At 40.4% G+C, this 57,671-nt stretch carries 52 protein-coding genes (1 of these 52 cut by a window edge); 7 read left to right on the top strand and 45 right to left on the bottom strand.

The window, feature by feature from the left end; all coding sequences use genetic code 11:
- Together tuf and K4Z77_RS06910 are read right to left on the bottom strand one after the other, a co-directional pair.
- Nucleotides 1-715, bottom strand: the 5' portion of a protein-coding gene (gene tuf / locus K4Z77_RS06915) for an elongation factor Tu (protein WP_001040724.1). 482 nt of this gene lie to the left of the window's left edge; 715 of the gene's 1,197 nt are visible here — the first part of the coding sequence; the start codon lies at nucleotides 713-715; its stop codon lies off the left edge, out of view.
- A 199-nt stretch (nucleotides 716-914) separates the two neighbouring features.
- Nucleotides 915-2,024: an AI-2E family transporter gene (locus K4Z77_RS06910; protein ID WP_224218873.1), complete on the bottom strand. Its 1,110-nt coding sequence runs from the start codon at nucleotides 2,022-2,024 to the stop codon at nucleotides 915-917.
- A 102-nt stretch (nucleotides 2,025-2,126) separates the two neighbouring features.
- On the opposite strand from K4Z77_RS06910, the gene pbp3 reads away from it, so the two are divergent.
- Nucleotides 2,127-3,368, top strand: a complete 1,242-nt coding sequence (gene pbp3 / locus K4Z77_RS06905) for a D-alanyl-D-alanine carboxypeptidase PBP3 (RefSeq protein WP_224218872.1) — start codon at nucleotides 2,127-2,129, stop codon at nucleotides 3,366-3,368.
- A 143-nt stretch (nucleotides 3,369-3,511) separates the two neighbouring features.
- Here pbp3 and K4Z77_RS06900 read toward each other — a convergent pair whose 3' ends face one another.
- From K4Z77_RS06900 to K4Z77_RS06880, 5 genes are all read right to left on the bottom strand, one after another.
- A complete protein-coding gene (locus K4Z77_RS06900; protein WP_224218871.1) occupies nucleotides 3,512-4,366 on the bottom strand; it encodes an NAD(P)H-hydrate dehydratase in 855 nt (284 codons plus the stop codon).
- 13 nt (nucleotides 4,367-4,379) lie between these two features.
- Nucleotides 4,380-5,201: a phosphate ABC transporter ATPase gene (locus tag K4Z77_RS06895; protein ID WP_224218870.1), complete on the bottom strand. Its 822-nt coding sequence runs from the start codon at nucleotides 5,199-5,201 to the stop codon at nucleotides 4,380-4,382.
- A gap of 136 nt (nucleotides 5,202-5,337) precedes the next feature.
- A complete protein-coding gene (locus K4Z77_RS06890; protein ID WP_224218869.1) occupies nucleotides 5,338-6,195 on the bottom strand; it encodes a bifunctional methylenetetrahydrofolate dehydrogenase/methenyltetrahydrofolate cyclohydrolase in 858 nt (285 codons plus the stop codon).
- Between the two features lie 177 nt (nucleotides 6,196-6,372).
- Nucleotides 6,373-7,107, bottom strand: coding sequence for an amino acid ABC transporter ATP-binding protein (locus K4Z77_RS06885; RefSeq protein WP_224218868.1), 735 nt, complete (start codon nucleotides 7,105-7,107; stop codon nucleotides 6,373-6,375).
- Nucleotides 7,107-7,790: an amino acid ABC transporter permease gene (locus tag K4Z77_RS06880; RefSeq protein WP_001011642.1), complete on the bottom strand. Its 684-nt coding sequence runs from the start codon at nucleotides 7,788-7,790 to the stop codon at nucleotides 7,107-7,109. Before K4Z77_RS06880 ends, K4Z77_RS06885 begins: the two co-directional genes overlap by 1 nt.
- 190 nt (nucleotides 7,791-7,980) lie before the next feature.
- On the opposite strand from K4Z77_RS06880, the gene K4Z77_RS06875 reads away from it, so the two are divergent.
- From K4Z77_RS06875 to K4Z77_RS06860, 4 genes are all read left to right on the top strand, one after another.
- Nucleotides 7,981-8,211, top strand: coding sequence for a YkuJ family protein (locus K4Z77_RS06875; RefSeq protein ID WP_224218867.1), 231 nt, complete (start codon nucleotides 7,981-7,983; stop codon nucleotides 8,209-8,211).
- A 229-nt stretch (nucleotides 8,212-8,440) separates the two neighbouring features.
- Nucleotides 8,441-10,699 carry an ATP-dependent Clp protease ATP-binding subunit gene (locus K4Z77_RS06870; RefSeq protein WP_224218866.1) on the top strand — a complete coding sequence of 753 codons (2,259 nt, stop codon included), beginning with the start codon at nucleotides 8,441-8,443 and terminating at the stop codon, nucleotides 10,697-10,699.
- A 130-nt stretch (nucleotides 10,700-10,829) separates the two neighbouring features.
- Nucleotides 10,830-11,282: an NUDIX hydrolase gene (locus K4Z77_RS06865; RefSeq protein WP_224218865.1), complete on the top strand. Its 453-nt coding sequence runs from the start codon at nucleotides 10,830-10,832 to the stop codon at nucleotides 11,280-11,282.
- Nucleotides 11,283-11,340: 58 nt separating this feature from the next.
- Complete coding sequence (locus K4Z77_RS06860; protein WP_224218864.1) at nucleotides 11,341-11,640, top strand: DUF1827 family protein; 300 nt, start codon at nucleotides 11,341-11,343, stop codon at nucleotides 11,638-11,640.
- Between the two features lie 173 nt (nucleotides 11,641-11,813).
- Here K4Z77_RS06860 and ezrA read toward each other — a convergent pair whose 3' ends face one another.
- The 9 genes from ezrA to K4Z77_RS06815 all read right to left on the bottom strand — a co-directional run bounded on the left by ezrA (nucleotide 11,814) and on the right by K4Z77_RS06815 (nucleotide 24,562).
- Nucleotides 11,814-13,541 (bottom strand): septation ring formation regulator EzrA, encoded by a 1,728-nt coding sequence (ezrA, locus tag K4Z77_RS06855; protein ID WP_224218863.1) that lies wholly within the window; start codon nucleotides 13,539-13,541, stop codon nucleotides 11,814-11,816.
- Between the two features lie 82 nt (nucleotides 13,542-13,623).
- Complete coding sequence (gene gyrB / locus K4Z77_RS06850) at nucleotides 13,624-15,570, bottom strand: DNA topoisomerase (ATP-hydrolyzing) subunit B (protein ID WP_224218862.1); 1,947 nt, start codon at nucleotides 15,568-15,570, stop codon at nucleotides 13,624-13,626.
- A gap of 14 nt (nucleotides 15,571-15,584) precedes the next feature.
- Nucleotides 15,585-16,148, bottom strand: coding sequence for an HAD family hydrolase (locus K4Z77_RS06845; RefSeq protein ID WP_192852006.1), 564 nt, complete (start codon nucleotides 16,146-16,148; stop codon nucleotides 15,585-15,587).
- Between the two features lie 84 nt (nucleotides 16,149-16,232).
- Nucleotides 16,233-16,787 carry a DJ-1 family glyoxalase III gene (locus K4Z77_RS06840; protein WP_224218861.1) on the bottom strand — a complete coding sequence of 185 codons (555 nt, stop codon included), beginning with the start codon at nucleotides 16,785-16,787 and terminating at the stop codon, nucleotides 16,233-16,235.
- Between the two features lie 10 nt (nucleotides 16,788-16,797).
- Nucleotides 16,798-18,021: an FtsW/RodA/SpoVE family cell cycle protein gene (locus tag K4Z77_RS06835; RefSeq protein WP_049499608.1), complete on the bottom strand. Its 1,224-nt coding sequence runs from the start codon at nucleotides 18,019-18,021 to the stop codon at nucleotides 16,798-16,800.
- Between the two features lie 36 nt (nucleotides 18,022-18,057).
- Nucleotides 18,058-20,508, bottom strand: coding sequence for a bifunctional DnaQ family exonuclease/ATP-dependent helicase (locus K4Z77_RS06830; RefSeq protein WP_224218860.1), 2,451 nt, complete (start codon nucleotides 20,506-20,508; stop codon nucleotides 18,058-18,060).
- 198 nt (nucleotides 20,509-20,706) lie between these two features.
- Nucleotides 20,707-21,636: a peptidase U32 family protein gene (locus K4Z77_RS06825; protein WP_064275869.1), complete on the bottom strand. Its 930-nt coding sequence runs from the start codon at nucleotides 21,634-21,636 to the stop codon at nucleotides 20,707-20,709.
- A gap of 561 nt (nucleotides 21,637-22,197) precedes the next feature.
- The gene (locus tag K4Z77_RS06820; protein WP_224218859.1) at nucleotides 22,198-23,832 is read right to left on the bottom strand and encodes a hypothetical protein; all 1,635 of its coding nucleotides are present in this window, start codon (nucleotides 23,830-23,832) and stop codon (nucleotides 22,198-22,200) included.
- Complete coding sequence (locus K4Z77_RS06815) at nucleotides 23,813-24,562, bottom strand: ABC transporter ATP-binding protein (RefSeq protein ID WP_049539254.1); 750 nt, start codon at nucleotides 24,560-24,562, stop codon at nucleotides 23,813-23,815. The genes K4Z77_RS06820 and K4Z77_RS06815 overlap by 20 nt, the downstream gene beginning before the upstream one ends.
- A 177-nt stretch (nucleotides 24,563-24,739) precedes the next feature.
- Here K4Z77_RS06815 and K4Z77_RS06810 point away from each other — a divergent pair, with 177 nt between their 5' ends.
- Complete coding sequence (locus K4Z77_RS06810) at nucleotides 24,740-26,194, top strand: alpha-amylase (RefSeq protein ID WP_224218858.1); 1,455 nt, start codon at nucleotides 24,740-24,742, stop codon at nucleotides 26,192-26,194.
- 241 nt (nucleotides 26,195-26,435) lie between these two features.
- Here K4Z77_RS06810 and alaS read toward each other — a convergent pair whose 3' ends face one another.
- The 13 genes from alaS to budA all read right to left on the bottom strand — a co-directional run bounded on the left by alaS (nucleotide 26,436) and on the right by budA (nucleotide 42,843).
- Entirely contained in the window at nucleotides 26,436-29,054 is a 2,619-nt protein-coding gene (alaS, locus tag K4Z77_RS06805) for an alanine--tRNA ligase (protein ID WP_224218857.1), read from the bottom strand.
- 21 nt (nucleotides 29,055-29,075) lie between these two features.
- Entirely contained in the window at nucleotides 29,076-29,561 is a 486-nt protein-coding gene (locus K4Z77_RS06800; RefSeq protein ID WP_049522288.1) for an LURP-one-related/scramblase family protein, read from the bottom strand.
- A gap of 259 nt (nucleotides 29,562-29,820) precedes the next feature.
- A complete protein-coding gene (locus K4Z77_RS06795; RefSeq protein WP_000661257.1) occupies nucleotides 29,821-30,201 on the bottom strand; it encodes a hypothetical protein in 381 nt (126 codons plus the stop codon).
- An 85-nt stretch (nucleotides 30,202-30,286) separates the two neighbouring features.
- On the bottom strand, nucleotides 30,287-31,441 hold the full coding sequence (locus K4Z77_RS06790) for a GIY-YIG nuclease family protein (RefSeq protein WP_224218856.1): 1,155 nt from the start codon (nucleotides 31,439-31,441) through the stop codon (nucleotides 30,287-30,289).
- Nucleotides 31,434-33,365: a DEAD/DEAH box helicase gene (locus tag K4Z77_RS06785; protein WP_224218855.1), complete on the bottom strand. Its 1,932-nt coding sequence runs from the start codon at nucleotides 33,363-33,365 to the stop codon at nucleotides 31,434-31,436. Before K4Z77_RS06785 ends, K4Z77_RS06790 begins: the two co-directional genes overlap by 8 nt.
- Nucleotides 33,362-36,136, bottom strand: a complete 2,775-nt coding sequence (locus K4Z77_RS06780) for a class I SAM-dependent DNA methyltransferase (RefSeq protein ID WP_224218854.1) — start codon at nucleotides 36,134-36,136, stop codon at nucleotides 33,362-33,364. The genes K4Z77_RS06785 and K4Z77_RS06780 overlap by 4 nt, the downstream gene beginning before the upstream one ends.
- A 256-nt stretch (nucleotides 36,137-36,392) precedes the next feature.
- The gene (locus tag K4Z77_RS06775) at nucleotides 36,393-37,463 is read right to left on the bottom strand and encodes an extracellular solute-binding protein (protein WP_173306723.1); all 1,071 of its coding nucleotides are present in this window, start codon (nucleotides 37,461-37,463) and stop codon (nucleotides 36,393-36,395) included.
- Nucleotides 37,460-38,233 (bottom strand): ABC transporter permease, encoded by a 774-nt coding sequence (locus K4Z77_RS06770; RefSeq protein ID WP_000712740.1) that lies wholly within the window; start codon nucleotides 38,231-38,233, stop codon nucleotides 37,460-37,462. The genes K4Z77_RS06775 and K4Z77_RS06770 overlap by 4 nt, the downstream gene beginning before the upstream one ends.
- Nucleotides 38,230-39,036 carry an ABC transporter permease gene (locus K4Z77_RS06765; RefSeq protein WP_224218853.1) on the bottom strand — a complete coding sequence of 269 codons (807 nt, stop codon included), beginning with the start codon at nucleotides 39,034-39,036 and terminating at the stop codon, nucleotides 38,230-38,232. The genes K4Z77_RS06770 and K4Z77_RS06765 overlap by 4 nt, the downstream gene beginning before the upstream one ends.
- The gene (locus tag K4Z77_RS06760; RefSeq protein WP_000742900.1) at nucleotides 39,017-40,174 is read right to left on the bottom strand and encodes an ABC transporter ATP-binding protein; all 1,158 of its coding nucleotides are present in this window, start codon (nucleotides 40,172-40,174) and stop codon (nucleotides 39,017-39,019) included. The genes K4Z77_RS06765 and K4Z77_RS06760 overlap by 20 nt, the downstream gene beginning before the upstream one ends.
- Nucleotides 40,175-40,333: 159 nt before the next feature.
- Nucleotides 40,334-41,239 carry a UDP-N-acetylmuramate dehydrogenase gene (gene murB, locus K4Z77_RS06755; protein WP_224218852.1) on the bottom strand — a complete coding sequence of 302 codons (906 nt, stop codon included), beginning with the start codon at nucleotides 41,237-41,239 and terminating at the stop codon, nucleotides 40,334-40,336.
- Nucleotides 41,240-41,349: 110 nt separating this feature from the next.
- Entirely contained in the window at nucleotides 41,350-42,102 is a 753-nt protein-coding gene (locus K4Z77_RS06750; protein WP_224218851.1) for a YhfC family intramembrane metalloprotease, read from the bottom strand.
- Between the two features lie 9 nt (nucleotides 42,103-42,111).
- Nucleotides 42,112-42,843: an acetolactate decarboxylase gene (gene budA, locus K4Z77_RS06745; protein WP_224218850.1), complete on the bottom strand. Its 732-nt coding sequence runs from the start codon at nucleotides 42,841-42,843 to the stop codon at nucleotides 42,112-42,114.
- A 141-nt stretch (nucleotides 42,844-42,984) separates the two neighbouring features.
- Between budA and K4Z77_RS06740 the strand changes: the two genes are divergently transcribed.
- Entirely contained in the window at nucleotides 42,985-44,256 is a 1,272-nt protein-coding gene (locus tag K4Z77_RS06740) for an aminotransferase-like domain-containing protein (RefSeq protein ID WP_224218849.1), read from the top strand.
- Between the two features lie 173 nt (nucleotides 44,257-44,429).
- Here the strand turns inward: K4Z77_RS06740 and K4Z77_RS06735 are convergent, their stop codons facing one another.
- The 16 genes from K4Z77_RS06735 to K4Z77_RS06660 all read right to left on the bottom strand — a co-directional run.
- Complete coding sequence (locus tag K4Z77_RS06735; protein WP_224218848.1) at nucleotides 44,430-45,245, bottom strand: ABC transporter substrate-binding protein; 816 nt, start codon at nucleotides 45,243-45,245, stop codon at nucleotides 44,430-44,432.
- Nucleotides 45,246-45,402: 157 nt separating this feature from the next.
- Entirely contained in the window at nucleotides 45,403-46,056 is a 654-nt protein-coding gene (gene phoU, locus K4Z77_RS06730; RefSeq protein ID WP_000946460.1) for a phosphate signaling complex protein PhoU, read from the bottom strand.
- 11 nt (nucleotides 46,057-46,067) lie between these two features.
- Nucleotides 46,068-46,826, bottom strand: coding sequence for a phosphate ABC transporter ATP-binding protein PstB (gene pstB, locus K4Z77_RS06725; protein ID WP_224218847.1), 759 nt, complete (start codon nucleotides 46,824-46,826; stop codon nucleotides 46,068-46,070).
- 12 nt (nucleotides 46,827-46,838) lie between these two features.
- Nucleotides 46,839-47,642, bottom strand: coding sequence for a phosphate ABC transporter ATP-binding protein PstB (pstB, locus tag K4Z77_RS06720; protein WP_020900241.1), 804 nt, complete (start codon nucleotides 47,640-47,642; stop codon nucleotides 46,839-46,841).
- A 10-nt stretch (nucleotides 47,643-47,652) separates the two neighbouring features.
- Complete coding sequence (pstA, locus tag K4Z77_RS06715; RefSeq protein ID WP_224218846.1) at nucleotides 47,653-48,537, bottom strand: phosphate ABC transporter permease PstA; 885 nt, start codon at nucleotides 48,535-48,537, stop codon at nucleotides 47,653-47,655.
- A complete protein-coding gene (pstC, locus tag K4Z77_RS06710; protein ID WP_001070903.1) occupies nucleotides 48,527-49,444 on the bottom strand; it encodes a phosphate ABC transporter permease subunit PstC in 918 nt (305 codons plus the stop codon). The genes pstA and pstC overlap by 11 nt, the downstream gene beginning before the upstream one ends.
- Nucleotides 49,444-50,322 (bottom strand): phosphate ABC transporter substrate-binding protein PstS family protein, encoded by an 879-nt coding sequence (locus tag K4Z77_RS06705; protein WP_224218845.1) that lies wholly within the window; start codon nucleotides 50,320-50,322, stop codon nucleotides 49,444-49,446. Before K4Z77_RS06705 ends, pstC begins: the two co-directional genes overlap by 1 nt.
- Nucleotides 50,323-50,649: 327 nt before the next feature.
- A complete protein-coding gene (locus tag K4Z77_RS06700; RefSeq protein WP_224218844.1) occupies nucleotides 50,650-51,954 on the bottom strand; it encodes an RsmF rRNA methyltransferase first C-terminal domain-containing protein in 1,305 nt (434 codons plus the stop codon).
- Nucleotides 51,955-52,728: an inositol monophosphatase family protein gene (locus K4Z77_RS06695; protein WP_224218843.1), complete on the bottom strand. Its 774-nt coding sequence runs from the start codon at nucleotides 52,726-52,728 to the stop codon at nucleotides 51,955-51,957.
- Nucleotides 52,718-52,996: a UPF0223 family protein gene (locus K4Z77_RS06690; RefSeq protein WP_224218842.1), complete on the bottom strand. Its 279-nt coding sequence runs from the start codon at nucleotides 52,994-52,996 to the stop codon at nucleotides 52,718-52,720. Before K4Z77_RS06690 ends, K4Z77_RS06695 begins: the two co-directional genes overlap by 11 nt.
- Nucleotides 52,996-53,397, bottom strand: a complete 402-nt coding sequence (locus K4Z77_RS06685; protein WP_000631259.1) for a Spx/MgsR family RNA polymerase-binding regulatory protein — start codon at nucleotides 53,395-53,397, stop codon at nucleotides 52,996-52,998. The genes K4Z77_RS06690 and K4Z77_RS06685 overlap by 1 nt, the downstream gene beginning before the upstream one ends.
- Before the next feature lie 316 nt (nucleotides 53,398-53,713).
- Nucleotides 53,714-54,331: a TIGR01906 family membrane protein gene (locus K4Z77_RS06680; protein WP_224218841.1), complete on the bottom strand. Its 618-nt coding sequence runs from the start codon at nucleotides 54,329-54,331 to the stop codon at nucleotides 53,714-53,716.
- Entirely contained in the window at nucleotides 54,321-55,094 is a 774-nt protein-coding gene (locus K4Z77_RS06675; protein WP_049502186.1) for a TIGR01457 family HAD-type hydrolase, read from the bottom strand. The genes K4Z77_RS06680 and K4Z77_RS06675 overlap by 11 nt, the downstream gene beginning before the upstream one ends.
- Before the next feature lie 9 nt (nucleotides 55,095-55,103).
- Complete coding sequence (locus tag K4Z77_RS06670; protein WP_224218840.1) at nucleotides 55,104-55,841, bottom strand: acyl-ACP thioesterase domain-containing protein; 738 nt, start codon at nucleotides 55,839-55,841, stop codon at nucleotides 55,104-55,106.
- A 4-nt stretch (nucleotides 55,842-55,845) separates the two neighbouring features.
- Nucleotides 55,846-56,976 (bottom strand): radical SAM family heme chaperone HemW, encoded by a 1,131-nt coding sequence (hemW, locus tag K4Z77_RS06665; RefSeq protein ID WP_224218839.1) that lies wholly within the window; start codon nucleotides 56,974-56,976, stop codon nucleotides 55,846-55,848.
- A gap of 175 nt (nucleotides 56,977-57,151) precedes the next feature.
- Nucleotides 57,152-57,671 (bottom strand): LPXTG cell wall anchor domain-containing protein (locus tag K4Z77_RS06660; protein ID WP_224218838.1); only part of this gene is annotated, 520 nt, incomplete at its 5' end.

The following is a 57,671-nucleotide window of genomic DNA, read 5'->3' as shown; positions in this document are numbered from 1 at the left end:
TACCACGGTCAATACGTCCTGAAGCAACTGTACCACGTCCAGTGATTGAGAATACGTCCTCGACTGGAAGAAGCAATGGTTTGTCAGTGTCACGTTCTGGTTCTGGGATGTACTCATCAACTGTGTTCATCAATTCCATAACGATGTCTTCGTATTTAGAGTCACCTTCAAGGGCTTTAAGAGCTGAACCTTGGATAACTGGAAGATCGTCACCTGGGAAGTCGTATTCTGACAATAGGTCACGGATTTCCATTTCAACCAATTCAAGCAATTCTTCGTCGTCAACCAAGTCAACTTTGTTCATGAAGACGATAAGGTGTTTAACACCAACCTGACGTGAAAGAAGGATGTGCTCACGAGTTTGTGGCATTGGTCCGTCAGTTGAAGCTACTACAAGGATAGCTCCGTCCATTTGAGCGGCACCAGTGATCATGTTTTTAACGTAGTCCGCGTGTCCTGGAGCGTCGATGTGAGCGTAGTGACGTTTTTCAGTTTCGTACTCAACGTGCGCAGTGTTGATTGTGATACCGCGTTCGCGTTCTTCTGGAGCAGCATCGATAGACGCATAGTCTTTCGGTTGGTTAACTGATGAAGGCAAGCGACGTGCCAAAACAGTTGTGATAGCTGCAGTTAGGGTAGTTTTACCGTGGTCAACGTGTCCGATAGTACCAATGTTAACGTGTGGTTTACTACGATCGTATTTTTCTTTTGCCATTTGAGTAAAAGCCTCCAATAAAATATATTTTATAGATAGACAGTAGGCAATACAGTCTAACTTTCCTTACTATTTTATCAAATTTCAGCTAAATTGCAAGTGTTTTACAAAGTTTTTGTGAATTATTCTTAATCAGCTAATCTAATCGGCACTTCTAACCCTATCACTATAAAAAGAAAAATCAGGGGTCTCCTGACTTTTACTTGGTTAATTCTATTTCTCGTTCTTTCATTATTTTATGATTTTCATACAAACGTGATAAGAACTTAGAAATTTCTTTTAAGATAGAATAAGTTGGTACTGCGACAATCATACCAATGACACCATAGATATTACTTGATAACAAAAGTAATACCAAAATTGTAATTGGATGAACCTTCATCACTCCACCAACGATTCGAGGGTAAAGGATGTTCCCATCCACTTGCTGAATGATCAGCATGTAAACAACTGCAATCAGCATTCTATGAGGATCAGTAAAGACATTTGCGACAATCATTGGAATCAAACCAATACTTGGTCCTACATAAGGAATGAGATTAGCCAATCCTGAAAAGATGGCAAAAACCAAAGCGTATTTCAAACCGATTACGCTATATCCGATAAAGGCCAAACAACCAATAATAATCGCATCAATTGCGACTCCACTAATATAGCGAGCAATGGTTGCATTCAAATTTTTTAAAAGGCCTGCAATATGTAGCTTATCTCTCTTTAAAACAGTGCGTTCCAGCATCGGTAAAAATTTGTGACCATCTAACAAAAAATAAACCAAAAACACAGGGGTCATAATAATAATCAAAACGGTACTAAAGAGAGCTGATAGGACACTTCCGACACTATTGGTAACGCTATTTAGGATATTTTGTAAAATATCTACATAGGATAAATTTAACTGTTGAATAGTCGCTTGAATATCTAAATTTTGAAAGGCTGGATAAGTAGATAAATCCACAATCAAATCTTGTAAACGACTATAGATAGTCTGGCTAGTCGTAATCAAGCTGGTCAACTGATTGACCAAAATCGGTAACAGATACACTACCCCAATGACAAGTCCCCAAACCAAGGCACACAAAGTTAGTAGAATACCAATGATACGATTAATTTTGAAATACTTTTGTAAAAAATTTACAATAGGATTGGTCAAATAATATAAAAAACCACCTAGAAGAAAAGGAATCATGATGGTGTTTGCGACGCTTACAAAAGGTGTAATAATCGTTCCCATCTCTCTCCATAAATAGAAGATGATTGTTAATAGTAAAATCTCACTGGTCCAAAAAAATAATTTATTCTTACGAAACATGAGGTACCTCCATTCATCTATTTTACCATACTTTCAAAAAAGCTTCTTTCTTATATCATGAAACTGGGAATATTTTTTTCTTTATGTTAGAATAAACTTACTATGAAAAAAATCATTTTAACTCTACTAAGCTTATCCGTTATTGGCTCAGCATCTACTGTTGCTGCTCAAGATTTTAATGTTGCTGCAAAACATGCCATTGCTGTTGAGGCAAATACTGGAAAAATACTTTATGAAAAAGATGCAACTCAGCCAGTGGAAATCGCTTCAATCACAAAATTGATTACTGTTTACCTGGTCTATGAAGCCTTGGAAAACGGAAGTATTACACTATCCACTCCTGTAGATATTTCTGACTATCCTTACAAATTAACAACTAATTCTGAAGCCAGTAATGTTCCTATGGAGGCCCGTAATTATACTGTGGAAGAGTTGCTTGAAGCAACCCTGGTATCTAGTGCCAACAGCGCCGCTATTGCTCTAGCTGAGAAAATTGCTGGCTCAGAAAAAGATTTCGTCGATATGATGCGAGCAAAACTCTTGGAATGGGGAATCAAAGATGCCACCGTTGTCAATACAACTGGTCTTAACAACGAGACTCTAGGAGATAACATTTACCCAGGGTCTAATAAAGATGATGAAAATAAGCTCAGCGCTTATGATGTTGCTATCGTTGCTCGTAACCTCATCAAAAAATACCCACAAGTCTTAGAAATCACAAAAAAACCTTCTTCTACTTTTGCTGGGATGACAATCACTTCAACCAACTACATGTTAGAAGGCATGCCTGCTTATCGAGGTGGTTTTGATGGCCTTAAAACAGGAACGACAGACAAAGCTGGAGAATCTTTTGTTGGTACTACTGTCGAAAAAGGAATGAGGGTTATCACAGTTGTTTTGAATGCAGATCATCAAGATAATAATCCTTATGCTCGTTTTACAGCTACATCTTCCCTAATGGATTATATTTCTTCTACATTCACACTTCGCAAAATCGTTCAACAAGGCGATGCCTATCAAGATAGTAAAGTCCCTGTACAAGACGGAAAAGAAGATACGGTCACTGCAGTGGCCCCAGAGGATATCTATCTAATTGAACGTGGTGGGAATCAATCTTCCCAATCTATTCAATTCACACCTGATTCTAAAGCAATCCTCGCACCACTTGAAGCTGGAACAGTAGTTGGCCATTTGACTTACGAAGACAAGGATTTGATTGGTCAAGGTTACATTACCACAGAACGTCCTAGTTTCGAAATGGTAGCAGAAAAGAAAGTTGAAAAAGCCTTCTTCTTAAAAGTTTGGTGGAATCAGTTTATCCGATTTATCAACGAGAAATTATAAAACATACTGAGCAAAAGATTGCTCCAAAATAGAAACAGCCCAAAAAGGCTTTAAAGTCAAAAACGCATAGTATCAGGTATTAAACTTGATATTATGCGTTTTATTGTGGTAATATTTACTTCGTTTTCTCCTAAAATTGAATTTTATCCCAGTCTTTTTTGAGATATTTTATTCATTAGTTTAGGAAGACAATTACTAATTTCCGTTGGCAAGACCACATAATGTTCTTGAGCTAATTCTTGAGCTATCGCTGAATGAAGATGAGTCGCTACGGTTACACGCTCATAGAGACTGGCCTGTCGGAATTGACCTGCAAATCCTGCAATCATTCCAGCCAGTGTATCTCCCATTCCCCCAGTCGCCTGATAGGGACCGCCAACCTGTAACTGGTAATAATCAGATTGGCCAGCTTGCCAAATACGAGTAGCTGGACCTTTCTCTACCAAAATTGTTCCTTGAGGGAAAGAAGTCAGGGCACTAGCTGTTGTAGCTTCGTTTTGCTTTTCAATCGTAATTCCAGACAGTTTTTCCCACTCCTTTTGGTGGGGAGTTAGGATAAGCTGGTTAGATGGAAATGACAAACTTGTTCTGGCAAGAATGGTTAAGGCCCCTCCGTCTATAATCAAAATCTGATTTTGGCTTAAATTAACAAAGACTTGTTTTACTAGATTTTCTCCAAAAGCATCGTCTCGTAAACCAGGCCCCAGCAAGACAACTTCTGCCTTCTCCAATTGCTCTTTTAACAATTGCTGGTCTTGAAGAGCAAAGGCCATAGCCTCAGGTAAATGACTGTGCAAAACTGGGATATTTTCTCTATCTGTTCCAATAGTTACCAATCCTGCACCGCTTTTTACAGCTGCTAAAGCAGCCATGATGATGGCACCACCATAAGGATAAGTCCCACCCAGCAACAGCAGACGACCGTAGTCTCCTTTATGACTGGTACGAGAACGTTCAATAATGACTTTTTCTAGTAAGGTTTGATCAATCACCTTCATCTTTTTTCCTCAACTATCCTTTATCTGATTGTTTTAAAACAACTTGATAGACTTTCTTAGTCCACTCTTCTAAGTCTTCTCCAGCATAGTCAAGATAATGCACCCTATCTTGTATTTTAGTTGGAATAATATTTTCAAATTGGCTCTTATTATGAGTTGGAATAATACAAATATACAACTCACTAAATAAATTCAACATGTCCTTAATTTTTGCAACATGGTAGCCATCAAAAATATAACCAGTAACTTTAATCAAATCTGTATAGATAAAATGAAAACTCACTCCAGGAATAAACTTATCTTGTAATTCTTTCTCTGAAGGAGCTCGACCTAATAAACGCTCCATCGCTAATCGATAACCAGAACTTGTATTTGACCACCCTAACATGACATAGTCAAAATAATCTATCGGATCCCATGCAGCATTTCTACTATCCAAAACCAACTCCTCAGCATCTCGCCCAAAGGCTTTCACAGCAGATAAGAGCTGACCTGTTTTAAAGATAGAAATCGCTGCATCTATAGTCGTAGTATGACTACAGTAGTCTGAAGTCACTAACCTCTTATGTAGATCATAAGTCGAGGCTACTCTTTTATCTGTAGGGGTAAATGGTGGCAGAAAGGGATGCTGACAGATGTAATCTAAAATTTCTTTTTTTAAACAAGAATCAGCACACTCAATACTTGTTTGACGTTTATGAAGTTTTTCGTAAGCTATAAATTTAGCAATTTTTTCTAATTCCCACTCTTGAATATTTGGATAATCAATTAGTGCTAAGTAGTATATTCCATCCCATTGTAAACTATATTCCCCATTATAAATTTTTAAAATCATCTAATCACCTCACTCCATTATACAACAAAAAGGAGGCGCATACCTCCTTTTATAAACTTATTTCTAAAATTTAATACTCATTTCTGCCATTTCAGATATAGCTATAAAAAATACACTCTCCTCAGCGAATTTTCTCTTATTTTCTATCCAATGTCCGAAGTGCTGCTTGATAAGTTTGCTCCATCAGCATGGTAATGGTCATAGGGCCGACACCTCCAGGGACTGGCGTGATATGACTAGCAAGTGGGGTAATTGCCTCATAATCAACATCCCCACAGAGCTTACCATTTTCATCACGATTCATCCCAACGTCAATGACTACCGCACCTGGTTTGACAAAGTCAGCAGTCACAAACTTAGCACGACCGATTGCGACCACAAGAATATCTGCTTTCGCAGCCACCTTGGCGAGATTATGGGTGCGTGAGTGAGTCAAGGTCACTGTTGCATTCTTGGCCAAAAGAAGCTGAGCCATGGGTTTTCCAACGATATTGGAACGACCGATGACGACCGCATTTTTACCTTCCAAGTCAATCCCATATTCATGGAACATTTCCATAATTCCTGCAGGTGTCGAAGGAATCATGACTGGATGTCCAGACCAAAGACGCCCCATGTTTAGCGGATGGAAACCATCCACATCCTTTTCTGGATCAATGGCTAATAAAACCGCCTCTTCATCGATATGTTTTGGTAATGGTAACTGAACCAAAATCCCATGCCAAGCTGGATCCTGATTGTATTTGGCAATCAAGTCTAACAATTCCTCTTGAGTAATGGTATCTGGAACTCGCACTACTTCGCTACGGAAACCAGCCGCAAGGGCAGAACGTTCCTTGTTGCGAACGTAGACTTGGCTGGCTGGATTGTCCCCAACCAAAATCACTACCAAACCAGGCACTAGACCTGTTTCGTCCTTTAATTTTGCAGTTTTTTCAGCCAACTGCCCCTGCAATTTGGCCGCTAAAGCTTTCCCATCAATAATCTGTGTCATATCACTTCTCTTTTCTTTCAAATATCTTCCATTATACCAAAAACTGCTAGTACCCTCTAACACTTCTTTCCTAGGCAATCCTATAGTTTCAAACTATAAGAAAAAGCTCTGGTTGAGCTTTCACTAATCTTCTCTTGAACATTTAAAGTTGACTACAAACAACTCCACAAGGATAACTTACAAAACCTTACTCAAGAAGTCTTTAGTCCGTTGTTCTTGGGTTTGTTCAAAAATCTGTTCTGGTGTTCCGTCTTCAACAACCACACCGTCTGCCATAAAGATGACACGGTCTGCCACCTCACGGGCAAATCCCATTTCATGAGTTACGATAACCATGGTCATTCCTGACTTGGCTAGGTCTTGCATAACAGCCAGTACCTCACCTACCATTTCAGGGTCCAGGGCTGAAGTCGGCTCGTCAAAGAGTAAAACATCTGGTTCCATTGCCAAACCACGCGCAATGGCAATCCGCTGTTGCTGGCCACCTGACAAACTCTGTGGATAAGCAGTTGCCTTATCTGGTAAACCAACTTTTTCCAAAAGTTCCTGAGCTCTCTTCTCAGCAACTTCCTTACTTTCACCTTTGGTCTTGATAGGAGACAAGGTGATATTTTCCATAACAGTCATATTAGGAAAGAGATTAAATTGTTGAAAAACCATGCCCATCTTCTCACGCATGGCAAACAGGTCATTCTTCTTGTCCGTAATATCGACTCCCTCAAAGATAACCTTCCCTTTAGTTGCTTCTTCCAACAAATTCATAGAGCGAAGCAAGGTAGATTTCCCGCTCCCCGAAGGACCGATGATCACGACAACTTCTCCTCTTTTAATCTCGAGGTTGATGCCCTTCAATACTTCATTCTTTTCAAAGGATTTATGTAAATTTTCAATTTTTATCAAGGTTTCTGTCATTATTTCTTATCTCCTTGTCCCATACGTTTTTCAAATGCTTTCAAGGCTACTGTCAAAATAGAGGTCATAATCAAATAATAAAAGGCTGCAAATAAAAGTGGAGTTAGAGGTAGATAGGTTGTTGTAGAAACCGTAGTAGCCCCATTCCACAACTCCATAACACCGATAGCTGATAAGAGGGAGCTGTCCTTAATAATGGTGATAAATTCGTTCCCCAATGCTGGCAAAATATTTTTAATTGCTTGTGGCAAAATCACATAGCGCATGGCATTTTTAGGACGAATCCCTAAAGAATAGGCCGCCTCTAATTGCCCCTTAGGAACCGCATTAATTCCGGCACGAACAGTCTCAGAAACATAAGCACCACTGTTCATAGAAATAATCAAAATCCCTGGAATCAGACGAGAAAGATCAACACCCAAAATCCCAACCTGAATAGTCGGAGCATTGATGTGCATAAGGGCAAAGGCAATCATAATCTGAACCATCATCGGTGTCCCACGGAAAATCCAAACGTACAAGTTGGCGAGCCAGACAAGCGGTTTAAACTTTGAACGTTGCCCAAAAGCCAAGACAACACCCAAAATAGTTCCCAAAAAGACAACACATATAGAAATAAGAACCGTCACAACAGCCCCATAGTTAAAATAAGGTAAATACTTAGGTAAAAAAGAGAAATTCATAGTCACACTGCTTTCTAAAATAGAATACTGTATGATTATAACATGAATTGAATTAAAATTCAAACTTTTTATCCAATTTATTCAAAAAAACTTTAAACTAGTAGAATTAGCGAGAAATCTTAGTTTTTTCTAGTCAAGTTGGCCCCCTTTATGGTAAAATAGTAACGATAAGAAATGAAGGAGAATCAAAATGGAATCACATTTGGTTAGAATCATCAACCGCCTTGAAGCAATGGCAAAAGACGGCGGAAATTTAAAACGTAATTTTGAACGCGAAGGAGTTGTTGTTGCAGAAGTTGCATACAGCCACGACGAAGAAAACGGTTCAATCTTTACCCTTCGTGATGTCGAAGCTCACGAAACTTATACGTTTGACAGCATTGACTTGATTGCAATGGAGATTTACGAACTCCTTTACTAATATAAAACAAGCTGGGATTGCCCCTGCATGTCTAACCAAAATCCTTTTTGTCTCACAAATAGGATTTTTTTATAGTCCAAATCCACTAAGATTTTCATTGTAACAACTTCTCAAAGCTACAATCTTTTTACTTGCTTTACACCCCAATCCTGTTATAATGAGAGTATAGAAATTTGACTATTTTTGACCTTTAAACAGGTCAGGCTAAAGAAAGAAATGAGGTAGATGTATGCTTTGTCAAAACTGTAAAATCAACGACTCAACAATTCATCTTTATACCAATCTCAATGGAAAACAAAAGCAAATTGACCTCTGTCAAAACTGCTATAAGATTATCAAAACAGATCCTAACAATAGCCTCTTTAAAGGTATGACAGATTTGAATAATCGTGACTTTGATCCTTTTGGTGATTTCTTCAATGACTTAAACAATTTTAGACCTTCTAACAACACTCCTCCTACTCCCCCAACCCAATCAGGTGGAGGTTACGGTGGTAACGGCGGTTATGGTTCCCAAAATCGTGGACCTGCTCAAACTCCACCACCAAGCCAAGAAAAAGGCCTGCTGGAAGAATTTGGTATTAATGTAACTGAGATTGCTCGTCGTGGCGATATCGACCCCGTTATTGGACGAGATGATGAGATTATCCGTGTCATCGAAATTCTCAATCGTAGAACTAAGAATAATCCTGTTCTTATCGGTGAACCAGGTGTCGGAAAAACGGCCGTTGTCGAAGGTCTAGCTCAGAAAATCGTTGATGGAGATGTTCCGCATAAACTCCAAGGTAAACAAGTTATCCGCTTAGATGTAGTTAGCTTGGTCCAAGGAACAGGTATCCGAGGACAATTTGAAGAACGCATGCAAAAACTCATGGAAGAAATTCGCAAACGTGAAGACATCATCCTCTTTATCGATGAAATCCATGAAATTGTTGGTGCGGGTTCTGCGGGCGATGGCAATATGGATGCAGGAAATATCCTCAAGCCAGCCCTTGCTCGTGGCGAACTGCAACTGGTCGGCGCAACTACCCTAAATGAATACCGTATCATTGAAAAGGATGCGGCCCTAGAACGTCGTATGCAGCCTGTTAAAGTCGATGAACCAACGGTGGAGGAAACAATCACTATCCTCAAAGGGATTCAAAAAAAATACGAAGACTACCACCACGTTCAATATACCGATGCTGCGATTGAAGCAGCTGCAACTCTTTCCAATCGTTACATCCAAGATCGCTTCTTACCTGACAAGGCCATTGACCTCCTAGATGAAGCTGGTTCTAAGATGAACTTGACCTTGAATTTTGTCGATCCTAAAGTGATTGATCAACGCTTGATTGAGGCTGAAAATCTCAAATCTCAAGCTACACGGGAGGAAGATTTTGAGAAGGCCGCCTATTTCCGCGACCAGATTGCCAAGTATAAGGAAATGCAAAAGAAAAAGGTCACAGACCAGGATACTCCTATCATCAGCGAGAAAACCATTGAGCACATTATCGAGCAGAAAACCAATATCCCTGTTGGTGATTTGAAAGAGAAAGAACAATCTCAACTCATCCATTTAGCCGAAGATCTTAAGTCTCATGTTATTGGTCAAGATGATGCAGTCGATAAGATTGCCAAGGCTATTCGCCGTAATCGTGTTGGACTTGGTACGCCTAACCGTCCAATTGGAAGCTTCCTCTTTGTCGGGCCAACGGGTGTCGGTAAGACAGAACTTTCCAAACAACTAGCTATCGAACTCTTTGGTTCTGCTGACAGTATGATTCGCTTTGATATGAGTGAATATATGGAAAAACACAGTGTAGCTAAGTTGGTCGGCGCCCCTCCAGGTTATGTTGGCTACGATGAGGCTGGGCAATTAACTGAAAAAATCCGTCGCAATCCATATTCTCTTATCCTCTTGGATGAAGTGGAAAAAGCTCATCCAGATGTCATGCATATGTTCCTTCAAGTCTTAGATGATGGACGTTTAACAGATGGTCAAGGACGTACCGTCAGCTTCAAGGATGCCATTATTATCATGACTTCAAATGCAGGTACAGGTAAGGCTGAAGCCAGCGTTGGATTTGGGGCTGCTAGAGAAGGACGTACCAACTCTGTTCTTGGTGAACTCGGTAACTTCTTTAGCCCAGAGTTTATGAACCGTTTTGATGGTATTATCGAATTTAAGGCTCTCAGCAAAGATAACCTCCTTCAGATTGTCGAGCTCATGCTTGCAGATGTTAACAAACGTCTTTCTAGCAACAATATTCATTTAGATGTAACTGAAAAGGTCAAAGAAAAATTAGTTGACCTCGGTTATGATCCAAAAATGGGAGCACGCCCACTTCGTCGTACTATTCAAGACTATATTGAGGACGCAATCACTGACTACTACCTTGAAAATCCAAGTGAAAAAGACCTAAAGGCAGTTATGACCAGCAAGGGCAAGATTCAAATCAAATCTGCCAAAAAAGCAGAAGTTAAAACTTCTGAGACAGAAAAATAAATACTATAGAAAAGGAGTAGAAAATGAAATTTTTCTGCTTCTTTTTGACTAAAATAACTGTAATTTCTTGACAGCTTGCCCTTTGTCCATTATGATAATAATAACGATACTAGATAATGAGGAAAATTCAATGGCAAACCCAACTTTTGGAGAAAAAAAAGCGAATACAGACTATGTTGCACGCTATGGAGTGTATGCAGTTATCCCTGACGCTGAACAAAAACAAATTGTTCTTGTTCAAGCACCTAATGGTGCTTGGTTCTTACCAGGTGGCGAAATTGAATCAGGTGAAAATCATCAGGAAGCCCTAAAGCGTGAATTGATTGAAGAGCTTGGTTTCACAGCTGAAATTGGTACCTATTACGGACAAGCTGACGAATATTTCTACTCTCGTCACCGTGATACCTACTACTACAATCCTGCCTACCTCTATGAAGCGACATCTTTCAAGGAAGTTCAAAAACCACTAGAAGACTTTAATCATATTGCCTGGTTCCCTATTGACGAGGCTATTAAAAATCTCAAACGTGGTAGTCATAAATGGGCCATTCAATCTTGGAAAAAACAGCATAAGATTGACTAAATCAAGCTACTTTATTCAAAAAGTGCTATAATAGTATTAGAAAATCGGAGGAAATATTATGAAGCTTATCAATACGACAAACTCACACTCGCAACTTGTAAAAGGCCAGCTAGAGAGTACAGATGCAACTCTTGTTGAGGTCTATTCTGCTGGAAATACAGATGTTATTTTTACCCAAGCTCCGCTTCACTATGAAATCCTCATCTCAAATAAACACCGTGCTATTCGAGAAACTGAAATCGAAGCCATCCAAGAATTTTTCTTGCAACGTAAAATTGATAAGGACTCTATTGATGAGGCCAATATCAAAACCCTCTACTCAGAAAAATTAATTGGGATTTCGATTCCAATCAAATAAAATTTTGGAGAGATTAGAAAGCTATTGAACCTTATAGACCAAACATAGGTTCTGACTTGCTTTTTAAATTGTCTCCAATTTTTTATCTTGAGATCTTATCATACAAGATTTTATAGACAAATAATAAAAAAGATTTGATTCTGCTTCTCACACAATCAAATCTTTTTCTTTTATTAAAAACGAATCGTTTCACGTGTTTTCTCATACGAGGTAACAAAGCGGTTGGTTACACCAGGCTCTGCCACTTCCAATGCTTGAGAAATCTTGTCAAATGAAGCGTGGTAATCAAATTCTTTCTCAAAAATGTCCAAAGCTTCATTAAAGGCTTCTTGAATGCGCTCATCAAATGAGCGGTAACGGTTAGAATATTGTAAGAGTTGTTCTGTCAAGGTTGCATACTGAACAATATTATAAGTTTCCGTTTCTAAAGCTTCCATATCATTCGTTGCAATTTCAAGAATACGGTTAACTGATTCTATATTGACTAAGTTTTGATCTAATTCAGCCATTAGATCTTCCGTATTATTACTTGCTGTAAAGAATAACTTCAAGAAAGTTTGTGGAATACCAGGTAGGTTCCGTTTTTCCATATATCTCTTGATTGTATGGAGACGATTAACATATACATTTGCCTTTTGACGTGCATTGATATCATCTTTCTCAATTCGTGCAAGACGCTCACTAACTGAAATCTGTTCATCTTCAATCTCTTTAAGATTTTCCTGTAAAGATTCAAGATTTTCTTCAAGAATTGAATATGCTTGAGTTGGTTCATCTTGATTTGAAGTTGCCTCAATAATAGCAGTCTCAAAGTTTTCTAATTCACCCTGTAAACGACGAACATGACTTGCATCCGATTCAGAAAGTAAATAACTTTTACTCAAACGCTCAATATCTTCTATCAATAAAGCATTATTTTCCTTCATGTGTTGAAGATAAGTAGGAAGTGTTGCTACTAAACCTTCTACCACTTTCTGTGCAGCAATTTCTCGTGTAAAAATATCATAAAGTGCATTAATCTCTTCTTGGATTTGAGTATTTTCATACTCAGCATTATCCAACTCTAATTGCGCAATATTCTCATGATTTTTCTTGAGAGCTTCATAAAGCAGTTGGAAACGCGCTTCAATATCCGTTTCAGCAAAATGATAATTAGCATCTAAAAGTTTACGATAGCCATCCTCTAAATCTTCTAGCTGATCAGGTAGCTCTTTAGATAATGTTGTTACGACTGCTGGTATACGATCAACAATATGGGTCAAAGCCAAAATATGATTTTCAGCATTATCCAAAATCACAGCAGCTTCTACTGGGTCACCAGACGAATTTAAAGTTACAAACTGAGAAAACTCTGATTGGATATTTTCCAATTGTTTTTCAATTTCAGATAAGCCTTGTCCATATTCTTCAGAATGATCAGCAACTCTGTGTTGTAACTCTTCAAACAAGTCCAAGGTATGAAGAACACGTCCACTATTTTTAGACTCTTGTTTCTCCAAATCTGCCAAGGCATTGCGAATTGCCGCAATATCTTCTTCAATCAAGGTAATTTGACTCTCGATTTGATCAATTTGATGACTAGCCTTGAAAAAACGGAATGAGTTATTGTAGCCTTCTGCCTCGAAAAGATTATTTTCAATATCGGCAAAAGAATTAAGAGATAAATCAACCCATTTTTGATTCCATTCACGGAAAGTCACCTGACTTTGTCCAATCAAGTGCATATTTTTTACTGCTTCAACTTCATCGTTTACTGGAAGATTGTACAGCTCTTCTTTTTTCTCTTCTAAAATTGCTAGTTTACTTTCATTGCGTTTCCTTACATAGATTGCGATAGCATAAGCAATGACCAATAAAACTGCAACTGCAATTATCAAATAAATTACTAGGCTAGCAGACATATTAAACTCCTTTTTTTACTTGAAACAATCGTAATGATTATATCATATTTTTTAGACCAAGGGAACTACTTCTCCCGATTTTTTAGACATCAAGTGTACTATAGACAGCATTTTCTTCGATAAACTCACGACGAGGCTCTACTCGATCCCCCATCAACATATCAAAGATTTTATCTGCTTCTGCAGCATCATCCACAGAAACTCTGGCCATCAAACGATGTTCAGGATCCATGGTTGTTTCCCATAACTGATGGTCGTCCATTTCACCTAGACCCTTATAACGCTGAATAGTCGGTTTGGTACGACCTTCACTATAACGGGCCAAGGCTTCTTGGAGTTTGATTTCTTGATCTGCACCTGGCTGGATGTATTCTTTAATCTCACTTCCAACCTTGACACCATAGATTGGTGGTTGGGCGATATAAACATAACCAGCTTCTAGGATTGGTTTCATATAACGATAAATCAAGGTCAAAAGAAGGGTACGAATGTGGGCTCCATCGACATCGGCATCGGTCATCAAAACGAGTTTTTGGTAACGGGCTTTCGAAACATCAAATTCTGCTCCAAATCCTGTTCCCATCGCTGTGAAAAGACTACGAATTTCTTCATTAGCAAGAATCTTATCCATACTAGCTTTTTCAACGTTCAAAATCTTACCGCGAATTGGAAGGATAGCCTGAAATTCACGGTTACGACCAGATTTGGCTGATCCACCAGCTGAGTCTCCTTCGACGATGAAGAGTTCTGTTTCCGCAGGATTGTTAGAAGAACAGTCTGCTAGTTTCCCTGGAAGGTTGGAAATTTCCAAACCAGATTTTTTACGAGTAACTTCACGCGCACGCTTGGCAGCCACACGAGCCTTAGCAGCTAAAATCCCTTTTTCCACGATACGCTTGGCGATCTGTGGATTTTCCATAAGGAAATCAGAGAAGGCATCGCTGAAGAGGCGATTGGTAATCTTGACCACTTCGCTGTTTCCCAGTTTGGTCTTGGTTTGTCCTTCAAACTGTGGATTCGGGTGTTTAACTGAGATAACTGCAGTTAATCCTTCGCGTACATCTTCCCCTGTTAAGTTGTCTTCATTATCTTTAAGCAACTTATTTTTACGAGCATAATCGTTGATAACACGAGTCAAGGCTGTACGGAAACCTTGTTCATGCGTTCCACCTTCATGGGTATGAATATTATTGGCGAAACTCATGACGTTTTCATGGTAACCCGTTGTGTACTGCATGGCTACTTCAACTGTGATATCATCCATCTCACCGTCAGTATAGATCGGTGTATCAAAGATAACATCCTTGTTCTCGTTGATATATTCAACGTAACTAGCAATCCCACCTACATAATGATAATGCTTGGTTTGTTCTAAACCTTCACGCTTATCTGTGATGGAAATTCGTAAACCACGATTTAGAAAGGCCAACTCTTGAATACGTTTATTTAATTTATCGAAATCAAATGTTGTTGTTTCAGTAAAAATTTCTGGGTCTGGTGTGAAGTGAACCGTTGTTCCCGTTTTATCTGTATCTCCGACTACCTCAAGGTCTGCGACAACATGACCACGACGGTATTCTTGGTAATAAATCTTACCATTTTTATGGACATGAACGTCTAATTGAGTTGAAAGGGCGTTAACAACTGAGGACCCCACTCCGTGAAGACCACCTGAGACCTTATATCCGCCACCGCCAAACTTTCCTCCAGCGTGAAGAACAGTAAAGACAGTCTCAACGGCAGGTCGACCTGTTTTTTCCTGAATATCGACTGGGATACCACGCCCATCATCGACAACAGTAATCGAATCATCTGGCTCAATAAAGACTTGGATATGGCTAGCAAATCCTGCCAAGGCCTCGTCAATTGAGTTATCAACAATTTCCCAGACTAGATGGTGAAGACCTTCTTTTGAGGTTGACCCGATATACATTCCTGGACGCATACGAACAGCCTCTAAGCCTTCTAAAACTTGAATTTGACTGGCATCATAATCTTGTGCCTGCAGATTTTTGATTTCTTCTGTCATCTTTTCCCTTTTTCTTACATGTCTAATACTTGTCTTAAATTCACGATACTAGTAAACAAGTGGGTAGCTAGTCCTGCAGATTGCCCTGCTTCAATATCAATCGGTCGATCACCAATGACAAGGCCAGAGCTAATCTGATACTTTTCTCTTAAATAAATCATGGACTCAGGATTTGGTTTTCTCTTAAAGCCTGAGTTAGAAGTCACCACTTCTGTAAAATAAGCTGCTATAGAGGTTTTTTCTAAAATTTCTAAGACCTGATCATTTCGATGAGAGACCAAAAAATGACGGCCACCTTGATTTGAGATATCTTTCAATAAATCAGCAACTCCATCAAACAAAATCGGATGTTCTAGCTCTCTGGCTTCATTTTCCTTGTACTTTTCTAAAAAATGCTCTAAATTGGGAGCGAATGTCTCAATCGCAAAATCAGTAGAAACCTTTAAAGCCTGATAGACGCTGTCATGGTCCTGTGTGATACCATACAGCGCTAAAGTTTCAACAAATGCAGCTGTTGAAGTTTCATAATTATCCAGTAAAGTTCCACCTAAATCCCAGATGTAATCGTGATATTTCATACCCTTCATTATAGCATTTTTTTATGAAAAAAGCGATGATTTCCTAGATTTTTCCAAGTAAAAAACGAGAGTTTGACTCCCGTTTTACTGATTTTTACCAAAGACATCTCGATAGAGCATTCCTGTTCGTAAAGTCTCTGCATCTCCTCCTAATTGCTCTACCAGCTCGTAGGCAAAGGCAAGGGCTGTCGAGGGACCTCGACTGGTTGTCAAATGACCATCCACCACTACTGTTTCCTTGACGTAGTGACCATCAAAAATTTGCTCTTGAACACCATCATAACAAGTGTACTGCTTGTTTTTCAATAGCCCTGCTTGATTGAGGGCAATTGGCGCAGCACAAATGGCTGCTAGTTTTTTTCCTTCTTGCTCGAAGCTTTGCAATTCTTGCATCAAGGCCTGATTATCGCGCAAATGTGCAGAACCAGGCATGCCGCCAGGAAGAACAACCATATCATAGTCTGATAAATCACCATCAAAGACACGATCTGCTCTGACTTGGATTGCATGCGAACCAGTCACTTGCTCTTCAAACCCAACCATATCACAAGTGATATTTGCCCGACGCAAAACATCCACAACTGTCAAAGCTTCAATTTCTTCAAAGCCCTGAGCCAACATAACTGCTACTTTTACCATGATTTTCTCCTTATTTGATTTGTTTTAATACAACCTTTTTCCGCTTGAATGGGACTTTTCCGCTCTTTTCTTCAGCTAGATTGGTCTGGTAACTCATAGATAAAAGTAAGCCCACACCAATCAGATTACTGATAATAGCCGATCCCCCTTGAGAAATAAAAGGCAAGGGAATACCCGTCAAAGGAAGCAAACCTGTCACGGCACCGATATTCTCAAAGATATGGAAGAGCAACATCATAATCAAACCTGTGGAAATATAGGTGTAGAACTGGTTATTTGATCTAAGAGTAATCTTCAACATACGGTAAATCAGCATGAGATAAAGGGCGATAACAAGGACAGAGCCAATAAAGCCAAAATCTTCTGCAATGACCGTGAAAATCATATCCGACTCTCTAACTGGAATAAGCAGATTCGAAGCATTAAATCCTTGACCAAATAAGCCACCGCTTCCAATGGCAATCTGTCCTTGAGCCTGTTGGTAAGTAGTTGTTTGGGCAAAGTCAAATGGATTAAGCCAAGCCAAGATACGATTGATTTGGTAGGTCGGCATGCCCAGTTGATGGAGAAAAGCCCGACCGTCCTTGCTGATAAAGATGGCTAGAAAACCAGCAATTCCTGTTACAGCAGTCACAAATACTGGGATAATAATTTTCCAAGAAACGCCCGATAATAAAACGATTCCTGAGAAAATAGCCACAAAAACTAAGGCCGTCCCCAAGTCACTTTGAAGTGCCAAAAGAACTAGGACTGGAATGGTAAAGAGAATCATCCAGAAAATCAACAAGAAGTCCAGCGGAACTGTGCGTCTCCATTCCTTATGTTTTTTGGTAAACTGGACAATCACACGAGCCAACATGAGGATATAGGATATCTTCATAAATTCTGACGGTTGGAACAAGGTAACACCATTTACCGATACCCAGTTTTTGGCACCCGTTGATGCAACTAAGCTTGGATTATAAAAGACAATCGGTAAAACCATAAGTCCCAAGCCTAAAATATATAGAAAGGGTGTCACCTTCCAAAGAAATTCAGTATTAAAGAGCATGACGATAAAACCAATCACAAGTCCCATGGCGATCCAGGCGACCTGCTGCCCTAAAATGGGCAAAATATTGTTTGGATAATCATGACTAACAGCTATATAAATAGCCACCACGCCAATAACCAGTAGAAAAAATACTGGCAAGAGCAAACTATAATCGACTCTAGAGTCGAGAGAACGTTTCATATATACTAACCTTATACTTTCATACAATATTATTTATCAAAGTTCATTTAAAAATTTATCAATAGCCTCATCAACTTCGGATCGAGAGACGGTTTTAACGGTCGCTTCTTTTGCTAGAGAAGTCACAATTTGTTTGCCATATCGCTTTCCGACAATTCTCCTATCCAAAATAAGAGTTAAGGAACGTTGGTGTTCGCGTCTCATACTTCTTCCCAAAGCCTGTTTTAAACGAATAATAGCCATTGGCAACTGATAATCATAAAAGGCATTTTTTCCTTCTTGAATCAATTCCTGATTGATTTTTTTCGTCAAGGGCTCTTGGGGATTTTGGAAAGGAAGTCTTGGTACAACTTGAATCACAAAAGGATGACTTGAAAAGTCAACTCCCTCCCAGAAACTTGCGGCACCAAGCAGGATTTGTTGTTCACCTTTTTCAAAGCGCTTCTTAAGCTGATGAACATCCCCATTTTTATACTGGGCTAAATGACTTACAGGGAGTAAATTTGATACTGCTAGAAGCATGTCTTTGGCAGTAAAGAGAGCCAAAATCGGTTGCTGGAAAGCTTGAATTTCCACTAGTAAATCAGCTACCTCTTTGGCGTAAACTTCTAAGGAAGTTTCTGTCACCAGAGGGAAATCTTTGACCAAGACCACTTCTTGATTCTGTTTTCCCCGAGCCTCAATCTTGATAAATTTGGCTTCAGGATAACCTAAAAGGGCTGCCAAAGAAACCCTCTGACTAATTTCAAGAGTGGCCGACACTCCCAAGACTTGACATGAATCAGGCACTAAGGAAGATAGAAGAATACGGCCTGATTTTGTAGAAGAAATCTGAATTTTCTTCTGACTCGTTTCAGTTGCTTCAAGCCAGTAATCACCTTCAGCTGTAAAATAGCGAACCAGTTCCTCAAAACCTTCTACTTCTAATTCTGAAAAATACTGGTGGAGATTGGCCAGAGAATCTAAGATATTTTTTCTAGATTTGCCAGACTGAAATTGTTCTATCAAGTAGAGGCACTCAAAGCGAATACTTTCTAATATTCGTTGCTGGACCTTATTTTGCTCCTCCAGTAAAGCCTTATCAAGCAAATCGATAATAGACTGGATATCGTAGGTCTCTTGAAGCAGATTTTCTAGAGCCAACAAACCTTTTTGGACTTCATCAATAATCAATAAACGGTCACTGACAAATTCAGGATTATCTTCAAGTCTGGTTACAAGATAGGCATGATTAGTCACTAAAAGCTTGCAGGTTTGTGCCCTTTCTTGACTACGTTTCCAAAAATCTTCCGTCACAAATAAGCTCTTGGACGATAAATTCCCATCATGACGAAGGTCTGTTAGAAAATGTTGGTAACGGTAGAGTTGACCAATCTCATCCAAATCTCCTGTCTCAGTCTCTGTCAGCCAGACCAAGACTTGCATTTTAAAGCGTCTAAATAAGCGATTTTCATCATTTTCCTGCAAGGAACGATAAAAGGCATCCAGCTTCAGATAATTTTGAGGCCCCTTTAAACTATGAATATCTATATGGAACACTTCCTTAAGACGTTTACCCTCTTCTTCCATGATTTGATTTTGAAGAATCTTTGTCGGAACACTAAGGACAATTTGACGCTCTTTCATTTGAGATAAAGCGGGTAAGAGATAGCCATAGGTTTTCCCAATCCCTGTCGGTGCTTGAATCAGAGAGACAGTCTCATCTTTCAATAGCAAGCTAACCTCTTTAGCAAAACTTTCTTGCTCTTCCCTTACTTCAAGGTTCAACAGAGAAATATTTTTAGAAAAATCCTGAGATAATTTTCGTGGCTCATTGGGAACTGCAAGTTTCTTGAAATACAGTCCTTGAACTTGGACCAAGTCAGAAGAGCTCAGGATAGATTGGCTGCGATAAATTTCTTCAATAACTAGGTAGGACTCATATAGGAGGGCGTCAGCCATTTCCAGCAAGTGTTCCAAGAGACCTTTAGGAAGCTGAGCCATCTTTTCCCGTAGAAATAAGAGTAATTCCGCAGTAGCTTGGGCATCGGAAAGGGCTGTGTGAGCGTGCTTAAGAGGAATTCCTAATTCTCGGCACAATATCGGCAAACTATATTTTTCCAGTTCAGGGAAAAAGACCTGGGACAATTCGACCGTGTCAACACGAGGATTTCTTAGTTCATAGCCTTCAAAAAATAAATTTTCCGCCAAGAGATTGGCATCAAACTGAACATTATGGGCTACAAAAATCCCATCCTCCACCAAGTCAAAGATTTTTCTAGCAACTTGCGAAAAATCAGGTGCTTGCGCCAGACGTTGATCTGTCAATCCTGTCAGTTCTTTGATATGAGCATCCAAGGGTTCATGTGGATTGACATCCGTCGTATAGTGATCGACGATTTTTCCGTCCTCAATCACGACAATTCCCACTTGGATAATTTTAGCCTTACTACCTGTGCTAGTTGCCTCTAAATCAACCACAACATAGCGATTACCAATCGTTTTCATTATAAAAAATTATACCAAAAAAAGGGCCATTTGGCACCTGCAAACATAGGATAATTTTCAAACTCAAGAACACTACTTGTCTTAAAATTCCCAGTAAACAGAGCATCCTAGCCTACTGATTTTTTGAAAATATTGGACAATAAGAAAAATTGAGAGAAGAAATGTTTGTATCTTCCTTCTCTCAACTATACATTTACTTTATTTAACCATATCAGGATCGTAATCATAAAATCCTGTATCAAGGAAACGGTTTTTAGGGTGTAACTTGCGTACTTCCTCATCCAGCAAGAAGGCTTGGTCATGGCTAAAGTTGCCCTCTTGGATCAAGCTACGGGCTTGGATAAAGAGTTTTGCAATCTCAACAAAGTTTTGACCTGGAGTATAAAGTCCTTCTAATTTCCAATGGGTAAAACCATGCTCCACCAATTCTGTCAATTTGGTCATCAAATCAAGGTCATTGTTGGCAAAGATGTGGGTCCCATGATTGTCTTCAAAGATAGAGTAATGGCTCTCAGGATCACTTGGCTCAGCCAAGAAAAGGTCACGCTTACGGGTCTTTTCATCATCGATATGCGTAAAGTTATAGTAGTTTTGCAAGAGCGGACGTTTGGAATGGTGAATAACACTAGCACCATACACCAAAACTTCAGCAGGAATTTCCAAAATCTCTGGCATTTTGAAGAGTTCAGCAGATGGAATTTCACGCGCCAAAACAGCCTCAGATGCGCCAGCCTTTTGTCCCCAGAAGTTAATCTGACGACTGCTAGTTACCATAGTCGAAGCATCGTAGATGGTCTTAAAGGAATAACCATCGCGATTGACCACATAAAAGACACCTGCATCCCCAATTGTAATGTAATCTGTCTTGATTTCTTCCAAGAAGTCTAGGAAAGGCTTGATACGGTCCATCATATCTTGGTGCATGAGGGCATTGACTGCAACGATCAATTCCTTACCAGCATCATGGACCAACTTAGCGATTTCACGCAATTGGTCATAACTAAAGGTTGTTGGCAGACGAAGGCCAAAATCTTTCTCACCGACATAGATACGATCTACGCCAGCTTCGAGCAGTTGTTCAACTTGTTCAATACTTTCAGCAGTTGCTGTAATGATAATCTTTTCCATAAGAAAAATTATACCACATTTCTATCAAATCAGCCAAGACTTATCAGAGTTTTACAAATAGGAATTATTTCAGTAACTTCCACTTGACTCACCAAAGTGGAAATTAGTCTAATACTCTTCAAACCACGTCAGCTTTATCTGCAACCTCAAAGCGGTGCTTTGAGCAACCTGAGGCTAGCTTCCTAGTTTGCTCTTTGTTTTTCATTGAGTATAAAACGGATTTTTACAAGAATAACTAGATGAAAGGCAAACCCAAAAGCATGAGAGAGCTTGCCAGTAACAATGATTTTGTATGCTATCCATAAATAGCAAACATCTCAAGCTCCATTAATCTTCAAAACATCATAGATAAAATCTAGTCCCCCAATTTAAGCAATTGATGCTGTAGGATTTATACATTGTTATAAATTTCTAGTCGTTTTGTTCTTATGATAAGAAAAATGGCATAGAAAAACGAGTATATCCAACTATGGAAATGCTCGTTTTTTTGCTAGTTAGAAGTGATTTTTTGATCAGTCTCATTTCTTTTTATAAAATTTATCAAGCAAGCGACCAACTATCTCATCTTTTTTCTATTTCTGCCAATATGCGTGACAGGTAGTAATGATAGCCAAAAATAGCAAGAGCAAGCAAGAGGATAGGAGCTCCTACTCCCAAGCTGATGGCAAGGACAGGGAAGAGAGACTTAACTAAGAACAAGCTACCAATGACTAAAATCATTAATATAACACTATAAACCAAGATCAAAACAATTGCTACTATACGATTTGAACGGTTCACCAAGTCCGTAATGCTACTCCAATTGGTTGACAGATTTTTTACGTCCTTAAAGTAATGGTGGCAAGAAAGGATGATACTAGCAAGGATCCATGCCACAAGAAGGTAAATCATCGAAAGGATGGGCAATCCTAGATATAGAGAAAGGCCAAGTAAAGTCAGAACTGGTAAAAAGGACTGGACAGCAAATATAATCCAAAATTTCACTTTCACATAACGAGCAAAGTCAAAGGGTAAACTCTTAAGAAAATCAACATTTTCCCTCTCCAAGGAAAAGGCAATTGAAGGCAGGCTGGTAATATTGTTATTGACAACTGCTATAAAGAGAGCTATAAAAAACAAGGGTAACCAGTATGTAGGATGAATATCTGGAACTATCTGAGAATCTCGGATTTTGGAAATCAGACCAATCATCATGAGATAAGGAAGGAAAGCACTTGTAAAAAGCACTGTAATCACGCCAGTTCCCTGTCCCAAGAGGGTGAGGTGGTAGCGTAAAACCATACGGAAAAAGCCCTTTTTAGTAGTTGAAATCCTCTCCTTACTGCGACGTTCTTTCTTGACCTTCTCCTCACTGTTAAGCAGAATCACGTCATAAAAATGAGGAAAAACCTTCTTTTTGGTCAGGTAAAGCAAGAAAACAGTTAAAGCTATCCAAGCGAGCAGACCCAGGATGGCTTCTGTTGAAAAAGGCTCCACTGCTATTTTGTAAAAGAGATGAAGAGGATAAAGGAGAAATGGAATGTCTCTAACTTTGTCAACAATACTTCCAAAAGTCGACTGTAGAAAGAGGACAAATATTAAAGGTATGAGAACTCCTATCCCAATCATCACATTCGAAAAAATAGACTGATACTTTCTGAAGACCGTAGTCTGAGCCAAGAAATGTACTGCCACTACCATCACTAAAGTAACAGAGACAAATAATAGGGCCAAGGACAGCAGCATCAAAGGCAAGCCCAGCCACAGAGAAGGAGCTAGCCTAATATAGAGGACTAGAAAATAAGCTAGGATTGGTACAATTCCAGTTAGAGCTGGCAAAAGGACAGACAGTCCTTTTGCAATTATAATCTCTGATTCTTTAAAGGCATAGGGCCTATACGATGCCAAGTCCTTACTCTCATAAAAGACATTGTAAAATGCAGTGAAAGAAGTTGAAAAGGCAAGCACCAGTAAAATAGCAACCATGCTACTAAAAAAACTTGGTATTTCCTCAAAAGGAAAACGAAAGGCTATATTTATAAACATGAAAAGCATCAAGAGACTGGAAAAAATGTAAGAACTTAGGACTCTAGCGGAAACATTTACTTTTTTTCCAGGATTTTTAGCTTGCTTCTTTCGTAGGTTAGCCAGATTAGCTTCTTGAGATGAATAGAGGATATTGATATCAACTAATTTTTTAATGACCTTGAGACGCATCTGAAACCTCCTCTTTTCTACCAGCAAGGCTAAGGTAGATACTTTCCAAAGACTGATCTGGATGGTCTTTCCTCAAGTCCTCCACGCTACCACAATAAATCAAATGCCCCTTTTTCAAAATAGCAATCCGATCACAAACTTGCTCGGCTACCTCTAAGACATGGGTTGAAAACAAGACTGTCTTGCCTTTTTGTGCATGTTCCTTCATCATCTGTTTCAAATCAAAAGCAGCCTGGGGATCCAAACCAGTCAAGGGTTCGTCCAAGACCCAAATATCAGGATCAGACAAGAGTGCTCCGATGACAAAGACTTTCTGACGCATTCCGTGAGAAAGGGTTTCAATGACCTGATAGCGATTTTCAGCAAAATCAAAAACGTTCAATAGCCTAGCTAAACTAGCTTCCAAGTCAGAGCTGCTCAAATCATAGGATGAAGCAAGCAATTCCCAAAATTCATTGGCCGTTAAGCGTAAAAATAAGTCAGGCGAGTCTGCTACATAACCAATCTTTCGTTTAATAGCCAAGCGATTTTCCGATAAATCCTGACCATCTACTAAAATACGACCACTGCTGGGAGAAATGATACTGACTAAAGATTTTATAGTGGTCGATTTTCCAGCCCCATTATGGCCAATCAAGCCCATAATCTCCCCATTTTCAATCTGCAAATTGAGATTGCTCAAGGCCTCTTTATCACCATACAACTTACTAACATTTTGAAATTCAATCATGAGAAATCTCCTCTCTTTATCTATGTAATTCACTATTATTATAGCGCTTTCATTTTAAAAATCAACATTTTATATAAAATAGTCAAAAACTTATTATTCAGTATTACGCAAACGTTTGCGTCAAGAAATAGTTTATGATAGAATAAAGAACAAGACTGACAAGTAAGAGGAAACATCATGCAAAATCAAACACTCATGCAATACTTTGAATGGTATCTGCCCCACGACGGTCAACATTGGACGCGTCTGGCTGAAGATGCTCAACACCTAGCTGATCTGGGAATTAGTCACGTCTGGATGCCACCAGCCTTCAAGGCCACAAACGAAAAAGATGTAGGCTATGGGGTCTATGACCTATTTGACCTTGGTGAGTTTAACCAAAAAGGAACTGTCCGCACCAAGTATGGTTTTAAAGAAGACTATCTTCAAGCCATTCAAGCCCTAAAAGCACAAGGAATTCAACCTATGGCCGATGTGGTGCTCAATCACAAAGCTGCTGCTGATCACATGGAAGCCTTTCAGGTTATTGAAGTGGATCCTGTAGACCGTACAGTGGAACTTGGAGAACCCTTCACCATCAATGGTTGGACTAGTTTTACCTTCGATGGTCGCCAAGATACCTACAATGACTTCCACTGGCACTGGTACCACTTCACCGGTACAGACTATGATGCCAAACGCCGTAAATCTGGGATTTATCTCATTCAAGGAGACAACAAGGGCTGGGCCAACGAGGAATTGGTCGATAACGAAAACGGTAACTACGACTACCTCATGTATGCCGACCTAGACTTTAAGCATCCTGAAGTTATCAAAAACATCTATGACTGGGCTGACTGGTTCATGGAAACGACTGGTATTGCTGGTTTCCGCTTGGATGCCGTCAAACACATTGACTCTTTCTTTATGCGCAATTTTATCCGCGATATGAAGGAAAAATACGGTGACGATTTCTATGTTTTTGGTGAATTTTGGAATCCCGATAAGGAAGCCAATCTAGACTATCTTGAAAAAACGGAAGAACGCTTTGACCTTGTCGATGTTCGTCTCCACCAGAATCTCTTTGATGCTAGCCGAGCTGGTTCCAACTACGACCTTCGTGGCATTTTCACAGATAGCTTGGTTGAACTCAAGCCCGACAAGGCTGTAACCTTTGTCGACAACCATGATACCCAACGAGGACAAGCCCTTGAGTCGACTGTTAAAGAATGGTTCAAACCAGCAGCCTATGCCCTTATTCTATTACGCCAAAATGGACTGCCATGTATCTTTTACGGAGACTACTATGGGATTTCAGGGCAGTATGCTCAACAAGATTTCAAAGAAGTCCTTGACCGCCTCCTAGCCATCCGAAAAGATTTGGCCTATGGAGAACAAACAGACTACTTTGACCATGCTAACTGTATCGGTTGGGTACGTTCAGGTGCTGAAAATCAAGCCCCAATCGCAGTCTTGATTTCAAATGACCAAGAAAACAGCAAGTCAATGTTTATCGGCCAAGAGTGGGCTAACCAAACCTTTGTAGATTTACTTGAAAACCACCAAGGTCAAGTTACAATCGATGAGGAAGGTTATGGACAATTTCCAGTCTCAGCTGCTTCGGTAAGTGTCTGGGCAGCCAATACTATTTAATAGTTCATAATATTCAAGCCAGGTCCAATCGGATTTGGCTTTTTTGCATTTACAAAAAGACCTACCCAAATGGATAGATCTTTATACTCAATGAAAATCAAAGAGCAAACTAGGAAGCTAGCCGCAGGTTGCTCAAAGCACTGCTTTGAGGTTGTAGATAAGACTGACGAAGTCAGTCTCATATAAAATCCAAGGTGAAGCTGACGAGGTTTGAATTTGATTTTCGAAGAGTATTGCTTGATTACAATTTATCTGCTACCGCATCCAACAATTCTTGGATTTTAGCTTGGTTGCTTCCTCCTGCCATGGCCATGTCTGGTTTACCACCACCACGTCCATCGACGATTGGTGCTAATTCTTTGACAAGGTTTCCTGCATGAAGGTCTTTTGTCTTGCTTGCTACAAGAACATTGACTTTGTCACCGATAGCAGCAACTAGGACAAGAAGATCAGAGTAGTCTTTTTGTTTCCAGTTATCCGCAAAAGTACGAAGGGCACCAGCGTCAGATACAGATACTTGGCTAGCAATGTAACGGTGACCATTGACTTCCTTAACGTCCTTGAAGATATCGCCTGCGGCTGCAGCTGCGGCCTTTTCTTTCAACTCAGCATTTTCTTTTTGAAGTTGACGAAGTTGTTCTTGAAGTCCTTCTACCTTGTGAGGTACTTCCTTAACTTGAGGTGCTTTCAAGGTTGCTGCGACTGCTTTAAGAGCATCTTCTTGTTCACGATAGGCTTCAAAGGCTTCCTTACCAGTCACTGCCAAGATACGGCGAGTTCCTGATCCAATCCCTTCTTCTTTGACAATCTTGAAGAGACCAATTTCAGAAGTGTTGCCAACGTGGGTACCACCACAAAGCTCGATAGAGTAGTCACCGATTGTAACAACACGGACTTCCTTGCCGTATTTCTCACCAAAGAGGGCCATCGCTCCCATTTCCTTGGCAGTGTCAATATCTGTTTCAACTGTCTTAACTTCAAGAGCTTCCCAGATTTTCTCGTTGACTTGCTGTTCAATCGCACGCAATTCTTCAGCAGTTACCGCTTGGAAATGAGTAAAGTCAAAGCGAAGGAATTCAACTTCATTCAGAGATCCTGCTTGTGTCGCATGATTTCCAAGGATATTGTGAAGGGCAGCGTGAAGCAAGTGAGTCGCAGTGTGGTTTTTCATGACACGGTGACGACGATTAGTATCAATTGCCAAGGTATATTCTTGGTTCAAGGCAAGCGGTGCAAGGACTTCAACAGTGTGAAGAGCTTGTCCGTTTGGTGCTTTTTGAACATTGGTCACAGTAGCCACAACATTACCTGACTCGTCCAAGATTTGTCCGTGGTCAGCCACCTGTCCACCCATCTCAGCGTAGAATGGCGTTTCCGCAAAGATAAGTGACGCAGTTCCTTCAGATACAGCTTCTACTTCTGCATTGTCAGCCACGATAGCTACCAATTTAGAAGACAATTGTGATGCTTCATAGTTAAAGCGACTTTCCACTGTGATGTTTTGGAGGGTTTCATTTTGCATACCCATTGAGCCACCCTTGACAGCTGAGGCACGCGCGCGCTCTTGCTGTTCTTTCATGGCTGCTTCAAAACCTTCACGGTCGACAGTCATCCCAGCTTCTTCAGCGATTTCTTCAGTCAATTCAACTGGGAATCCATAAGTATCATAAAGTTTGAATACATCAGAACCAGCAATGACAGATTGACCTTTTTCTTTCAAGTCAGCTACGATACCTTGGGCAAAGTGTTGACCTGAGTGAAGGGTACGTGCAAATGACTCTTCTTCGCTCTTAACGATTTTCTCGATAAAGTCACGTTTTTCAAGAACTTCTGGGTAGTAGCTTTCCATGATTTTTCCAACAGTTGGAACAAGTTTGTAAAGGAAAGGCTCATTGATACCCAATTTTTGACCATGCATAGAGGCACGGCGGAGAAGACGACGAAGGACGTAACCACGACCCTCATTTCCTGGAAGGGCACCATCACCGATGGCAAATGAAAGAGAACGGATGTGGTCTGCGATAACTTTAAAGCTCATGTTGTCGCCATCTTGGTCATAAACCTTACCAGACAATTTCTCCACTTCACGAATGATTGGCATGAAGAGGTCTGTTTCAAAGTTAGTCTTAGCCCCTTGGATAACCGCCACCAAACGCTCCAAACCAGCGCCCGTATCAATGTTCTTGTGTGGCAGTTCCTTGTATTCGCTACGAGGAACAGCAGGGTCTGCGTTAAATTGTGACAAAACGATGTTCCAGATTTCAATATAACGGTCGTTTTCAATATCTTCTGCAAGCAGGCGAAGACCGATATTTTCTGGGTCAAAAGCCTCTCCACGGTCAAAGAAAATTTCTGTATCTGGTCCAGAAGGTCCCGCACCGATTTCCCAGAAGTTGTCCTCGATTGGAATCAAGTGACTTGGGTCCACTCCTACCTCAATCCAGCGGTTATAAGAATCTTTATCATCTGGATAGTAGGTCATGTATAGTTTTTCAGCAGGAAAATCAAACCATTCAGGGCTTGTCAAAAGCTCATAAGCCCAAGTGATCGCTTCGTCACGGAAGTAATCCCCGATAGAGAAGTTCCCCAACATTTCAAACATAGTATGGTGACGTGCAGTCTTCCCTACGTTTTCAATATCGTTGGTACGAATAGCCTTTTGGGCATTGGTAATACGTGGATTTTCAGGGATAATAGTCCCGTCAAAGTATTTCTTAAGGGTTGCTACCCCAGAGTTGATCCACAAAAGAGTTGGGTCATTTACAGGAACCAAGCTCACTGATGGTTCTACAGAGTGACCTTTGGTCGCCCAGAAGTCAAGCCACATTTGGCGTACTTGTGCACTAGATAGTTGTTTCATATTGTCTCCTTATTTACTTGTTTAATGTGATTGGCTTTCCAGCATTTCCACATAGTCAATCGCGACACAGAGGGAAATGACTAGGTCTGCATAAGCGTCCTCCAGAACCGTTACGGTATAGGTAGAGGTCAAATGGAAGAGTTCTTTCTTGATTTCCGCAATCAGCTGATCGCGATCATCCAGCAATTTGAAATTCAAATCCCAGATATTGCCCTCGATACGAAGACCTAGATTATCAAACTCATACTTATCTCGCCAGAAGGTCAACTTCTTACGAATGACAAAACTCGAGCCATCCCGAAGCTGAATCTCAAAACGAGGAAGCAAGGTCAAGATTTCTTTACTGATCTGACTGACCTGTTCACCATTAGCATCATAGATGGTAAAGGTTTTAGGAATCTTAAAAAATGATCCCTCCACCTGATAGGCGATTTCTCCCCTGTCATCCTTGATAGCGAAGCGTTCGCCTCCAAGACGAAACTTTTGTTTGACAAGAAATGTTTTCATCAACACCTCCAAAAAATCAAAAGACAAGCCCATATCACGAAGGGCGAAAAACCGCGGTACCACCTTCATTCAATGAACTTGTCATTCTCTTATTCTTATGCAATTGTATGATTGAGTAGCATGACTTCCTAGCTTAGATGGCTCGCAGCACCGCCACTTCTCTGGACTAAGACAAGTGAAAATCAATTCTCAACTTTCTTATTATAACGTTTTTTTAAGCTTGCGTCAACTGGAAATGATTCTAACCAATAGTAGTGAGTTAGGAGAGAAGATATTTTGAAAATTCACCTACTAGTTTTGAAATGTAAGTAGTAATATTTAATTTATTTCTAATACTTTTCCCTATTCTCATATATTGCCACTCAGAATAACCAACCTCAAGGATTTCTGGGACTTTTGTGAGTCCGTTATACACTACAATAAAATGCCCTTTATCATTCCAAAACTTGCCTAAAATTTCTGCATCTTCTTCTTTTGCTTTTAACTTGCTTTCTTGCAGATCTAAGCTTTCTGTTTGTACTGTTTTAATCTCTTCCTTGCTTCCTTGAGTTCCTAAAATATATCCCACAAAGTTTACCCAAAATAAGATAAAAAGCATAAATACGATTGTAGCATATTTCAAGAATTTCAACTCTTTCATTTTTCTATTATTCCTTTTAGTTTAATCAGTCTAAAATATTTTGTGTTCTCTAAATATTAAATAGTCTTCTAAATAGTGTCTTTCTTTATCTAAATCTAATTTCAAAGCCAATTTTTTCAATCACTTTTTGGATCTCATCTAGCGATACTAGAAACCATTCTTTAGGGACAAAGCTCTCTCCATTTGGTGATATTAATTCCACATCTAACTGCTTGTCTGCAAAATAATGATGAAGAGTCGTTTCTAATTTTCGAGCGCTGAAATTCTGAACCTCAAAACTAGCTACTAAACGGACAGGAGCATAAAGATAGGTTCCTTCTCTTTCTGCATTTGCTAACCGTTTTTCAATTTGATCCTGTGTAAAACCGATTTTATAGAGATTACGGATGTTAGCAATTTGAGGATTGCTACTCAAGGATTTCACTACATAGATATATCCAGTTGTAATTCGTTCGCTTGGACTAATACCAGTCATCACATCTTCTATCAATTCGGTTACCATTCGTCCATGTCGCGTTCTATCGTGTAAATTTGAGACAAAAGAACGGAGTAAGGCCTTCTTGTTTTCTGTACCATTTTCATACACGAGATGAAGTTCAGCATTAGTATAGCCATTCTTGTCAGTGAAGTCTTCTCCTTTAGAAACAACATAAACCATTACTCCATTATCCACATAGAACATACCAGGTTTAATTTCTTTTTCTTTTATCACATCAGACTTTCTGACTTGACGACGACCTTCACTAATTTCATCATGAACACGAGTAAATAATCCTTGATAATCTTCAAAATTGCCCATCCGTTTACGTGTTCGTGTTTTATCACGCGCTTGAATCGTTCGTTTATAACGTGAGATATCAAATAACGATTTTTCAGCACTATTCACTGACTCAAACAATTCATCTGATAAAATATCTGTTAAACTAGCAGGACTTGAAATAGGAGTCTCAGACTCAACTACATCTATTTTTAATAGCCCAAATTCATCATAAGGTTCTAATTTTCGGATGCTATCAGGAGATTTTCTAATACCATTTAATCGAGAAAATAAACTGCGTTCTTTAATATTTCTAGACTTTTGTGGCTCTTGTCCATTATTTACTCTCACCCAGTCTATAATTTCTAAAAATTTCTCTACTTCATGATCTGTAACTATTTTTTTCTTAGGTTTTAAAGGAGCTATTAAATGTTCGAAATCAGAATCATTAAAAATGTCAGTTAAATTTTTGAAATCAATCATTACCATTCTCCATCTTCAACTTCATCTGAGACAATTGTAACAAAGCATAAGCCAGTCTCTGTTCGTACGTATCGTTACTTGATTTATCTGGATGACGACCATTTTCTTTCAAAAATTGCTTAATTTGAGGATAAAGAATCAACAGTTCTTCTTCAGAAAACTCCATCTTCTGACCATCCATATAATCTTGTATTAGACGCAAAGTCGGAGCATCAATTTCACGTGATATAACTTCGTAAGCTCTCTGGAAAGGATTAATCTGATCAATCAAATCAATGGATAACTCATCAATATTCACAAATTTATCTGCCATTTTTAGGAAATCTGTTTGCCCTACTCCCTCTTTCCGTTCAGCTGATTGAACGACCGATTGACTAATAAACTGTTGACGAACTTCTTCAACTTCAGCACCACTTAAGTCAGGATAGATTTGTTTAATAATTGCTGGAATCATCTGCTTATTAATGACTTCTGCATCTGTTCCTGCAGCAATCGCAGTTTGGATACGCGGTTCTTGCAAGATACTAGCACGTAAATCATTCATATCATTTTCTATGATATCTTTTGTTCTTTGAGTGCTCGGCTCTTTTAAACCTTTCACAAACATTTCGGCACCAGAAGATTTCTGGTCATCTCGGTCTTTACGTTTGAATTTGAAATTTGGTGCTAAAACAGACTCCATCAAGAGACTAGCTGTAATAGCCTTCATAACATTATTCACAGCAAAGAAGACTTCATCATCTTGAGCATCAGGTTGGGAAATGAGATTGGTAAATTGAGCATGTGACTTATTGGAACTATCGCGTGTTACTCGACCTATAATCTGAACAATTTCTGTTAGCGACTGACGATAACCAATCGTTAAAGCATACTCAGCATACGGCCAGTCAAAACCTTCTTTAGCCATACCAAGTGCGATAATGATATCGAGATCATCCAAACTAGTCATCTTGTTTAGGTAATCCTGCACTTTTTCACGACCTTCCTCTGTGACAAGGTCAGCAACCTTCAATACACGACCTGTCTCCTCAGTAACCAACCATAATCCAGTCTTAGAATCTGGAACAGCTTGCCCCAGTTCGTCTAAAATTCGGTCAACTTCATCATACTTATCCTTTGTTGACTCACCTGAGTTTACATTGGGAATATGAATAATAGTTTTCTTGCTTGTGTCCAGCACCTCATGCAAAGCATCCGTGTAACGACCACGATAAAAGTTATAACCCATTGCAAAACTTTTCAGATATTGGTATCCCTCCAACTGTTCATAATAAGTATAGGATACCTTATCAAATTTTTGCTCATCTTCAGGTGCCAAAATAGGTACAGAATCTCCACGGAAATAAGACCCTGTCATTGCCACTACATGGGCTGTTGAATTGGCTAATATGTTTCTCAAGGCATTTCCTAAAACTGAATTATCATCTTGAGATACATGATGAAATTCATCGATAGCTAAAAGAACGTCATTAAAATCACTATCAGCTAGCTGTTCAAAGGCAAAACGCAAGGTGGCATGCGTACAGATTAGAACTCTATCGTCAGGTGACTCTGAATTCATAAAGTCTACAAACTGTTTTACCTTACTTTTGCTGGTTCCTTGTTCAGTCAAATTGTTTTTGGGAAGAACTTCCCAATCCCAGTAAAAACCATATTCTGTCAATTTTGTTGAACGAAACGATTTTCCGATAGACCTTTCTGGAACAGCTATAATAGCTTTTTTCAGCCCCTGAGCATGTAGTTTATCAAGAGCAATAAACATCAGAGCTCTCGACTTACCAGAGGCAGGAGGCGCCTTAATCAATAAGTGTTGAGAAGTTCTCTTAGCATATACGCGCGCCTGCATTTCACGCATACCAAGTGCATTATTTGATTGACTAGCACCTGTACCATTGTAATTGATTTCAAATATATTTGAGGTCATTTCGCTTCCTTTTCTGTCATCTCTTTGTACAGATTCAATAAGATACTGAGTCGTTCTTCATCTGATTCAAAAGGCTTTTGCTGGTAGGCACGTTCTACGATACCATCAATTTTTTCATGTTCTTGACGAAGACGTTCGTTCATCGGTTTATTGGAACCACCGTATAATTCAGCCAAGGTTCCACCTTCTTCTTCTCGAACATCTAGCATTTCAAAAACAGCTTCTTCAAGCATATTTTTCCGACTATCTGAAAGTTCTGGAAATGGGAATGTATTATAGACCAGTCCAGCTGAATAACGCAAACGTGTCTCTAATTTTCCTCCAATAGATTCTAACCAAACCATATGCATTTTGGATTCTAGGATACCAAGAAGCCAAATAGGAGCATTGTAAACAATACTTACAGCATAAGTGGCAATTGTACCTTTCTCCATGTAAGCGACTGGTATATAATCTCTACTTTCAGAAGATACTACAGGCATAACAATTGCATCTTCTTCACGATATTTATCTTGACCAAAACGCCACGGTTTATTAGCTACTGAATTTGAACTCTTACCTTTTGTATTCTCACGAAAATATTTCACTTTTTCAATACGACTCTTTATTTCAGGTATTTTCATAGCAAAATCTACTTCTTCATCATTAATCCAAATAGCAAATGAATACGTTCCATTCATGATATCAGTAGCATTAATTAGTTTTTTAAATAATTTCTCCGATTCTGGATATTTAGAAACAAACTTATTCTTTTCTTCAATAGTTAAAATAAGATTATCTTCACCAAATTCAGCACTTCCTTTTGTTATATTCTTTGGTAAACGACTTAATGGCTCTCTTCTTTTGTTTACTATAAAATTTGGTCCTTCTTTTAAATAGACATTTATATTATCTACTGCCTTTACTTCATCAAGTTTAAATAATTTTTTCTTTTCATTATTTATTCTTGAAATACCAACAATTGCAACAGTAACTCCAGCTTTATTTTTAGCACTATTTGACCAAGAAAACGATGGGTAAGCAAAACTAATTTCAAGACTATTTAAAATATTATTCAAGAAAAATGAGGCTTGTTCACCTTGAAAAATAGAATTTGTAGACACAAAGGCTAAATTAGTCAAATTATTTCTTCCTAATATGAATCTACTTCCTTTAACAAACCATCCTAAAATATAATCAATTTTTTTAGCACTAATTGGGAAAATAGCATTCTTTAAATCTTCTTTTTGAACCTTCGTTTGAGGACTTCTTCCCCCAGCCCCTATATACGGCGGATTCCCAAATATATAAACTTCGTCATCTTCCTTAGCATTCAACACAGTTTCCCAGTCAATTCTTAGAGCATTCCCACAGACGATATTTCCAGCTTCTCTTAAAGGTAATAGTCTTGGATGGACATCAGCAAGAGCTTCTTCCATTTCCACATTCATCTGGTGTTCTGCTATATACAAGGATAGTCTTGCTACTTCATGAGCGAAATCATCCAATTCAATTCCTGAAAACTGGGATAGAGAAATCTTAGATGCAGCAGCAATCAATTCTCCTTGATAAACAGCTTTTTCATTCAAGGAGTCACGAATTTCACGCTGTTTGACTAAGATATTAATTTCTAAACGACGAAGTTCTTTATAGGTAATGATGAGGAAATTTCCAGAACCACAAGCAGGGTCTAAAAACTTGATAGTGGCCATACGAGTGAGTAAATCTTCTAACTTAGGTAAGATTTGTCGTAATTCCTTGCGACGATGTTCCTCGCTAAAGTCACCACCTCCTATATAGTAATCAGCTCGTTCTTCTAATTCCATAAATCTTGCTCGTAGATTATCTAAAAACAGTGGTTTGATGACCTTCCTAATATTGGGCACGCTAGTATAGTGCATACCCGATGTTGATCTTGCTTCTGCATTTGCCACCGTTTGGATCATAGAGCCCAAAATATCTGGATTGATTTCATTCCAGTTTAACAATTCCCCTGCTTCAATGAGTAATTGACGAGTTCTTTTATTGAAAATAAGGTCATGATGTGGCTCTGAAAAAAGCTTACCATTTACATAGGGAAAATCTGATAACCACGACTCCAAATCCTGACGACTAAGTTCAGGCATATCTAAAACTGTAAATAGTTTTCTAACACACTCATTCAAGTCAGAACCATCTTCAGATGTCCTCAGCTTAATAACATTTGTGAAAGCTCCCTTGGAGATGATATTTGTATCTTCTGCAAATAGTAGAAAAAGAACACGAATCAAAAATAGATTAAATGATTTACCATCAATTTCAGTGATTGCTAGTTCAGGATTGATAGAAATTAGTTCGTCATAAAGTTTGGTGAAACGCTCTGCCGCTTTTACATCAGCAGGATTTTCCTTATCATAATCAATCTTTTCAATACCATTCCAAGGTAAGAAGAAATCACAATGGGCTGGTAAATCATTAAAAGAAATTGCTAGAGTCAGTCCTGTCTGTGTATCCTTTGCATATAATTCTTGAAAATCTGTTGTAATAATAAATCGAGATTTACGTACCTGACCATCCAACTCTTTATCAATCTCAGTCAGAGCAAGTAATGGCTGATTTTCAACTTTACGAAAATACAATCTGTTTTTTATTATAAAATCATCAGATGCCACTTTACTTGCTCTTGTTATGGTCGTTTTAGTAATGTCAAACAATGAAACAAAATCAATAATGAATGTCGATTTATTAATATTCTCTACTAAAACCTTGGTTCTATCCTCAATCTCAGTGATATTTAATAACTTTTTAGCCATTAGATACCTCCAAGAAACGCAAAAAGCCTACTGGATTTTCAGTAGGTTTCAATCTATATTTTTTGCATTTTTTTATTAGGTTATATATATATATGCATTTGCGTAATCTGACTCATTTTGAACTCCTTTGGAATTAAATTTTCAGAGATGCTATAAACAATACTAATAACTCTCACCCTAAAACTATTATACCATGATTTCTATTTTTTCTAAAAAACGAACCAGCTTGACTGATTCGTTTCGTAACTGCTAACTTCTACTTCCGATACATTTTAAACTGTAGGAAGAGATCGCTATATTTGCCTGTCCATTTATGGTCAAATTTCTCATAAACTTCTAAGTGTTTCATGGTTTCAGCATCAGGATAGAAGGCCTTGTCTTCTTTTTTCTCCTCTGGGAGTAGTTCCTTAGCTGGTAGGTTTGGTGTTGAATAGCCCACATACTCCGCATTTTTAAGAGCATTTTCAGGTTTCAACATAAAGTTGATAAAGGCATAGGCTGCATCTTGGTTTTTGACTGTTTTGGGAATGACCATATTGTCAAACCAAAGATTGCTGGCCTCGGTCGGAACCACATAGCGGAGGTTTTCATTTTTCTCCAGCATTTGGCTGGCTTCACCAGAGAAGGTCACACCGATAGCAGCGTTGTTCTGAATCATGTAGCCCTTCATCTCGTCTGCAACAATGGCCTTGATATTTGGAGTCAACTTGTAGAGCTTGTCTACTGTCTCTTCCAACTGCTGGGAATCCTTGGAGTTGAGGCTGTAGCCCAATGAGTTAAGCCCTAGCCCCAATACCTCACGTGCCCCATCAAAAAGCATGATAGAGTTCTTATACTCTGGTTTCCAGAGGTCATCCCAATGCTCAGGCGCTTCATCTACCATGGTTTCATTGTAGACAATTCCTAAGGTACCCCAGAAGTAAGGAATAGAGAATTTATTACCTGGGTCAAAGGACTGGTTGAGGAACTCTGGCCCGATATTTTCAAGACCTTCAAGTTTTGAATAGTCAAGCGGTACCAAGAGGTCTTCGTCCTTCATCTTGTTGATCATGTATTCACTAGGGATGGCTATGTCGTAGGTCGTTCCACCCTGCTTGATCTTGGTATACATGGCTTCGTTAGAATCAAAGGTCTCATACTGGACTTGGATGCCTGTTTCTTCTGTAAATTGCTCCAAGAGTTCTGGATCGATATAGTCTCCCCAGTTGTAGATGACCAGTTTTTGACTATCTCGGCTATTGATTTTACTATCTAGATGAGTCGCAATCCCCCACAAGACCAGGATAATAGCTGCAATTCCTGCTAAAAATGAATAGAGTTTTTTCATGCTTGCTCCTCCTTCTCACGTGAGATAAAGTAATATCCAACAACTAGGATAATACTAAAGAGAAAGACAAGGGCAGACAGGGCATTGATTTCTAGCGAAATCCCCTTACGAGCACGAGAGTAGATCTCGACTGAAAGGGTTGAAAAGCCATTTCCAGTCACAAAGAAGGTCACGGCAAAGTCATCTAGCGAATAGGTGAAGGCCATGAAATAACCTGCAATGATAGACGGAGTCAGATAAGGAAGCATGATTTCCTTGAACATCTGAAATTGACTGGCACCAAGGTCATAGGCCGCATGAATCATATCTCCGTTCATCTCCTTGAGTCGAGGCAAGACCATCAAGACTACGATAGGAATGGAGAAGGCCACGTGACTAGATAGAACGGTCAAAAAGCCAAGTGAAAACTTGAGTTGGGTAAAGAGAATCAAGAAGCTGGCACCAATCATAACGTCAGGTGCAACCATGAGGATATTATTGAGTGAAAGAAAGGCTTCTTGGTATTTCTTACGAGACTGATAGATGTAAATGGCACCAAAAGTCCCGATAATGGTCGCTATCAAGGCTGACAGAAAGGCCAAGAAAAAGGTCTGGGTCACAATTAACATAAGGCGACCATCACCAAACATGGTTTTAAAATGGCTCAAGCTAAAGCCTGTAAAGCTATTCATGTCGTTGCCTGCATTAAAGGCATAGCCAATCAAGTAAAAAATGGGCAGGTAGAGGACAAGAAAGACCAGTCCTAGATAAAGGTTGGCAAATTTTTTCATCGTTCTCTCCTTTCCTTGGTCACCCACATGGTGATGAACATGGTCAGAATGAGAATCACACCGATGGTTGAACCCATACCGTAGTTGTCATTGGTCAGGAAGTTCTGTTCAATAGCCGTTCCCAGCGTAATAACACGGTTACCACCAATCAAACGGGTCAGCATGAAGAGACTCAAACTTGGGATAAAGACGGATTGAACCCCACTTCGCACACCATTCATCGATAGAGGAAAGATGACATGTCGGAAAGTCTCCCACTTGGTCGCACCGAGGTCATAGCTGGCATTGATGAGATTGTTATCCATATCGTCCAAGACATTAAAAATCGGCAAAATCATAAAGGGAAGCTCGATGTAGCTTGCGACAAAGATAAAGGAGAAATCGGTAAAGAGCAACTGCTGTGAACCGATTCCGATAAATTCCAAGAATTGGTTAATAGAGCCATTCTGACCAAAAATCCCAATAAAGGCATATGCTTTAAGGAGCAAATTGATCCAAGTTGGCAGGATAATCAGCATGAGCCAGAGTTGACGGTGCTTGAGACGGGTCAAAAAGAGGGCTGTTGGATAGCTGATAAGCAGGGTCACAAAGGTCACAATTCCTGCATAGAGTACAGAGTTGAAACTCATTTTTAGGTAAGTCAAGTTTTGTGACGCAAAGTAGGACTTATAATTTTCTAAACTGAATCGACCTTCAATGTTGAAAAAGGATTGACCGAAAATCAAGACCAAGGGTGCAAGGACAAAGAGGGCAATCCAAAGCATGTAGGGCACTACAAAGAGTTTAGAGCTTGTTTTCTTCATCTCTTTCCTCCTCGATTGCATTGATCAGACCTGCTTCTTGCTCTTCGATTTCCACGTATTCTTCGATACGGGCATCGAACTCTTCTTCGGTTTCGTTGAGACGCATGATATGGATGTCTTCTGGCTCAAAGTCCAGACCGATTTCCTCACCCACGATGGCCTTACGAGTCGAGTGGATCATCCATTCATTTCCAAGTTCGTCATAGGCGATAATTTCATAGTGCACCCCACGGAAGAGCTGGGTATCGACCTTAACTTGGAGCTTGCCTTCTTCAGGAAGGGTAATCCGCAAATCCTCTGGACGAATCACGACCTCAACTGGTTCATTTGGCTTCATTCCCCCATCGACCGCTTCGAAGCGTTTGCCGTTAAACTCAACCAAGTAGTCCTCAATCATGGTTCCTGGCAAGATATTTGACTCACCGATAAAGGTGGCAACAAAGTGGTTGATTGGCTCGTCATAGATGTCCACAGGTGTTCCAGACTGAACAATCTCGCCATCATTCATAACGAAAATCCAGTCACTCATGGCCAGCGCTTCTTCCTGATCGTGAGTGACAAAGACAAAGGTAATACCCAATCGTTGTTGTAGTTCACGCAGTTCATACTGCATGTCTGTTCTTAATTTCAAGTCCAACGCTGACAAAGGCTCGTCCAACAAAACCACACGGGGTTGGTTGATGATGGCACGGGCAATAGCCACACGCTGACGTTGTCCTCCAGAGAGTTTACGGATAGAACGTTTTTCGTAACCTTCCAACTGAACCATCTTGAGAACTTCCGCTACGCGTTGCTCGATTTCTTTCTTGTCAATCTTGCGCAAGCGGAGCGGAAAGGCAACATTTTCAAACACATTCATATGTGGAAACAAGGCATAGGATTGAAAAACAGTGTGGACATCTCGCTTGTTGGTCGGGATGTCATTGATACGGACACCGTCCAGCAAAATATCTCCCGTCGTCGCATCCAGTAAACCTGCAATAATGTTTAAGATGGTTGATTTTCCTGAACCAGACGCGCCTAGAAGAGTATAAAATTTCCCCTCTTCCAACTCAAAGTTGATGTCTTTGAGAACCTTGGTGTTGCTGTCTTCAAAAACTTTAGAGACGTTTTTGAATTCAATAATTGGTTTTTTCAATTGTCATTTATTCCTTCTTTTTCATAGATTAACAGATCAGGGCTCTGTCAGGCCACTACTACCTCTTGTAAGAGATTGAACTGCCTACATTCTTCTGCACTGACGATAGGCTTTCATCCCCTTTCCATGACATAGCAGCAGCTTTTTAACTAAAACTTCCTACTTGCTTTCACCTAAAATACGGACCTCTCTCTCAAGAGTAACGCCAGAGTGTTCCTTGACTTTTTCGATCACAGACTCAATCAAGTCCTCGTAGTCTTTAGCCGTTCCGTCAGCAACATTAATCATAAAACCTGCGTGTTTTTCTGAGACTTCTACTCCACCAATACGATAGCCTTTCAAGCCAGCTTCTGAAATTAATTGACCTGCAAAATGCCCTACTGGACGCTTAAAGACCGAACCACAAGATGGGTATTCTAAAGGTTGCTTGAGTTCACGTAGATGCGTCAAACGATCCATTTCTTGCTTGATAACCTGATGGCTTCCTGGAGCTAGGGCAAATTTAGCTGACAAGACAACTGCACCAGACTCTTGAATGGCTGAGTGGCGGTAACCAAAAGCCAAGTCCTTGACAGACAGGGTCTCGATTTCTCCATCCTTGGTCAAGACCTTACAAGACTGTAAGATATGGGAAATCTCGCCACCATAGGCACCCGCATTCATAAAGACAGCACCACCAACGCTCCCTGGAATGCCACAAGCAAATTCAAAACCAGTCAAACTATGACGAAGGGCAATACGTGTTGTTTCAATCAAGTTGGCTCCAGCTTCAGCTTCGATGGTATAGCCATCAACTGAAACATTATTGAGCTTGTCACACAAGATGACAAATCCACGAATCCCACCATCACGAACGATAATGTTGCTGGCATTTCCAAGAACCATCCAAGGAATATTTTCTTGATTGGCAAATTTAACAACGCGAGCCAGCTCAAAACGATTTCGTGGAAAGACCAAATAATCGGCCTCTCCACCTACTTTTGTATAACTATAGCTATGCAAGGGTTCCTTGAAACGGATATCAATCCCTTCTAAGATTTCAAGCATGTTTTCTTTTACTGACATGACACTCTCCCTTTTACAAAATTCATTCCATTATACCATTTTTAAGACCATTTGACGACCCTAAAAAAATCTTGGACTTATTTTAAACAAAAAAGAGGTTTCCCCTCTTTTTATGATTTTTTGCAAAAGCTAGCCTTTGTCCCATAGGCAACCAGAACAAGTTCAAGTGCTAGGACAACTTCAACCAAGACTGGACTTGTAATCCATCCTACTTGAGCTAGAGATGGTACTAGATCAAAGAAGGCATGTAGACCATAGGCTGCTAGGAGATAAATCCATTTTTTCTGGCGAACAGCTTGGTAAACCCAAACTGTCAAAAGTAATTGGAAACCTAGAGCCAGAATCCGTTCAAAACCAAGCAAATAAATTTGCCAGACAGATAGCGACTGGATGGTTTTCAACATATTTTCAGACAGCAATTGCATAACCTGTGGATTCTGAGTTTGAACTGCCGAAAGAACGATGTAGAGATTAATCAAACTAGTAAGACCTAGGAAAATCAATTCCAAGCCACCATGCCCCAATCCATAGGCCAAGGCATCTGCTTTTTCCAAACTTCTCTTTTTCTCCAACCATTTGAAGAAAATAAGACGAGCAGTTTCCTCAAAAAATGCTGCCATGGCTAGGCCATAGATGATATAGACAAGCGGATGGTCTTGCAAGAGGGCAATACTACCGTCTTTTTGAGGATGAAGAACTATGATATGAATCAATTTTTCTAGAATTTGTGAAGAGAGAAAGAAGGCAACAGCCCCCAAACCCAAGACAGCTAGATTGATTTGATATTTCTTTTTGGCATACCAAATGCTCCCTAGCAAGAGAGCCAGCAACAGCACCATAGTAATGATAATATGAGTGGTCATTTTCGTCTCCTATTCTGCCTTTTCAATATCTTTTCTCATCTCTTCAACATTGAACTTAGCAAACAAGTATTGACGGTCTTGGACAGGAAAACGTTGGTCCAATTGGTCAACAGCTCCCACCTCAATAATGCCTTCCTTGATGACAAAGTCCATGACATGACCACCGAAGGTCAAATCATCTGAAATGAAGTGCAGATGGTAACCTGCCACACTGACCCCATGGAAAATCTCAGGCGTCCAGAAACCAACGATAGTTCCCGCCACATTGTCACGACTATATTCAGGTTGATGGGTTGCGACATCAGCAAACTTGGTATCGGGTGTCGACTTGGGAATCATGCGCACATGCATATGCGAAAATTCCCCACGAATCTTGATAGAGCGGAAAAGATTTTCCCCATCATAATAAGACTCGATTCGCTCTTCCAATTCCTTGTCCGTCATCTCAAAGCGCTGGCGGAAAATGACCTCTGCCTGATGTGGTACTACTGCTGCATAAGGAATAAGGGCATCTGGTGACACTTCCACAATCTCTGGTTGCTCTCCTGATCCTTTAGCCTGATAGGCCTTGCCATCCAAGACAATCAATTCTCCATCAATGGAATCCAAGGTTCCCAAACCAAGATCACCATGCTCTAGCAATTCTCCCACTGTCATGGTACCACCATAAAGGCCAGCCATCAAGGCTCCGAGGGTATTATATTGAAATAATTTCACTGGTTCCTGCACGTTCTTATCCATTCACTTTCTTGTCTGTTATTCTATAAATGTTACTCCTAAGTATACCACATTTGCCCCTAGATGTGAACGAGAGAAACACTCTAGACATTGCCAAGAAGGAAAAAAAAGGGTACAATGTAACAAAATCAAGGGAGGTCTGGAATGAAGAAACAAAGCAAGTACCAAGAGGTTGTTTCCTATCTGAAAAATAGTATCGAGTCTGGACGATTTCCGACGGGAAGCCGCCTGCCTTCTATTCGTCAACTGAGCCTTGACTTTCACTGCAGCAAGGACACCATTCAACGAGCTCTGCTGGAATTACGGCACGAGCAATACCTCTATGCCAAGCCCCAGAGTGGCTACTATGTCCTAGAACAAGGGCAACACCAGGATCTAGAAATCGAGGTTACGGACGAACATGCCAGCGCCTATGACGATTTCCGACTCTGTGTCAATGAAACCTTGATTGGACGAGAAAACTACCTCTTCAACTACTATGACAACCAAGAAGGATTAGAAGACCTAAGACAGTCCATTCACAAACTCCTCTTTGAGCAATCCCTCTACTGCAAGGCTGACCAACTGGTACTGACTTCTGGAACTCAACAAGCTCTTTTTATCCTCTCTCAAATTTCCTTCCCTAGCCAAGGCAAGGAAATCTTGGTGGAACAACCAACCTACCATCGGATGAATCGTCTCTTGATTGCTCAGGGATTGGACTATCAAACGATTGAACGAAGCATTGATGGGATTGACTTGGAGGAGCTGGAAGGCCATTTCAAGACAGGAAAGATTAAGTTTTTCTATACTATTCCTCGTTTTCACTATCCTCTGGGGCATTCCTATTCAGAGCAGGACAAACGGGCTATTCTTGACTTAGCTACCAAGTATGGTGTCTATATCGTAGAGGACGACTATTTGGGGGATTTGGACTCTAAAAAGGGCCAGACCTTCCACTATCTAGATACAGAGGAGCGCGTCATTTATATCAAGTCCTTCTCAACCAGCCTCTTTCCAGCCCTGCGGATTACAGCACTCATTCTGCCAAATACTATCAAAGAATCCTTTGTAGCCTACAAAAATATCCTAGACTACGACAGCAACCTCATCATGCAAAAGGCCCTATCACTCTATATTGATAGTCAATTATTTGAGAAAAATCGTTTAGCTCGCTTGGCCAATCAGGATGCTTACCAAAAACAAATCGAGGAAAGACTAGCTAAAACACCTTGTCCCCTTCCTCATTTCCCTCTTCACGATGGTTTATTACTAGATCTGCGACAGTATCCTAAAATCGCCAGCCTCAAACACAGCCAACTGGACTTGAACTTCTTTGAAGAGGCTTACTTGGATGCCTGTCCTTATCAATTTGCCAAGGTATCCTTAGAAAATCTAGAAAAGGTTTTAAACTATTTAAAAGCAGAATTGGATTGACTTCCAACTCTGCTTTTTTCTTATACTCTTCGAAAATCTCTTCAAACCACGTCAGCGTCGCCTTACCGTAGATATATGTAACTGACTTCGTCAGTCTTATCTACAACCTCAAAGCAGTGCTTTGAGCAACTTGCGGCTAGCTTCCTAGTTTGCTCTTTGATTTTCATTGAGTATTATTCTTCAACTTCTGTTAGGCTTGCTGCTTTTTCAAGATAGCTTTGGTAGGTACCATCATCCTTGAGTTTTTGGATGACCTTGTCCACCACTTCTTTCAAATCAGCACTATTTTTTCTAAGGGCAACGGCATTGGCTTCGCCGTCCTTCATCTTCAAGCTGACAGTTGCGACAGCTAAGTCGGCATTTTTAGCAGCATAGCTAAGGGCAACAGGCTCATCCATGTGAACAGCATCAACTTTTCCAGCCTGCAATTCATTAACTGCTTCACCCATATTGGTTAGGGAAGTCAGCTGAGCTTTTGGCAATTGTTCCTTGACCATAGACTCTGGAACAGTCCCTTTTTGAGCTGCAATGTTGGCACTTTCCAGACTAGTTAAATCCTTGTATTTTTCTACATCAGACTTACGAACCAAGAAACTAATCTTGTTTTCATAGTAAGGGATTGAAAAATCAAAGACTTCTTTTCTCTCGTCAGTAGCGCTAATTCCCGCAACTGCTAGGTCAGCCTTGCCAGTTTGAAGACTGGTCAAAACATTGTCAAAACTCATGCTTGAGATTTCCAACTTAACCCCAAGTTCATCAGCGATAGCCTGAGCCATGTCAATATCCGCACCGACTACCTGGTTTTTTCCGTCAACTAAGGATTGGAATTCAAAAGGTGCATAGTCAGGACTGGTCGCCACAACTAATTTCCCCTTTTGCTTAATGGCCTCAACAGCTGACTGAGAACCATTAGAACCCGACTGGCAAGCTACTAAGAAGAAACTTGCAAGAAAACTACATAAAACAAATATCCATTTTTTTGATTTCATAAATAAACAACCTCTCTGTTATTTTTGTATAATTATAACGCTATTCAAGGTGCTTGTCAAGTATTTTTTGAATTTTTATCTCAAAAATATTTTTTTCATTCAAAAAAAGGAGTTGTTAGTTGATTTCAAGCTCCTTTTTATACAGAATAAATCTATTTTATAGTTCGACAATCTTACCTGTTTCAAAGTAAACAACCCATTCACAGATATTCTTGGCATAGTCTCCAATGCGTTCCAAGAAGGCAATCACTTGGAAGTAATCACGGCCTGTAACGATAGCATCTGGATTTTTCTTAATTTCTTCTGTAGCCAAATCACGAATACTATCAAAGTAATGGTTGATTTTTTCGTCCATGGCTGCTACTTCATAGGCCTGGTCTACTGAACCATTCAGATAGAGTTCAAGGGCTGCTTCAACGAAGTTCTTGACATCGCGACCCATTCTCTTGATTTCTTCTTCAACAGCTGGGATACGTTGCTCCCCCTTCATACGAATGGCTGCTCTTGCAATGGAAACAGCATGGTCCCCCATACGTTCCAAGTCTGATACAGCCTTCAAGACTGTTAGAACAGTCCGCAAGTCCTGAGAAACCGGTTGTTGAAGGGCAATCATTTCAAATGATTTTTTCTCCAATTTCACTTCGTATTCGTTTACTTCTGCATCGTCTTCGATGACTTCTTTGGCCAAATCACGGTCATGCGTAACAAAGGCACGCACGGTCCGATTGATTTGAGATAGCACTTCTTGTCCCATAGCATAGAACTGGTTGTGCAATTTCTCCAAATCTTCTTCAAATTGAGAACGTAACATCATTTATCTCCTTATCCAAATTTTCCTGAAATATAATCTTCTGTTTCCTTGTGTTGTGGGTTTAGGAACATCTTCTTGGTATCGTTAAACTCAATTAAATCTCCATCTAGGAAAAATCCTGTCTTGTCAGAAATACGAGAAGCTTGTTGCATGGAACGCGTAACCAAGAGCATGGTATATCTATCTTTTAGACCATACAAGGTTTCCTCAATCTTACCGGCCGAGATAGGGTCCAAGGCTGAAGTCGGTTCATCCAAAAGAATGATTTTAGGACTAGTTGCCAAGACACGGGCAACACAGACACGTTGCTGTTGTCCACCTGAAAGCCCAATAGCTGAATCATGCAGACGATCCTTGACCTCATCCCAGATGGAAGCTCGTTGCAAAGCTTTTTCAACCGCTTCATCTAGAACCTGCTTGTCCTTCACTCCATTGATACGAAGCCCGTAAACAACATTTTCGTAGATAGACATAGGGAAGGGGTTGGGTTGTTGGAAAACCATACCGATTTCCTTGCGCAATTCAACTGTATCTGTACGTGGGCTGTAAATGTTGTGGCCGTTGTAAACCACCGAACCAGTTGTGGTTACCTCTGGATTGAGATCCCCCATGCGGTTAATAGCTTTGAGAAGGGTTGATTTCCCTGATCCAGATGGACCAATCAAGGCTGTAATTTCCTTAGGTTGGAAAGATAGGGAAACACTATTCAAGGCCTTTTTCTGATTGTAGTAAACGGACAGGTCTGACACCTGTAAAATCACTTCTGTCATACTGTTTCCTTTCTATCCAAAGTGTCCTGTTACGTAGTCATTGGTTGACTGTAGTTTGGCATTTTGGAAAATATTAGATGTCTTATCGTACTCGATCAAGTCACCCAAGTAGAAGAATCCTGTGTAGTCACTAGCACGCGCAGCCTGCTGCATACTGTGGGTCACGATGATGATGGTAAAGTCCTTCTTCAATTCCAACATTGTTTCTTCCAGCTGGGCTGTCGCAATCGGATCCAAGGCAGACGCTGGCTCATCCATCAAGAGGATATCTGGTTTAACAGAAATAGCACGAGCGATACAGAGACGTTGCTGCTGACCACCTGATAGAGTCAAGGCTGACTTGTGCAAATCGTCTTTGACCTGATCCCAAAGGGCAGCTTGACGAAGAGAGGTTTCCACAATTTCATCCAAGACTTGCTTGTCCTTAACACCTGCACGTTCATGGGCAAAAGTGATGTTGCGATAGATAGACTTGGCGAAGGGATTTGGGCGTTGGAAGACCATTCCGATGTGTTTACGCATCTCATAAACGTTGATTTCTGGACGGTTGACATCAATCCCTTGATAGAGGATTTGACCTGTGACCTTGGCAATATCAATGGTATCATTCATACGGTTGAGACTGCGAAGGTAGGTTGATTTTCCTGAACCAGAAGGGCCAATTAAGGCCGTAATTTTATTTTTTTCAAATTGCATATCGATGCCCTTGATGGATTCTTTTTTACCGTAGTAAACATGTAAATCCTTAGTAGAGAGGGCCACTTTCTCTTCAGGAAAGGTGATGATATGCTTTTCATCCCAATTATATTTTGACATGGCTTCTCCTTTAGGCAGCGGTTAATTTCTTATGTAGGTAGCTTCCGAGTTTGCGGGCTCCAAAGTTAAAGATCAAAATAAAGATCAAGAGAACTGCGGCAGAACCTGCTGATACGATGGTTCCATCTGGAATGGTACCTTCACTATTGACTTTCCAAATGTGAACAGCCAAGGTTTCTGCTTGACGGAAGATAGAGATTGGGCTGGTTACACTGAGAATGTTCCAGTTTGACCAGTCAAGGGCTGGAGCGGATTGTCCTGCTGTATAGATGAGAGCAGCCGCCTCACCAAAGATACGGCCAGAGGCCAGGACAACCCCAGTTACAATACCTGGAAGAGCTTCTGGAATCACGACATGGACCACCGTCTCCCAACGAGAAATCCCAAGAGCTAGGCCAGCTTCACGTTGCGTATGGTGAACATGTTTCAAACTGTCCTCAACATTACGAGTCATCTGAGGCAGGTTAAAGACCGTCAAGGCCAAGGCACCTGAAATGATTGAAAATCCATACTCAAACTGAACTACAAAGATCAAGTAACCAAATAGACCCACAACCACTGATGGCAGTGAAGACAAGATTTCAATACAGGTTCTGACAAAGTTGGTCACAGGACCTTTTTTAGCATATTCAGCCAGGAAAATCCCAGCTCCCATAGACAAGGGCACAGAAATAATCAAGGTAATGACCAAAAGGAAGAAGGAATTATAGAGCTGAATTCCGATCCCTCCGCCCGCTTGGTAAGAAGATGATTTGCCAGTCAAGAAAGACCAAGAGATGTGAGGCAAACCACGAACCAAGATATAGAGAATCAAGGATGCCAAGATGGCAACGATAATCCCTGCAATCGAGTAGAGGATAGCTGTTGCAATTTTATCTAATTTCTTAGCGTGCATAGTTTTTCTTTCCTCTTTCTTTCGTAATCAATTTAATCACACTGTTGAAGGCCAAACTCATCAAGAGCAAGACTAAGGCCAGTGACCAAAGTACATTATTATCAACGGTTCCCATGACGGTATTTCCGATACCCATGGTCAAGACAGAGGTCAAGGTCGCAGCAGGTGTTGTTAGTGAAGTTGGGACAACGGCTGAGTTTCCGACCACCATCTGAATGGCCAAGGCCTCACCAAAGGCACGCGCCATCCCAAAGACCACTGCTGTAAAAATCCCTGAACGCGCCGCCTTCAAGGTCACGCGCCAGATGGTTTGCCAGCGAGTGGCTCCCATAGCCAAACTAGCTTCACGATAGTGACGAGGCACTGCACGCAAACTATCCGTTGTCATAAAGGTTACCGTCGGTAAAATCATGACAAAGAGAACGAAAATCCCTGACAAGATCCCAAAACCAGTTCCACCAAAGACACTACGGACAAAGGGAACTACGACCTGCAAACCAATAAATCCATACACAACCGAAGGGATCCCAACCAGCAATTCAATAGCTGGTTGCAAGATTCTAGCACCTTTTGGTGAGACCTCCGTCATAAAGACAGCTGCACCAATGGCAAAAGGAGTTGCGATAAGGGCTGATAGGATTGTGACAATAAAGGAACCCAAAATCATAGGAAGGGCACCAAATTGTTTACCTGAAGGATTCCAAGTTTGTCCAAAAAGGAAATCAAAGATATTGACCCCATTTACAAAGAAGGTCGACAAACCTTTTTGGGCTACGAAAATCAAAATCATGGCCACAATGATGACAATCAAAGACAGGCAGGCAAAGGTCAAGCCTTTTCCTAATTTCTCTAGACGAGAGTTCTTTGAGGGAGAAAGTAATTTTTTAGCTAATTCTTCTTGATTCATTATTGACTCCCTTCTAGTGCTGTCACCGTTCCTACAGCATCTTTTTCAACCTTCATTTCCTTAACAGAAATATAGCCCATTCCCTTAACGATTCCACTTTGCGCTTCATCAGAGAGGACAAAGTTGAGGAATTCTGCCACCAATTCATTTGGTTGACCTAGGGTATACATGTGTTCATAAGACCACAAAGGCCAGTTATTGGTTGTAACATTTTCTGCAATCGGCTCATAGCCATTCAACTTCATGCGTTTCACCGAGTCATCCACATAGGCAAAGGCTAGGTAAGAAATGGCTCCTGGTGTCTGGGAAACAATGTTTTTGACCATCCCATTTGAATCCTGTTCTTGACTCTGCACAGCAGACTGACCATCCATGATAACACTATCAAAGGTTGCACGTGAACCAGAACTTGCTGCACGGTTAATAATAGAAATGGCTAGGTCTTTCCCGCCGACTTCTTTCCAGTTGGTTACTTGACCTGTGAAGATGCTACGGAGTTGTTCTGTTGTCAGATTTTCAACGTCAACTTCCTTATTTACAATCACTGCCAAGCCCGCTACTGCAACCTTGTGATCCACAAGAGCGGAGGCGTTGATACCGTCTTTTTCCTCGGCAAATACGTCTGAATTTCCTACGTCAACGGCTCCAGACTGAACCTGAGACAAACCTGTACCAGATCCTCCACCTTGGACGTTGACTGTTTTTCCAACGTGCGTAGAGCCGAATTCATCTGCTGCTGCTTCGACCAGGGGCTGAAGAGCCGTTGAGCCAACAGCTGTCATGGATTCTCCACGATCAATCCAGCTAGCACATCCCGCCAAAGAACCTGCCAGCAAGAGAGCTGCAAGGGATAGAGCGAGTTTTTTCCTTTTTTTCACTGTTTTTCTCCTTGAAAATAATGGTGAATGCTGTGAATTTTTTCAACTATTTATTTATGTTTTTCTTTTTTAAAATTGGGAGCCAACTAAAGTTCTTATACTCAATGAAAATCAAAGAGCAAACTAGGAAACTAGCCGCAGGCTGTACTTGAGTACGGCAAGGCGACGTTGACGCGGTTTGAATTTGATTTTCGAAGAGTATTAGCTTGGTTTAACTAGAAATTTGCTTAGTTACCATCTCCACCAATTTTGACTCAAAATGAAAGACAATTTGAAAAAAATCCATACTTCCACTATAACATAGACAAGCTACTTTGACTAGCATTTTCACTTGAATCTAAGGCCTTTTGGAAAATAATTTTTCAAAACATTTCCAGTCACCTTAGCAAAGCCCAAACCATTGCCTTGAACCAAAACTTGGTACCAACCATTTGGAAGACTTTCCGCCAGCTGAATGGTTTCTCCAGCGGCATACTTTACAAACGCTTCTTGGTCAATTGCAACGGACTGCTTGACCTGACTTGATTTCAAGGCTAGACCAAGAGCAAAACTAGGCTCAAAACGTTTCTTCTTAAAAGTGCCCAGATGCAGTCCATTGCGAGCAATCTTGAGCTTCCCTAAATCTGGCAAAAGTTCTGGTAAGATATAAAGCTGATCTCCAAATGTCTGCAAAATACCCGGTAGATTAACCTTCAAATGGTTTTGTGCAAATTCCTGCCACAAGGCAACTTGCTCACGGCTGAGATTGCTCTTACTTGCCTTAAATTTAGGTGCTGGATTGTCACCTTTAAATTGTAAATGAGCGACAAACTGCCCCTCTCCCTTAAAATGATGAGGATACATCCGAGCCGTTTCTGGCAGGTCAATTCCAGCTACCATTCCATTGATATGCTCTATTGGTAACAAATCAAAATCATACTCTTCCAGTAGCCAATTGACGATCTCTTCGTTTTCCTCGGGTGCCCAAGTACAGGTTGAATAAACCAAACGACCTCCCTCTGCTAGCATGGTTACTGCATCTGCTAGAATTTCTCTTTGCAAACTAGCACATTGACTTGGATAATCTAAGCTCCAATAGTCCATAGCATCTGGTTGCTTACGAAACATTCCTTCACCAGAGCACGGGGCATCAAGAACGATTAAGTCAAAATAACCTTTAAAAACCTTAGCCAAACGGTCAGCAGATTCATTGGTCACCACAACATTTGTCGCTCCAAATCGCTCCATGTTTTCTACTAAAATCTTAGCTCGTTTGCTTGAAATTTCATTGGAAACGAGAAGACCCTCCCCTGCTAGATAGGCTGCTAGCTGAGTTGATTTACCACCCGGTGCAGCGGCCAAGTCCAAAACCTTCATACCAGGACTAGGCTTGGCTACCTGAGCCACCATCTGGGCAGCGGGTTCTTGCGAATAAACCAAGCCTGTAGCATGCTCAGGAGATTTTCCTGAAACCTTCCCATAGTGTCCCCAAGGGGTTTGAGGAATAGGATCAGAAAATGAAGCTTGGGCTTCTTTTAAAGGATTGACCCGAAAGGCCGAAACCGCTTCCTCCTCAAAAGAGGCAAGAAAATCTCTTGCCTCATCTCCTAGTATCTCTTCATATTTTTCAACAAATCCTTCTGGAAATTGCATTTAAGTTCTTTTCCTTTCGTAAATATAGGACTGAATTTCCTCCTGCATCTCAAGAGGTAACATCATGACCGGCTGTCTAGTTTGAAAATCAGGAGCTTCACCAGAAAGGGTCACCACCCGATAGCCCAGACCTTCTCCTAAAATACTAGCCGCAGCATAATCCCATGGTTGCAGATAAGTGACATAGGTCAATAAATGCCCTGATAAAATCTTGGCAAAACTGATGGCCGCACTTCCATAGACACGAACACCAAGAACCGCTCGACTCAAATCAGCCAGCCCCCATTCATTGATTTCCAGCATACCACTATTCCCTGCAATAAGGAAATCTCCAAGTGGTTTTGCTTTAAAGGGAGCTAGGGGCTTATCATTTCGGCAAACCGGAAACTTACCACCACCGTGATAACAATCCCCTTTGACCACATCATAAATCAGTCCAAACTGCCCCTGACTATTTTCAAAATAAGCTATCATAACAGCAAAATCTTCCTTCTGGGCGACAAAGTTATTGGTACCATCAATCGGATCAATGACCCAAACCTTGCCCTCTTGAACCGAGGCTCGTAGACAACCTTCTTCAGCACAAATCTTATCCTCAGGATAACGGGACAAAATCTCACCAACCAATAGCTCTTGAACTTCCTTGTCCAGTCTGGTCACCAAATCTGTTGGAGAGGACTTGGTCTCAACACGCAAGTCTTCCTGCATGTGGTCAAGGATGTACTGGCCCGCCTTTCTAACAAGCTCTTTGGCAAATTCAAATTTACTTTCCAAGAGAAATCTTTCCTTCCCCTTTTTCCTTGGCAGCCTGAACTGCTCGGTAAAGCGAATAGCCACTAACCGTTTCAAATTCTCGTCCCAAACGTTTCTCTTCGCTCTTACTTGGAACGACCACCTTGAATCCCTTATAGGAGTCCAGTAACTTTCTAGCCTCTACCTTGCCCTCATAGGCAGCTTCAACATCATTAAAAAAAGAAAGCACTGAAGCAAGTTCTTCAGTGCTCCACGACAAATCTAGTGGGTAACTATACTGTTTGTTCATTAACTAATACCAGCTCTCATTCTTGCTTCTTTTAGTTCTTGCTTACGGTAACTACGAGGGAGAAAAGCACGAATTTCATCTTCATTAAAACCGATTTGCATGCGTTTAGCATCGATAATGATGGGACGACGCAAAAGACTTGGATACTGCTCAATTAAATGAAGCAATTCCGATACCGAGATACTCTCTACATCAATATTCAATTTTTGAAAAATTTTTGAACGAGTTGAAATGATGTCATCAGTACCATTTTCGGTCAAGGAAAGGATGTGTTGCAATTCTTTTCTTGTTAAAGGACTGGTCATAATATTGTGTTCCACAAAGGGAACCTTATGTTTTTCTAACCAGGCCTTAGCCTTACGACATGATGTACAGCTCGGTGATAGAAATAGTGTAATCATGCTTTTCTCTTCTTATCTATACTTTGCTACTTCTATTATACAAAAAAATAAAGCGCTTGACTAGGGATTTTTAGAAAAAAAGCCTATTTTTTCAAGAAAAATAGACTGTTTGCGAACGATTGACATCATTCAGAATTAGTTAATTCACTCTTATACTCTTCGAAAATCTCTTCAAACTGCGTCAACGTCGCCTTGCCGTACTCAAGTACAGCCTGCGGCTAGTTTCCTAGTTTGCTCTTTGATTTTCATTGAGTATTAACGATAGTTTCGAATCATATACCTAATTTATACATGTGAAATAAGAACAGCTTTCAGTTCACTTCCTACGACTTTTCAGATACAGATAGCCAAAGAAGCTTTCATAGAGGGCAAAAAAGAGGAGGAAGACATGAAGGAAGAAGGTCTCTGGCAAAATCAGAATCACTGGATCCTTAGCTGGGTCAAAAAGCCAGGTATCATCTCCCACAAAGAGAATTTGATGGAAAAGAGTAAAGAATTGGTCAAAACCAATCAAAACTCCCCCAAAACCAATCAGTACAGGCAAGACTACTAGAGTCAAAAGCCCCTTACTAAATAAAGATAAAAAGCCCTTTTTCACAATCTTATTGGCAAAGAAATAGAAGCTTGGTAGTGTCACAAGGGCAATAAATTGAACTAGATGAAAGAGATTCTTCACAACCGCAAAGTGGTGCAGACCAGCTGCTGACGAACGAAAATCTGGCATCTGCAAGACCTGACTGAAGGGATTGGTCAGATAATTCATCAAGATATGAAAATTGTATTGAATGGTTTCTGGTTTTAGATAAACTCGATCCGTCAAGTTCAGCCACTCAATCTCCAAAGGATAAAAAATCCAAGCCAAATAAATGGTCAAAAGGATTGAGAGGGAGAGGAGAAAGAGCATAGAGCTCCAAAAAGTCAGTTTAGTTTTCATCAAAATTCCACTCCGCAAGGCTAGAAACCACATGAGTCGGTGCGATTGGCAGGTCTGCCACTTCTTCTGCCTTGGTAAAACCTGTTGTCACCAAGAGCGTTGGAATGCCATTGTCAATCCCTGCTCGGATATCTGTTAAGTAGTTATCCCCAACCATGATTAATTCTTCACGTTCCAAACCTAAGTGCTCAACCGCCTTGTCCATAATGATAGCATTTGGTTTTCCAATATAAACAGGCTTTACTCGTGTTGCCACTTCAAGAAGTGTAATTAGTGAACCAGCACCTGGCAAAAGACCGCGTTCTGTCGGGATGTTGAGGTCAGGATTGGTTCCGATAAAATGAGCTCCCTTTTGGATAGCAAGAGTTGCTGTCGCAAATTTTTCATAATCAACTTGCCAGTCCAGACCTACTACCACATAGGCAGGATTTTCCTTGTCTTCCACATAACCAGCCGCCTTGATGGCTTCCTTGAGCCCGGCTTCTCCGATGACATAGACCGTCTTTTCCAGTCCCAAGTCATTCATATAGTCGATCGTTGCCAAGGTCGCTGTGTAGACAGTTGATAGGGGCGTATCGATATTAAAATTTTGAGCCAACATCTCCTGAACACTCTCTGGAGTGCGGGTTGTATTGTTGGTTACAAAGAGATAGGGAATATCCCGCTTTTGCAATTCATGGACAAAAGCCTCTCCTGCCGGAATTCTGTCTTTCCCTTTATAAATAGTTCCGTCTAAATCAATTAAATAGCCTTTATATTTCATACTTTCTCCCTAATCCTTTTTTATTTCTTGCCAAGTGATAATAGCTTGGGCATTGGTAGCCCCGTCGCTTGTAATTTCATGCTTGCTTTCCAATCCAGTCCCTTCAACAGCCGATGTAATCACCCCACCTGGTCGAACTTCCTTGACATACTTGAGGTTGATTTTCTTGGGAATATAGTGGGTCAAAAAATTCGCTCCCATGACCTCAAAAATCCAGTCCAAGTATTTACTGTTATTGACATGACCATTCATATCCAAATCGTAAAAACGGACATGGTAATCCTTGCTGATTGGCTCGCCCAAGGACTCATACTTTGGTCCACGGATAAGTTTTTTATTAAATTCAGACTGGTAAGGAGCCACAATCTCAGGTTCGACAGCATGGACTTTTCGACTGTCTCGGTCCATGAGAACAAAGGTCGCCATCATGTGGATGAGTTCCTGCCCTGCTTCATCATAAATGGTAAACCGACGATAACAAAAGAGTCGATTGTAGCTCAAAGCTTCCGTTTCAATGGTAATTTCTTCCGCAAAACGAGGCAAACGAACCACCTCAATATCATAGTCTGTGATAATCCAGACCAGATTATAATTTTCCAGAATAGCCTTATCACTAACTCCCAGTTCAATCGACTGCATCCCTGAAACCTGCAGAGACAGCAAAATTACATCTGGAAGTTTAATATGACCGTTCATATCAGCCATATCAAAAGGAATTTTCATTTTCATTTGATAAGTTAAGCCCATGATCCTACTCCAAAATAAATCGTTCTGCTACGGTGTCTCCCAAAAAGAGACCTCTCTTTGTCATGCGCACGCGGTCACCCTCTATTTGCATGAGACCTTGTTGCACCAAGTCTCTGACAATTTCTCCATAAAGCCCCTCAAACGGCCGACCAAATTTCTCCTCAAATCGCGCCATAGAGACCCCTGATTTCTTGCGAAGCCCCAGGAACATTTCTTCTTCCATTTGCTCTTTTTGACTCAGGTGCTCTTCTGTGATACGTGCGTCGCCTTCCTCAACTGCACTCAGATAATGACGAATGGGACCATGATTTTTATAACGAACACCATTGACATAACCAGATGCCCCAGCACCGATGCCATAGTATTCAGCATTGTCCCAGTACATGAGATTGTGGCGACTTTCAAAACCAGGTTTGGAAAAATTGGAAATCTCATAATGCTCAAAACCTGCTCGCTCTAGCTCTGCAATGATGTACTCAAACATCTCCGCTTCCAGTTCCTCTTTAGGCAGAGGCAATTTCCCACGTCGCATCCGATTCATAAAGACCGTATGGTTTTCCAAAATCAAGCTATACAGACTCATGTGGGGAATATCCAGCCCAATGGCCTTAGCCACATTTTCCTTGACCTGCTCCATAGTCTGACCAGGCAGTGCATAAATCAAATCAATGGAGATGTTGTCAAAACCAGCCAGTTTCAGACGGTCGATATTTTCATAAATATCCTTCTCCAAATGACTGCGCCCAATCTTTTTCAGCATCTTATCATCAAAGGTTTGCACACCTAACGAAACACGATTGACAGCTGAGTTTTTCAAAACCGCAATCTTATCCGCGTCCAAGTCGCCTGGATTGGCTTCAATGGTCAACTCCTCCAAGACAGACAAGTCCAAGTTTTCAGTCAAGCCCTCCAATAATACCTCTAGTTGTGAAGCTGACAGGGCTGTCGGCGTCCCACCACCGATGTAGAGGGTTCGTAACTTTTGAATGTCATAAGAACGAAACTCTTCCAGCAGATGCTCCAAATAGCTATCAACTGGCTGATTCTTGATGAAAACCTTTGAGAAGTCACAATAATAACAAATCTGGGTACAAAATGGGATGTGCACATAGGCTGACGTTCGTTTCTTCTGCATAGTCTTATTATACCACAAAAAGCGAACAATACTTAGAATTCCGTTTAACAAAATCCTAGCATTGTTCGCTTTCTTTATCTAATCATTCTTTGTATTTTATGGATAAAACAACTATCAGAATCAATCTAGTTCGTTGTTAAAACACAAAAGAATGAATGTTCATCTGACTAAATTTTTAGTCTTCTTTTTTCTTACGAGCTACAAGTCCAAATCCACTCAATAGTCCAAGAAGTCCTAGAGATGCAAGAGCAGCATTTGATTCTGTTCCTGTATTTGGCAATACATTTTGAGAATCATTTGACTTAGCTCCATTATCAACAGTCGTCTTAGTATCTACCTGATCTGTATTCGGAGTAACTGCATTTGGAGTTGGAGTAGCTGGTGCTGGTTTATCTTGACCAGAATCTCCATTAGTATCAGGTTTGACTGGCATATCAGGTGTCACTGGTGCAACTGGATTTGTATCTGTTGGTGTTGATGGTGTGACTTTACCTGGTGTTGTTACTGGAACTTCTACAGCTGGTTTACCTGGTTCAGTAATCTTAGCTGTACCTGGAACTTTACCTTCTGGTAATTCACTGTTTGGTACTTTACCTTTACCGTCTTCACCGATTGTTACTGTGATTGGGTTACCATCTTTACCTGGGATTTCTACCTTAGTTCCTGGTGGGAATGTTGATCCATCTGGTTTCTTA

Source organism: Streptococcus mitis subsp. hohhotensis, assembly GCF_020089495.2.
GTDB classification, from domain to species: domain Bacteria; phylum Bacillota; class Bacilli; order Lactobacillales; family Streptococcaceae; genus Streptococcus; species Streptococcus hohhotensis.
This window is presented reverse-complemented; position numbering and strand designations above follow the sequence as displayed.

Excerpts from the sequence above, each read along its gene's own strand:
- K4Z77_RS06690 (WP_224218842.1), bottom strand. The coding sequence starts at position 52,996 with ATGAACAAACAGTATAGTTACCCACTAGATTTGTCGTGGAGCACTGAA.
- K4Z77_RS06750 (WP_224218851.1), bottom strand. The coding sequence starts at position 42,102 with ATGACCACTCATATTATCATTACTATGGTGCTGTTGCTGGCTCTCTTG.
- alaS (WP_224218857.1), bottom strand. The coding sequence starts at position 29,054 with ATGAAACAACTATCTAGTGCACAAGTACGCCAAATGTGGCTTGACTTC.
- murB (WP_224218852.1), bottom strand. The coding sequence starts at position 41,239 with ATGTCAGTAAAAGAAAACATGCTTGAAATCTTAGAAGGGATTGATATC.
- K4Z77_RS06835 (WP_049499608.1), bottom strand. The coding sequence starts at position 18,021 with ATGAAACGTTCTCTCGACTCTAGAGTCGATTATAGTTTGCTCTTGCCA.
- K4Z77_RS06680 (WP_224218841.1), bottom strand. The coding sequence starts at position 54,331 with ATGAAAACTAAACTGACTTTTTGGAGCTCTATGCTCTTTCTCCTCTCC.
- budA (WP_224218850.1), bottom strand. The coding sequence starts at position 42,843 with ATGGATAAGAACGTGCAGGAACCAGTGAAATTATTTCAATATAATACC.
- phoU (WP_000946460.1), bottom strand. The coding sequence starts at position 46,056 with ATGTTACGTTCTCAATTTGAAGAAGATTTGGAGAAATTGCACAACCAG.
- K4Z77_RS06830 (WP_224218860.1), bottom strand. The coding sequence starts at position 20,508 with ATGAAAACGATTGGTAATCGCTATGTTGTGGTTGATTTAGAGGCAACT.
- K4Z77_RS06770 (WP_000712740.1), bottom strand. The coding sequence starts at position 38,233 with ATGAAAAAATTTGCCAACCTTTATCTAGGACTGGTCTTTCTTGTCCTC.
- K4Z77_RS06685 (WP_000631259.1), bottom strand. The coding sequence starts at position 53,397 with ATGATTACACTATTTCTATCACCGAGCTGTACATCATGTCGTAAGGCT.
- K4Z77_RS06815 (WP_049539254.1), bottom strand. The coding sequence starts at position 24,562 with ATGATTGAATTTCAAAATGTTAGTAAGTTGTATGGTGATAAAGAGGCC.
- K4Z77_RS06820 (WP_224218859.1), bottom strand. The coding sequence starts at position 23,832 with ATGCGTCTCAAGGTCATTAAAAAATTAGTTGATATCAATATCCTCTAT.
- pstC (WP_001070903.1), bottom strand. The coding sequence starts at position 49,444 with ATGAATCAAGAAGAATTAGCTAAAAAATTACTTTCTCCCTCAAAGAAC.
- pstA (WP_224218846.1), bottom strand. The coding sequence starts at position 48,537 with ATGCACGCTAAGAAATTAGATAAAATTGCAACAGCTATCCTCTACTCG.
- K4Z77_RS06795 (WP_000661257.1), bottom strand. The coding sequence starts at position 30,201 with ATGAAAGAGTTGAAATTCTTGAAATATGCTACAATCGTATTTATGCTT.
- K4Z77_RS06865 (WP_224218865.1), top strand. The coding sequence starts at position 10,830 with ATGGCAAACCCAACTTTTGGAGAAAAAAAAGCGAATACAGACTATGTT.
- K4Z77_RS06785 (WP_224218855.1), bottom strand. The coding sequence starts at position 33,365 with ATGACCTCAAATATATTTGAAATCAATTACAATGGTACAGGTGCTAGT.
- K4Z77_RS06885 (WP_224218868.1), bottom strand. The coding sequence starts at position 7,107 with ATGACAGAAACCTTGATAAAAATTGAAAATTTACATAAATCCTTTGAA.
- K4Z77_RS06895 (WP_224218870.1), bottom strand. The coding sequence starts at position 5,201 with ATGATTTTAAAAATTTATAATGGGGAATATAGTTTACAATGGGATGGA.
- pstB (WP_020900241.1), bottom strand. The coding sequence starts at position 47,642 with ATGTCAAAATATAATTGGGATGAAAAGCATATCATCACCTTTCCTGAA.
- K4Z77_RS06775 (WP_173306723.1), bottom strand. The coding sequence starts at position 37,463 with ATGAAAAAACTCTATTCATTTTTAGCAGGAATTGCAGCTATTATCCTG.
- K4Z77_RS06910 (WP_224218873.1), bottom strand. The coding sequence starts at position 2,024 with ATGTTTCGTAAGAATAAATTATTTTTTTGGACCAGTGAGATTTTACTA.
- K4Z77_RS06800 (WP_049522288.1), bottom strand. The coding sequence starts at position 29,561 with ATGAAAACATTTCTTGTCAAACAAAAGTTTCGTCTTGGAGGCGAACGC.
- K4Z77_RS06840 (WP_224218861.1), bottom strand. The coding sequence starts at position 16,787 with ATGGTAAAAGTAGCAGTTATGTTGGCTCAGGGCTTTGAAGAAATTGAA.
- hemW (WP_224218839.1), bottom strand. The coding sequence starts at position 56,976 with ATGCAGAAGAAACGAACGTCAGCCTATGTGCACATCCCATTTTGTACC.
- K4Z77_RS06900 (WP_224218871.1), bottom strand. The coding sequence starts at position 4,366 with ATGAAGGTGATTGATCAAACCTTACTAGAAAAAGTCATTATTGAACGT.
- K4Z77_RS06700 (WP_224218844.1), bottom strand. The coding sequence starts at position 51,954 with ATGCAATTTCCAGAAGGATTTGTTGAAAAATATGAAGAGATACTAGGA.
- K4Z77_RS06765 (WP_224218853.1), bottom strand. The coding sequence starts at position 39,036 with ATGAAGAAAACAAGCTCTAAACTCTTTGTAGTGCCCTACATGCTTTGG.
- K4Z77_RS06740 (WP_224218849.1), top strand. The coding sequence starts at position 42,985 with ATGAAGAAACAAAGCAAGTACCAAGAGGTTGTTTCCTATCTGAAAAAT.
- K4Z77_RS06825 (WP_064275869.1), bottom strand. The coding sequence starts at position 21,636 with ATGGAAAAGATTATCATTACAGCAACTGCTGAAAGTATTGAACAAGTT.
- K4Z77_RS06875 (WP_224218867.1), top strand. The coding sequence starts at position 7,981 with ATGGAATCACATTTGGTTAGAATCATCAACCGCCTTGAAGCAATGGCA.
- K4Z77_RS06890 (WP_224218869.1), bottom strand. The coding sequence starts at position 6,195 with ATGACACAGATTATTGATGGGAAAGCTTTAGCGGCCAAATTGCAGGGG.
- K4Z77_RS06880 (WP_001011642.1), bottom strand. The coding sequence starts at position 7,790 with ATGAATTTCTCTTTTTTACCTAAGTATTTACCTTATTTTAACTATGGG.
- K4Z77_RS06675 (WP_049502186.1), bottom strand. The coding sequence starts at position 55,094 with ATGAAATATAAAGGCTATTTAATTGATTTAGACGGAACTATTTATAAA.
- K4Z77_RS06735 (WP_224218848.1), bottom strand. The coding sequence starts at position 45,245 with ATGAAATCAAAAAAATGGATATTTGTTTTATGTAGTTTTCTTGCAAGT.
- K4Z77_RS06870 (WP_224218866.1), top strand. The coding sequence starts at position 8,441 with ATGCTTTGTCAAAACTGTAAAATCAACGACTCAACAATTCATCTTTAT.
- K4Z77_RS06670 (WP_224218840.1), bottom strand. The coding sequence starts at position 55,841 with ATGGGCTTAACTTATCAAATGAAAATGAAAATTCCTTTTGATATGGCT.
- ezrA (WP_224218863.1), bottom strand. The coding sequence starts at position 13,541 with ATGTCTGCTAGCCTAGTAATTTATTTGATAATTGCAGTTGCAGTTTTA.
- K4Z77_RS06810 (WP_224218858.1), top strand. The coding sequence starts at position 24,740 with ATGCAAAATCAAACACTCATGCAATACTTTGAATGGTATCTGCCCCAC.
- K4Z77_RS06860 (WP_224218864.1), top strand. The coding sequence starts at position 11,341 with ATGAAGCTTATCAATACGACAAACTCACACTCGCAACTTGTAAAAGGC.
- pbp3 (WP_224218872.1), top strand. The coding sequence starts at position 2,127 with ATGAAAAAAATCATTTTAACTCTACTAAGCTTATCCGTTATTGGCTCA.
- K4Z77_RS06780 (WP_224218854.1), bottom strand. The coding sequence starts at position 36,136 with ATGGCTAAAAAGTTATTAAATATCACTGAGATTGAGGATAGAACCAAG.
- pstB (WP_224218847.1), bottom strand. The coding sequence starts at position 46,826 with ATGACAGAAGTGATTTTACAGGTGTCAGACCTGTCCGTTTACTACAAT.
- gyrB (WP_224218862.1), bottom strand. The coding sequence starts at position 15,570 with ATGACAGAAGAAATCAAAAATCTGCAGGCACAAGATTATGATGCCAGT.
- K4Z77_RS06845 (WP_192852006.1), bottom strand. The coding sequence starts at position 16,148 with ATGAAATATCACGATTACATCTGGGATTTAGGTGGAACTTTACTGGAT.
- K4Z77_RS06790 (WP_224218856.1), bottom strand. The coding sequence starts at position 31,441 with ATGATTGATTTCAAAAATTTAACTGACATTTTTAATGATTCTGATTTC.